Origin of the sequence: Kitasatospora sp. NPDC002965, assembly GCF_040611255.1 — a bacterium.
Classification (GTDB): domain Bacteria; phylum Actinomycetota; class Actinomycetes; order Streptomycetales; family Streptomycetaceae; genus Kitasatospora.
The window spans coordinates 1-54,282 of record NZ_JBEXNT010000058.1 but is presented as its reverse complement, the minus strand read 5'-3'; the positions used below and the strand labels follow the sequence as shown (position 1 = coordinate 54,282).

General features: G+C 74.5%; 43 protein-coding genes and 1 pseudogene. 12 read left to right on the top strand and 32 right to left on the bottom strand.

The window, feature by feature from the left end; genetic code table 11:
* The first annotated feature begins 101 nt into the window (after positions 1-101).
* Positions 102-1,094: a hypothetical protein gene (locus ABZY91_RS22450; RefSeq protein WP_355404727.1), complete on the top strand. Its 993-nt coding sequence runs from the start codon at positions 102-104 to the stop codon at positions 1,092-1,094.
* 91 nt (positions 1,095-1,185) lie between these two features.
* On the opposite strand, the gene sucD is transcribed toward ABZY91_RS22450, so the two are convergent.
* From sucD to ABZY91_RS22425, 5 genes are all read right to left on the bottom strand, one after another.
* Positions 1,186-2,070 carry a succinate--CoA ligase subunit alpha gene (sucD, locus tag ABZY91_RS22445; RefSeq protein WP_329885331.1) on the bottom strand — a complete coding sequence of 295 codons (885 nt, stop codon included), beginning with the start codon at positions 2,068-2,070 and terminating at the stop codon, positions 1,186-1,188.
* 19 nt (positions 2,071-2,089) lie between these two features.
* Positions 2,090-3,262 carry an ADP-forming succinate--CoA ligase subunit beta gene (sucC, locus tag ABZY91_RS22440; RefSeq protein ID WP_329885332.1) on the bottom strand — a complete coding sequence of 391 codons (1,173 nt, stop codon included), beginning with the start codon at positions 3,260-3,262 and terminating at the stop codon, positions 2,090-2,092.
* 380 nt (positions 3,263-3,642) lie between these two features.
* On the bottom strand, positions 3,643-4,842 hold the full coding sequence (locus ABZY91_RS22435; RefSeq protein WP_355404725.1) for a VWA domain-containing protein: 1,200 nt from the start codon (positions 4,840-4,842) through the stop codon (positions 3,643-3,645).
* A 28-nt stretch (positions 4,843-4,870) separates the two neighbouring features.
* Entirely contained in the window at positions 4,871-7,216 is a 2,346-nt protein-coding gene (locus tag ABZY91_RS22430; RefSeq protein WP_355404723.1) for a DUF5682 family protein, read from the bottom strand.
* A gap of 37 nt (positions 7,217-7,253) precedes the next feature.
* Positions 7,254-8,348 carry an AAA family ATPase gene (locus ABZY91_RS22425; protein WP_355404721.1) on the bottom strand — a complete coding sequence of 365 codons (1,095 nt, stop codon included), beginning with the start codon at positions 8,346-8,348 and terminating at the stop codon, positions 7,254-7,256.
* A gap of 176 nt (positions 8,349-8,524) precedes the next feature.
* Between ABZY91_RS22425 and ABZY91_RS22420 the strand changes: the two genes are divergently transcribed.
* The gene (locus ABZY91_RS22420; protein ID WP_355404719.1) at positions 8,525-9,850 is read left to right on the top strand and encodes an SWIM zinc finger family protein; all 1,326 of its coding nucleotides are present in this window, start codon (positions 8,525-8,527) and stop codon (positions 9,848-9,850) included.
* Positions 9,850-11,490, top strand: a complete 1,641-nt coding sequence (locus tag ABZY91_RS22415) for a DUF5691 domain-containing protein (protein WP_355404717.1) — start codon at positions 9,850-9,852, stop codon at positions 11,488-11,490. Before ABZY91_RS22420 ends, ABZY91_RS22415 begins: the two co-directional genes overlap by 1 nt.
* A 163-nt stretch (positions 11,491-11,653) precedes the next feature.
* On the opposite strand, the gene ABZY91_RS22410 is transcribed toward ABZY91_RS22415, so the two are convergent.
* Positions 11,654-12,061 carry a cobalamin B12-binding domain-containing protein gene (locus ABZY91_RS22410; RefSeq protein ID WP_329885338.1) on the bottom strand — a complete coding sequence of 136 codons (408 nt, stop codon included), beginning with the start codon at positions 12,059-12,061 and terminating at the stop codon, positions 11,654-11,656.
* Positions 12,062-12,382: 321 nt separating this feature from the next.
* Between ABZY91_RS22410 and ABZY91_RS22405 the strand changes: the two genes are divergently transcribed.
* Positions 12,383-13,210 carry a M23 family metallopeptidase gene (locus ABZY91_RS22405; protein ID WP_355404715.1) on the top strand — a complete coding sequence of 276 codons (828 nt, stop codon included), beginning with the start codon at positions 12,383-12,385 and terminating at the stop codon, positions 13,208-13,210.
* 95 nt (positions 13,211-13,305) lie between these two features.
* Here ABZY91_RS22405 and pcrA read toward each other — a convergent pair whose 3' ends face one another.
* The 3 genes from pcrA to ABZY91_RS22390 form a co-directional block, all read right to left on the bottom strand.
* Positions 13,306-15,945: a DNA helicase PcrA gene (gene pcrA, locus ABZY91_RS22400; protein ID WP_329885340.1), complete on the bottom strand. Its 2,640-nt coding sequence runs from the start codon at positions 15,943-15,945 to the stop codon at positions 13,306-13,308.
* 75 nt (positions 15,946-16,020) lie between these two features.
* Positions 16,021-16,725 carry a response regulator transcription factor gene (locus tag ABZY91_RS22395; protein ID WP_329885341.1) on the bottom strand — a complete coding sequence of 235 codons (705 nt, stop codon included), beginning with the start codon at positions 16,723-16,725 and terminating at the stop codon, positions 16,021-16,023.
* Entirely contained in the window at positions 16,718-18,196 is a 1,479-nt protein-coding gene (locus tag ABZY91_RS22390; protein ID WP_355404734.1) for a PspC domain-containing protein, read from the bottom strand. Before ABZY91_RS22390 ends, ABZY91_RS22395 begins: the two co-directional genes overlap by 8 nt.
* A 205-nt stretch (positions 18,197-18,401) precedes the next feature.
* Here ABZY91_RS22390 and ABZY91_RS22385 point away from each other — a divergent pair, with 205 nt between their 5' ends.
* Together ABZY91_RS22385 and ABZY91_RS22380 are read left to right on the top strand one after the other, a co-directional pair.
* A complete protein-coding gene (locus ABZY91_RS22385; RefSeq protein ID WP_355404713.1) occupies positions 18,402-19,931 on the top strand; it encodes a PspC domain-containing protein in 1,530 nt (509 codons plus the stop codon).
* The gene (locus tag ABZY91_RS22380) at positions 19,928-20,140 is read left to right on the top strand and encodes a hypothetical protein (protein ID WP_329885343.1); all 213 of its coding nucleotides are present in this window, start codon (positions 19,928-19,930) and stop codon (positions 20,138-20,140) included. Before ABZY91_RS22385 ends, ABZY91_RS22380 begins: the two co-directional genes overlap by 4 nt.
* 54 nt (positions 20,141-20,194) lie before the next feature.
* Here the strand turns inward: ABZY91_RS22380 and ABZY91_RS22375 are convergent, their stop codons facing one another.
* From ABZY91_RS22375 to ABZY91_RS22340, 8 genes and pseudogenes are all read right to left on the bottom strand, one after another.
* Entirely contained in the window at positions 20,195-20,608 is a 414-nt protein-coding gene (locus ABZY91_RS22375; RefSeq protein ID WP_355404732.1) for a Rieske (2Fe-2S) protein, read from the bottom strand.
* 84 nt (positions 20,609-20,692) lie between these two features.
* A pseudogene (locus ABZY91_RS22370) lies at positions 20,693-21,169 on the bottom strand (TQO small subunit DoxD); the annotation flags it as partial.
* A 332-nt stretch (positions 21,170-21,501) separates the two neighbouring features.
* Positions 21,502-23,097, bottom strand: coding sequence for a glutamine-hydrolyzing GMP synthase (gene guaA / locus ABZY91_RS22365; RefSeq protein ID WP_355404710.1), 1,596 nt, complete (start codon positions 23,095-23,097; stop codon positions 21,502-21,504).
* A 1,073-nt stretch (positions 23,098-24,170) separates the two neighbouring features.
* A complete protein-coding gene (locus tag ABZY91_RS22360; protein WP_355404708.1) occupies positions 24,171-26,033 on the bottom strand; it encodes a hypothetical protein in 1,863 nt (620 codons plus the stop codon).
* Between the two features lie 154 nt (positions 26,034-26,187).
* Positions 26,188-27,978, bottom strand: coding sequence for a GMC family oxidoreductase (locus ABZY91_RS22355; RefSeq protein WP_355404706.1), 1,791 nt, complete (start codon positions 27,976-27,978; stop codon positions 26,188-26,190).
* A 106-nt stretch (positions 27,979-28,084) separates the two neighbouring features.
* On the bottom strand, positions 28,085-29,728 hold the full coding sequence (locus ABZY91_RS22350; RefSeq protein ID WP_329950411.1) for a succinic semialdehyde dehydrogenase: 1,644 nt from the start codon (positions 29,726-29,728) through the stop codon (positions 28,085-28,087).
* A gap of 81 nt (positions 29,729-29,809) precedes the next feature.
* Complete coding sequence (locus ABZY91_RS22345; protein WP_355404704.1) at positions 29,810-31,606, bottom strand: protein kinase; 1,797 nt, start codon at positions 31,604-31,606, stop codon at positions 29,810-29,812.
* Positions 31,607-31,778: 172 nt separating this feature from the next.
* Positions 31,779-32,873, bottom strand: coding sequence for a protein kinase (locus tag ABZY91_RS22340; protein WP_355404702.1), 1,095 nt, complete (start codon positions 32,871-32,873; stop codon positions 31,779-31,781).
* 214 nt (positions 32,874-33,087) lie between these two features.
* Between ABZY91_RS22340 and ABZY91_RS22335 the strand changes: the two genes are divergently transcribed.
* Positions 33,088-33,633, top strand: a complete 546-nt coding sequence (locus tag ABZY91_RS22335; protein ID WP_329885351.1) for an SHOCT domain-containing protein — start codon at positions 33,088-33,090, stop codon at positions 33,631-33,633.
* A gap of 27 nt (positions 33,634-33,660) precedes the next feature.
* On the opposite strand, the gene ABZY91_RS22330 is transcribed toward ABZY91_RS22335, so the two are convergent.
* Positions 33,661-35,610: a protein kinase gene (locus tag ABZY91_RS22330; RefSeq protein ID WP_355404700.1), complete on the bottom strand. Its 1,950-nt coding sequence runs from the start codon at positions 35,608-35,610 to the stop codon at positions 33,661-33,663.
* Positions 35,611-35,861: 251 nt separating this feature from the next.
* Between ABZY91_RS22330 and ABZY91_RS22325 the strand changes: the two genes are divergently transcribed.
* On the top strand, positions 35,862-36,452 hold the full coding sequence (locus ABZY91_RS22325) for a hypothetical protein (protein ID WP_355404698.1): 591 nt from the start codon (positions 35,862-35,864) through the stop codon (positions 36,450-36,452).
* A 73-nt stretch (positions 36,453-36,525) separates the two neighbouring features.
* On the opposite strand, the gene ABZY91_RS22320 is transcribed toward ABZY91_RS22325, so the two are convergent.
* The 4 genes from ABZY91_RS22320 to ABZY91_RS22305 form a co-directional block, all read right to left on the bottom strand.
* Positions 36,526-37,653, bottom strand: coding sequence for a GuaB3 family IMP dehydrogenase-related protein (locus ABZY91_RS22320; protein ID WP_355404696.1), 1,128 nt, complete (start codon positions 37,651-37,653; stop codon positions 36,526-36,528).
* Between the two features lie 148 nt (positions 37,654-37,801).
* Positions 37,802-39,304, bottom strand: coding sequence for an IMP dehydrogenase (guaB, locus tag ABZY91_RS22315; protein ID WP_329885355.1), 1,503 nt, complete (start codon positions 39,302-39,304; stop codon positions 37,802-37,804).
* Positions 39,305-39,603: 299 nt separating this feature from the next.
* Positions 39,604-40,152: an RNA polymerase sigma factor ShbA gene (shbA, locus tag ABZY91_RS22310; protein WP_329885730.1), complete on the bottom strand. Its 549-nt coding sequence runs from the start codon at positions 40,150-40,152 to the stop codon at positions 39,604-39,606.
* Positions 40,153-40,715: 563 nt separating this feature from the next.
* Entirely contained in the window at positions 40,716-41,327 is a 612-nt protein-coding gene (locus ABZY91_RS22305; RefSeq protein WP_014136228.1) for a response regulator transcription factor, read from the bottom strand.
* A 573-nt stretch (positions 41,328-41,900) separates the two neighbouring features.
* Here ABZY91_RS22305 and ABZY91_RS22300 point away from each other — a divergent pair.
* Positions 41,901-42,236, top strand: coding sequence for a WhiB family transcriptional regulator (locus tag ABZY91_RS22300; RefSeq protein WP_329885356.1), 336 nt, complete (start codon positions 41,901-41,903; stop codon positions 42,234-42,236).
* Positions 42,237-42,438: 202 nt separating this feature from the next.
* Here the strand turns inward: ABZY91_RS22300 and ABZY91_RS22295 are convergent, their stop codons facing one another.
* The 3 genes from ABZY91_RS22295 to groES form a co-directional block, all read right to left on the bottom strand.
* Entirely contained in the window at positions 42,439-43,434 is a 996-nt protein-coding gene (locus ABZY91_RS22295) for a LysR substrate-binding domain-containing protein (protein WP_329885357.1), read from the bottom strand.
* Between the two features lie 198 nt (positions 43,435-43,632).
* On the bottom strand, positions 43,633-45,261 hold the full coding sequence (gene groL / locus ABZY91_RS22290; RefSeq protein WP_329885358.1) for a chaperonin GroEL: 1,629 nt from the start codon (positions 45,259-45,261) through the stop codon (positions 43,633-43,635).
* Positions 45,262-45,391: 130 nt separating this feature from the next.
* Positions 45,392-45,697, bottom strand: a complete 306-nt coding sequence (gene groES, locus ABZY91_RS22285; RefSeq protein WP_014136232.1) for a co-chaperone GroES — start codon at positions 45,695-45,697, stop codon at positions 45,392-45,394.
* Between the two features lie 309 nt (positions 45,698-46,006).
* On the opposite strand from groES, the gene ABZY91_RS22280 reads away from it, so the two are divergent.
* Positions 46,007-47,206: a methyltransferase domain-containing protein gene (locus ABZY91_RS22280; protein WP_329950406.1), complete on the top strand. Its 1,200-nt coding sequence runs from the start codon at positions 46,007-46,009 to the stop codon at positions 47,204-47,206.
* Here ABZY91_RS22280 and ABZY91_RS22275 read toward each other — a convergent pair.
* The 5 genes from ABZY91_RS22275 to tsaB form a co-directional block, all read right to left on the bottom strand.
* On the bottom strand, positions 47,182-48,141 hold the full coding sequence (locus ABZY91_RS22275; RefSeq protein WP_355404693.1) for a polysaccharide deacetylase family protein: 960 nt from the start codon (positions 48,139-48,141) through the stop codon (positions 47,182-47,184). The two genes, ABZY91_RS22280 and ABZY91_RS22275, sit on opposite strands and share 25 nt — an antisense overlap.
* Positions 48,142-48,292: 151 nt before the next feature.
* Entirely contained in the window at positions 48,293-48,538 is a 246-nt protein-coding gene (locus ABZY91_RS22270; RefSeq protein WP_329950427.1) for a hypothetical protein, read from the bottom strand.
* A 14-nt stretch (positions 48,539-48,552) separates the two neighbouring features.
* Complete coding sequence (gene tsaD, locus ABZY91_RS22265; protein WP_329885361.1) at positions 48,553-49,659, bottom strand: tRNA (adenosine(37)-N6)-threonylcarbamoyltransferase complex transferase subunit TsaD; 1,107 nt, start codon at positions 49,657-49,659, stop codon at positions 48,553-48,555.
* On the bottom strand, positions 49,652-50,275 hold the full coding sequence (gene rimI, locus ABZY91_RS22260; protein WP_355404729.1) for a ribosomal protein S18-alanine N-acetyltransferase: 624 nt from the start codon (positions 50,273-50,275) through the stop codon (positions 49,652-49,654). The genes tsaD and rimI overlap by 8 nt, the downstream gene beginning before the upstream one ends.
* Positions 50,276-50,349: 74 nt before the next feature.
* The gene (gene tsaB, locus ABZY91_RS22255; RefSeq protein ID WP_329885362.1) at positions 50,350-51,006 is read right to left on the bottom strand and encodes a tRNA (adenosine(37)-N6)-threonylcarbamoyltransferase complex dimerization subunit type 1 TsaB; all 657 of its coding nucleotides are present in this window, start codon (positions 51,004-51,006) and stop codon (positions 50,350-50,352) included.
* Positions 51,007-51,226: 220 nt separating this feature from the next.
* Between tsaB and ABZY91_RS22250 the strand changes: the two genes are divergently transcribed.
* Entirely contained in the window at positions 51,227-51,808 is a 582-nt protein-coding gene (locus ABZY91_RS22250) for a hypothetical protein (RefSeq protein WP_329885733.1), read from the top strand.
* A gap of 50 nt (positions 51,809-51,858) precedes the next feature.
* Here the strand turns inward: ABZY91_RS22250 and ABZY91_RS22245 are convergent, their stop codons facing one another.
* A complete protein-coding gene (locus tag ABZY91_RS22245) occupies positions 51,859-52,116 on the bottom strand; it encodes a hypothetical protein (RefSeq protein ID WP_329885363.1) in 258 nt (85 codons plus the stop codon).
* Between the two features lie 141 nt (positions 52,117-52,257).
* Complete coding sequence (gene tsaE / locus ABZY91_RS22240) at positions 52,258-52,755, bottom strand: tRNA (adenosine(37)-N6)-threonylcarbamoyltransferase complex ATPase subunit type 1 TsaE (RefSeq protein WP_329950404.1); 498 nt, start codon at positions 52,753-52,755, stop codon at positions 52,258-52,260.
* A 295-nt stretch (positions 52,756-53,050) separates the two neighbouring features.
* On the opposite strand from tsaE, the gene ABZY91_RS22235 reads away from it, so the two are divergent.
* Entirely contained in the window at positions 53,051-54,271 is a 1,221-nt protein-coding gene (locus tag ABZY91_RS22235) for a hypothetical protein (protein ID WP_355404690.1), read from the top strand.
* The last annotated feature ends 11 nt before the right edge of the window (positions 54,272-54,282 follow it).

The window sequence follows — 54,282 nt, the reverse complement described above, 5'->3', positions numbered from 1 at the left end:
GGCGAGGACGACGAGCGGAGCCTGCGCAACAAGCTGGACGCGCTGTACGTCCCCGGGCCACGGTGGGACGGCACCGCCGTGGTGGAGCCCGAACCCGGCTCGTGCAGCAGGCGTTCCTGCTCACCACCTGCAAGCACCGGGCCGTGCACTGCGTCGGGCGCGCGTTCGGGGAGGCGCGGCGGCGGTGGACGGAGGTGGTCGCGGCGGGCGCGCCGGAACGGTGGGTGCGGACGCGGGCGTTCGAGCTGGCCCTCTCGCCGTGGCACCGGGGCGGGCCCCGGCGGGCGCACGCCTGGCGACTGCCGCACCGGCGGATCAAGGTGCGCCCGGCCGACGAGTCCCAGGCGGTGCTCCCGGACCACGACCGCCTCACCGACCGCGACCGCGCGCTGCTGAAGGCGCTCCGGCGACTCTCCCGCCCGCAGCGCCGGGCACTGGTGCTGCACGACGGCCTGGGCCTGCCGGCCGACGCGGTGGCGGTCGAGGTGGAGTCGACGGTGGCGGCGGCCGAGGGCCGGGTCTGGGCGGCCCGGACGTCGCTGGCGCACTGGGTGCCGGACCTGGTCGGGACGGACCCGGCGGCGGACGGGTTCGCCGACCGGCTGAGCGGGCTGCTGCACCGGGCTGCGGTGCGCGGGGCCCCGGAGCCGCACCGCCCGCCGGTGCCGCTGCTGCGGGCCCGGCACGGGCTGGTGAACGCGGGCCGGACGGGGGCGGCGGCACTGCTCACGGTGGCGGTGGGCGGCGCGGTGGCCGCGACGCTCGCGGGCGGCGGGCCCGGGGAGCTGTTCCGGCCGGCCGATGCGCCGCCGCCGGTGCTCTGCGCGCCGGTCCCGACGCTCGCGACGGAGCCCGAGGCGCTGCTCCCGCTGCTCCCGGACGGGGCGCCCTCCGGGATCCGCAGCCTCTGGTGCTCGCCGACCCCGGGCCTGGAGCCGGTGGTGATGGATCCGCCGCCGCCCCGGCCCGACGATCCGTACCGGCCGCCGACGGCGGGGCGGGCGGCCGAGGCGCTGCCGCCGCCGGGCACGGTGGCCGTCGGTCCCCACCCGTGCCACGACTGGGCACTGCACCCGTGCGCGGCGGGTCGCTGAACCCCGGCCGCCGGGGCCGGGCGACGACCCCGGAAAGGCGAGCGCCCCCGCCCGGATCACCGGACGGGGGCGCTCGACACGAGCAGGAGCGTCAGCCCTTGAACAGCTCACGCGCCAGGCGGGCGGTCTCGGACGGCGTCTTGCCGACCTTGACACCGGCGGCCTCAAGGGCCTCCTTCTTCGCCTGGGCGGTGCCCGAGGAGCCGGAGACGATGGCGCCGGCGTGGCCCATGGTCTTGCCCTCGGGGGCGGTGAAGCCCGCGACGTAGCCGACGACCGGCTTGGTGACGTGCTCGGCGATGTAGGCCGCGGCACGCTCCTCGGCGTCGCCGCCGATCTCACCGATCATGACGATGAGCTCGGTCTCCGGGTCCTCCTGGAACGCCTTGAGGGCGTCGATGTGGGTGGTGCCGATGACCGGGTCACCGCCGATGCCCACGGCCGAGGAGAAGCCGATGTCGCGCAGCTCGTACATGAGCTGGTAGGTCAGGGTGCCGGACTTCGAGACCAGACCGATCTTGCCGGCCTTGGTGATGTCGGCCGGGATGATGCCGGCGTTCGACTGTCCGGGGCTGATCAGACCGGGGCAGTTCGGGCCGATGATCCGGGTCACGTTGCCCTTGGAGCCAGCGTGGGCCCAGAAGGCGGCGGTGTCGTGCACCGGGACGCCCTCGGTGATGACGACGGCCAGGCCGATCTCGGCGTCGATGGCCTCGACGACGGCGTCCTTGGTGAACTTCGGCGGCACGAAGATGACGGTGACGTCGGCACCGGTCTTCTCGATGGCCTCGGCGACGGTGCCGAAGACGGGCACGTCGGTGCCGTCGACGTCGACCGTGGTGCCGGCCTTGCGCGGGTTGACACCGCCGACGATCTGGGTGCCGGAGGCGAGCATGCGGCGGGTGTGCTTCATGCCCTCGGAGCCGGTCATGCCCTGAACGATGACCTTGCTGTCCTTGGTAAGGAAGATAGCCATGGTGTGAAAGTCCCCTTCCTTACTTGTTGGCCAGCTCGGCGGCGCGGTCGGCCGCACCGTCCATGGTGTCCACGCGCTGGACCAGCGGGTGGTTGGCGTCGTCGAGGATCTTGCGACCCAGCTCCGCGTTGTTGCCGTCGAGGCGGACGACGAGCGGCTTGGTGACGGCCTCGCCCTTCGACGCGAGCAGCTCCAGGGCCTGCACGATGCCGTTGGCGACGGCGTCGCACGCGGTGATGCCACCGAAGACGTTGACGAAGACCGACTTGACGTCGGGGTCGCCCAGGATGATCTCCAGGCCGTTCGCCATCACCTCGGCGGAGGCACCGCCACCGATGTCGAGGAAGTTGGCGGGCTTGACGCCGCCGTGGTTCTCGCCCGCGTAGGCGACCACGTCGAGGGTGCTCATGACGAGACCCGCGCCGTTGCCGATGATGCCGACCTCGCCGTCGAGCTTGACGTAGTTGAGGCCCTTGGCCTTGGCGGCGGCCTCCAGCGGGTTGGCCGCGGCCTTGTCCTCGAGCGCCTCGTGCTCCGGCTGGCGGAACTCGGCGTTCTCGTCCAGGGAGACCTTGCCGTCGAGCGCGATGATCTTGCCGTCACCGGACTTGATCAGCGGGTTGACCTCGACGAGGAGGGCGTCCTCCTTGATGAAGACGACCCAGAGCTTCTGCAGGACATCGGCGACCTGGTCGGCGATCTCGGCCGGGAACTTCGCGGCGGCGACGATCTCGGCGGCCTTCTCCGGGGTCACACCCTCGTTGGCGTCGACCGGGATCTTCGCGAGCGCCTCCGGGTTCTGCTCCGCGACGACCTCGATCTCCACACCGCCCTCGACGCTGGCCATGGCCAGGAAGGTGCGGTTGGTGCGGTCGAGCAGGAAGGAGACGTAGTACTCCTCCTTGATGTCCGCGGTCTGGGCCAGCATCACCTTGTGAACGGTGTGGCCCTTGATGTCCATGCCGAGGATCGCCCCGGCCTTGGCGACGGCGTCCGCCGGGTCGGCGGCGAGCTTGACGCCACCGGCCTTGCCTCGGCCACCCACCTTCACCTGAGCCTTGACGACGGCGCGGCCGCCGAAGCGCTCCGCGATGGCGGCAGCGTCTGCGGCGGTCTCGATGACATCACCGTCAAGCACGGGCACGCCGTGCTTGGCGAAGATGTCCCTCGCCTGGTACTCGAACAGGTCCACGTGTTTGTCCTTGTTCGTGGTCGCGGATTGTGTCTCTACGAGCGTGCCACGGCAGGATCTTCGCTGCGGGTCGTCGGGGCGGTGCGGGTACGCAGAGGTACGGCCTTGCGGCCCACACAGCCACGGGCGCACACGTCAATCAACACGCGCGTCACGTCCGTCTGGCAGGTTATCGCCGTACGACGGGCGTGTTTCGCCCGGGACCGGCCCGTCTTTGGTGAGAACCATCACAGAAAGCCTACGGGCGCACGCCGGGCGCTCTGACCGGCGGGTCAGCCGAGCCGTGCCACTCCTTCCCTCGTCCGGGTGAACCCGGCTCCGCAGCGTTAACGCCCCCCCTGGTCCGGCCCCCGATCACGTCCCTCGTTCACGCGCCTCGTTCACGCCCCCTGGTCCGGGACCGGGACCGGGCGCTTCTCGATCGCCGCGGCCATGATCTCCGGGAAGACGTCGGGCGTGCAGGCGAAGGCCGGGGCCCCCAGCGCGGCCAGGGCGGCGGCGTGCGCGTGGTCGTAGGCGGGCGCGCCCTCGTCGGACAGCGACAGCAGCGCGATGAACTGGACCCCCGCCGCCTTCATCGCGGCGACCCGCTTGAGCATCTCGTCCCGGATGCCGCCCTCGTAGAGGTCGCTGATCAGCACCACGATCGTCTCCGACGGCCGGGTGATCCTGGACTGGCAGTAGGCGAGCGCGCGGTTGATGTCGGTGCCGCCGCCCAGCTGCGTGGCGAACAGCACGTCGACCGGATCGGCCAGCTGCTCGGTGAGGTCGACCACCGAGGTGTCGAAGACGACCAAGCGGGTGTCGAGGCTCTTCATCGAGGCGAGCACCGCGCCGAAGACCGCCGAGTGCACCACCGAAGGCGCCATGGAGCCGGACTGGTCGATGCAGAGGATGACGTCCTTCCTCACCGCGCGCTGCGCCCGGGCGTGGCCGACCAGCCGCTCGGGGACGACGGTGCCGTACTCGGGGAGGTAGTTCTTCAGGTTGGCCCGGACGGTGCGGTCCCAGTCGATGTCGCGGTGGCGCGGCCGGTTGACGCTGGCGCTGCGGTCCAGCGCGCCCCCGAGGGTGGCCCGGGTGCGGTCGGCGAGCCGGCGCTCCAGCCGGGCGACGACCTTGCCGACCACCGCGCGGGCGGTCTCGCGGGTGGTCTCGGGCAGCGCGTGCTTGAGCGAGAGCAGGGTGCCGACCAGGTGGACGTCCGGCTCGACGGCCTCCAGCATCTCCGGCTCCAGCAGCAGCTGCTCCAGCCCGAGCCGGGTGATGGCGTCCTGCTGCATCAGCTGGACGACGGTGGCCGGGAAGTACTCCCGGATGTCGCCCAGCCAGCGGGCCACCTGCGGGGCCGAGCCGCCCAGGCCCGCGGCCCGTCGGCCGGTCCGGCCGACGGCGCGGCCCTCCTCCGGGGTGCCCCGGTAGAGCGCGGCGAGCGCGCCGTCGATCGCGGCGTCCCGGCCGCGCAGGGTCCGGCCGGTGCCGTCCGCCTCGCCGCCGAGGACCAGTCGCCAGCGGCGGAGCCGCTCGTCGGCGTCGAGGGGGGCGGCACCGGGGGTGGTGCCTGCGGTGGTGGCTGCCATCGGGTGCTCCTCTGCGGTCGAACGCGGATCAGGTGTCGCGGGCCCCGGCCTGCCGGGGGATCCTCGGCCGGTGGCCGGGGCGGTCCGGGGCCGGAGCCAGGCCGAGCAGCAGGGCGACCGCGGGCAGGGCCGCCTGCGCCCTGGCCGGGTCCAGCTCGACCGTGCCGTCGGCCGGTCCGGCCGGTTCGGCGTCGAGCGGTCCGGCCGCCACCCGGCTGCCCACGGTGGTGCGGACGCCCGTCTCCAGGGTGGCGAAGGTCCGGCGGAGCAGGGGCAGCACGTCGGTGAAGGTGTCCACCGACACGCCGGCCAGCCAGGCGTCGAGCAGGCCCAGCAGGCGCGGGTCGTGGAGCAGCAGGGCGCCGCCGCCGGTGAGGAAGCCCTCGATCCAACCGGCCGCGTCCGCCGGGCTGCCGGCGGCGGAGAGGACCAGGCCGAGCCGCCGGCCGGCCTCCTCCGGGTCGAGCCGGCCGTCGTCCAGCAGCAGCCGGACGGCCCGCCCCCGGAGCAGGCCGGGGACACCGGTGGCCGGTCCGCCCGCCGGCTCGCGCCGGGCGAGCGCGCGCAGCGTGTCGGCCCACCGGTCGGCGAGGCCGCCGGCCTCGTCCAGCAGGCCGATCGCGCCGTGCACCTCGTCGAGGTGGCCGCGCATCAGTGCCGCACCCGCCGCGTCCAGGCCGGTGGAGGCGGGCGGCAGACCGATGCAGATCCGGTCGGCGAGCCCGCCGGCCACCTCGTCGAGCGCACCGTGGTCGGTGCCCCGGACGTCTCCGTAGCGCAGCGCGCGGACCAGGGCGGGCAGCGCGCGGGCGAGGTGGACGACGTCGGTGTCGAGGGCTGCGCAGTCGGCGAGCACCCGCATCACCTCGGGCAGCGCGTCGGCCAGCCCGGCCACCAGGCAGGACTCGACCAGGGAGGTGAGTTCGGCGAGTTCGACGGCGGCGCGGGCGGTGCCGACCGCCTTGCCGGCGGCGGCCCGTTCGACGGTGGTGCCCCACTGGGCGGCCTCGGCGATCCGGACGGCGAACTCGGGCTGCCAGCAGAGTCGCCAGCTCTCCCGGAACGTCCCGGTGGAGGCCACCGCGGACCGCGCCGGTACGCCCCAGTCGACGCCGAGCAGGCGGAGCCGGTGCAGCAGCCGGGAGCGGGCCGCGTCGTTCTCCTTGCGCAGGTCGAGGTCGAGCTCGCGCGGCTCGGCCTCGGGCTTGAGCCGCAACGTGCGCTGCCAGCGGGTGAGGTCGCGCTGGAGCGGGACGGCCGGCGCGCCGTCGGGCACCTCGCCGAGCGCGTCGCCGATCACCAGCCGGTCCCGGACCAGGGCCAGGGCGACGTCCGAGCCGTCACACATCACCGACCGGACGGCGTCCAGCGCCTCGGTGAGCCCGGCGAGCGGGCGACCGCGCATGACGGCGAGCGCGCGGGCCAGCCGGACGGCCTCGATGACGTGGGCGGAGGAGACCGGGTGGTCCTCGGCGCGGAGCAGACCGGCGGCCCGGGTGAGCCACTCCGGCAGCGGGTCGCCCTCCGCCCGGAACAGGTGGTGGTACCAGCCCGGGGAGACGATCCCGGCGCCGTAGCCGCTGAGCTGGGAGAGCCGGCGGTGCGTCCAGGGCACCCAGGTGATCTCGGTCCGGACCTTCCTCGGCAGTCCGGCGAGCACCGACCGGTCGTGCGCCACGGTGGGCATGACGGCCAGTGCGGGGACGTGGAAGGCCCCGCAGACCACGGCGATCCGCCGGTGGCCGGCCCGGCGGGCGGCGCGGATCTGCTGGCGCATGTGCGCCTCGCGCTGTTCGTCGTGCCGGGTGACGCCGCCGCCGTCCTCGCGCAGCGCCGTCATCGCCTCGGCGACGGCCTCGAAGGGCGCGAGGGCGTCGGCGCCGGGCAGCCGGTGCTCGACGACGTCCTCCCACCAGCGCTCCGGGTCGTCGTGGCCGGCCGCCTCGGCCAGCCTGGCGATCGGGTCGCGCCGGAGGCCGGGGTCCGCCTCCACGACGCCCCCGTCCGCGCCCCCGTCCGCGCCGCCCTCGGGGGGCTCCGAGGGCTCGGAGCCGGCGAAGCCGTAGGCGGCCGGCAGGTCGATGAAGCGCACCGGGACGCCGAGTTCGGCCGCGTACCGGATCGCCACCCACTCCGGCGAGAACGCTGCGTACGGCCAGAACGCCGCCCGGGCCGGGTCGTCCGCCGCGTGGGCCAGCAGGGCGACCGGCGGCACCATCTCCTTGTCGGCGGCCAGTCCGAGGATCGGATCGGCCTCCGGCGGGCCCTCGACCAGCACCGCGTCCGGCCGCAGCAGTTCCAGCGCGGCGGCCACCGCGCGGGCCGAGCCCGGCCCGTGGTGCCGTACGCCGAGCAGCGTCACCTCTGCGCTCATCGCGCCTCCCTCCCGATGTCGGTTCCGGTCGTGCTGGTCAGCGGGCGTTCTCGCGGGCGGCGCGGTAGAAGTCCTTCCAGCCGTCCCGCTCGCGGACCACGCCCTCGACGTACTCGCGCCAGACCACCTGGTCGGCGACGGGGTCGCGGACCACGGCACCGATCACGCCGGCGGCGACGTCGCCGGCCCGGAGCACGCCGTCGCCGAAGTGGGCGGCGAGTGCCAGGCCGTTGGTGACCACCGAGATCGCCTCGGCCGTGGAGAGGGTGCCGCTGGGCGTCTTCACCTTGGTCCGGCCGTCGGCGGTGATCCCGGCCCGCAGCTCCCGGAACACGGTCACCACGCGCCTGATCTCCTCGGCGCCGCCCGGCAGTTCGGGCAGCTGCAGGGAGCGGCCGAGCTGCTCGACCCGGCGGGTGACGATGTCGACCTCCTCCTCCAGCGACCCCGGCAGCGGCAGCACCACGGTGTTGAAGCGGCGGCGCAGGGCGCTCGACAGCTCGTTCACGCCCCGGTCCCGGTCGTTGGCGGTGGCGATCAGGTTGAAGCCCCGGACGGCCTGCGTCTCCGAGCCCAGCTCCGGGATCGGCAGCGTCTTCTCCGACAGGATGGTGATCAGACTGTCCTGGACGTCCGCCGGAATGCGGGTCAGTTCCTCGACCCGGGCGATCTTCCCGTCCGCCATCGCCCGCATCAGCGGCGAGGGCACGAGCGCCTCCCGGCTGGGCCCGTTGGTGAGCAGCTGCGCGTAGTTCCAGCCGTACCGGACGGCCTCCTCCGGGGTACCGGCGGTGCCCTGGACCAGCAGGGTGGAGTCACCGCTGATCGCCGCGGCGAGGTGCTCGGACACCCAGGTCTTGGCGGTGCCGGGCACCCCGAGCAGCAGCAGCGCCCGGTCGGTCGCCAGCGTCGTGACGGCGACCTCGACCACCCGGCGCGGGCCGACGTACTTGGGCGTGATCACGGTGCCGTCCGGGAGTTCGCCGCCCAACAGGTAGGTGGCGACCGCCCACGGCGACAGGCTCCAGCGCTCCGGACGCGGACGGTCGTCCTGCCCGGCCAGCGCGGCCAGCTCGGCGGCGAAGGCGTCCTCGGCGTGCTGCCGCAGGACGTCGGTCGTGACGTCGGTCATCGGGACTCCTTCGGGTCGGCCGCCGGGCACACGGGTGGCGGGGCGGCGAGTCGTCGGGGGGAGCCAGGTCGGCGTCCCGGCCTGTGGGAACCACCCTGCACCGGACCACTGACAATCCTGACCGGACCTCAGTTCGGGCCGCCCGACTGTCAGTCCCCCCGCCTACCGTCGTCGGCATGGAGGATCGCTGGAGCACCGAACACGTCCTGTCCCTGGCGCCCGACGCCACCTCGAAGAAGGCCGCGGGCAAGCTCTCGGCGCCCGCACCCTGGTCGGCCACGGGCACCGACGGTGACGCGGTCTGGGGCGAGTGCCGGGGCAGCGGCAGCACGCCGTACCGGACGGTCGTCGAACTCGCCACGCCCGCCTACCGGTGCAGCTGCCCGAGCCGGAAGTTCCCGTGCAAGCACGCGCTCGGTCTCCTCCTGCTCTGGAGCTCCGCCCCCGACGCCGTGCCCGCCGCCGCCGAACCCGCCGACTGGGCCGCCGAGTGGCTGAAGGACCGCCAGGACCGCGCCGAGCGGCCCGCCGTGAAGGCGGAGACCCCCGCCGACCCGGCCGCCGCCCGCCGACGCGCCGAGAAGCGCTCCGCCCGCGTCGCGGCAGGCGCCGCCGAACTGCGGCTGCGGCTGGCCGACCGGGTCCGGCACGGCCTCGCCGACCAGTCCGCCGCCGGCCCCTGGGAGGAGGTCGCCGCGCGCATGGTGGACGCCCAGGCACCCGGTCTGGCCACCCGTGTCCGCGAGCTCGACTCCGCCCCGCCCCACGGCCTCCTGGAGGAATACGCCATGCTCCACCTGCTCGCCACCGCCGCCACCCGGGTCGACGAACTGCCCGCGCCGCTCGCCGCCACCGTCCGCGCCAGGCTCGGCTACACCACCGACGCCGCCGACCTGCTGGCCGGTCCCACCGTCCGCGACCGCTGGCTGGTCCTCGGCAGCCGGACGTCCCCGATGGAGGGGGGCTCCGACGACCGGCTCACCACCCGGCGGCTCTGGCTGCGCGGCGCCAAGACCGGCCGGCCCGCCCTGCTGCTCGCCTTCGGCCGCCCCGGTCAGGCCCCCGACCTCGCCCTGCCCACCGGCCGGCTGGTCGAGGCCGAGCTGGCCTTCCACCCCGGCGCCCGCCCGCTGCGGGCCGCCCTCGGCACCCGGTACGGCGCCCCCGAGGCCGCCCCCGACGGCCCGCCGACCGGTCTGACCGTCGCCGAGGCCGTCGCCGGCTACGGCACCGCCGTCGCCGACGACCCCTGGCTGGACGCCTGGCCGACCACCCTCACCGACGTCGTCCCCGTCCTCTCCCCCGAGGGCTGGCACCTCACCGACGGACGGCACACCCTCCCGGTCCACCGCGCCGCCACCCCGGAGGCCGCCCTCTGGCGTCTCGCCGCCGTCTCCACCGGCCGCCCGCTCACCGTCTTCGGCGAGTACGGCCACCGCGGCTTCGCCCCCGTCACCGCCTGGGGCCCGGACGGCCGCCCGATCGGCCTCACCACCGCCTGATGTCGACCGACCGCCTCACCGGAGGAGCCCCCGTGCCCGACCCCTGGGAGTCCCTGCACACCGCCGCCCTGCTCGGCACCGACCGCCGCCCGCTCCCCGCGCCGGACCAGTCCGCCCTGTACGCCCACGAGGTCGACCGCACCGACCCGGCCGCCGCGCTGCTCGAACTCGCCGCGCTGGAGACGGTCCGCCGCCGCGCCGGTGCGCTCCCCACCCCCGCCGCCGGGCCGCCCGCGGCACCCGCCCCCGAGGACGGCCGCCCCGAACTGCCGGCCCCGGCCGCCCGCCGCCTCGCCCTGCTGCTCTCCAGCCGCGGCACCGGCGGCGGCGTCCTCGCCAACCTCGGCGAGCTGCTCCCGCAGTGGCTGGCCACCGCCCGCGCCCGCGGCTTCCGCCCGCCCGCCGCCACCGTCCCCGCCCTGCTGGACGCCGCCCGGGCCCGCAGCGAGCTGCGCCCCGACGCGGTCGCGCTGGCCGGCCCGCTCGGCCGCTGGCTCGCCGGCCTCAACCCGGACTGGCGGTTCGTCCTGCGCACCGCCGCCGGGGCGCCGGAGAACCCCGGCCCGGCCACCGGGGACGACCACCTCTGGCACGAGGGACTGTTCGCCGAGCGCGTCACCCATCTGACCCTGCTCCGCCGCCGGGAGCCGGCCGCCGGCCTCGCCCTGCTGCGGAGCACCTGGCCCACCGAGCGCGCCGAGGACCGGCTGCTGTTCCTGGACGCCCTCCAGGAGGGCCTCTCGCCCGCCGACGAACCCTTCCTGGAGGCGGCGCTCGGCGACCGCAGCAAGAACGTCCGGGCCACCGCCGCCGAGCTGCTCTCCACGCTCCCCGGCTCCGCGCTCGCCGCCCGGATGGCCGAGCGCGCCCGCGCCGCCGTCCACCTCTCCGAGCACGGCACCCACCTGCTGGTCACCCCGCCCGCCGAGTGCGACGCGGCCATGCAGCGCGACGGCATACCGCCCCAGTCGCCCACCGGGCGCGGCGAACGGGCCTGGTGGTTCGGCGAGGTGATCGCCGCCGCGCCGCTCGCCGTCTGGCCGGGGCACACCGGCCTGGTGCCCGCCCGGCTGCTCACCCTGCGGGTCGGCGACTCCATCGACGAGACCAGCAGCACCTGGGCCGACGACCTGCGCGAAGCCTGGGCCCGGGCCGCCGTCCGCCAGCAGGACGCCGACTGGGCGCGCGCGCTGCTCGGCCCCGCGCCCTCCCCCTTGCCCGGTCCCGGCCGGACGGCACGGAGCGCCCGCACCACCGGCGCCCCCGCCAAGCTGCTCGCCGTGCTCCCGCCCGCCGAACGGGCCGCCTGGACGGCCGCCTTCATCGAGGCGCACGGCCTGGGCGAGGCCTTCCAGCTGCTCGGTGCCTGCGCGACCCCGTGGACGCCGCCGCTCTCCACCGCCGTGGTGACCGCACTGGCCCGGGCCGCCGCGTCCGGCGCCTACCCGTGGAGCCACAGCGGGGTGCTCGGCATGACCGAGCGCGCGCTCTCCCCCCGGACCGCCGACGCCGTCGAGGCACTGGCCACCGAGGCCGCGCCCGGCACCGCCTGGGGCGAGACCTTCGCCCGGTTGGCCGGCACCCTGCGCTTCCGCGAGGCGATGCTCGCCGAGCTGGCCGTGCCCGTGGACGCCGCCTGACGGGCGGGAGCCGCCCCGGTCCGGCGGCGCGGCTCCCGGCGGACGCACCCGGCGCGGACGCCGAAGGGCCGCCACGGGGCAGATGCGCGGCGGCTTCCAGCGCCCGTGGCGGCCCTTCGAGGATCGGCGCCCGTCCGGGAGCCGGCCGGGAGGCGGGAGCCGGCTAGCCGGCGGCCCGGAGGTTGGCCGTGACCCAGGCGACGACGTCAGTGGTCGGCGTGCCCGGGGTGAAGATGTCGGCGACGCCCATCGCCTTGAGCTCGACGATGTCCTCGTCCGGGATGATCCCGCCGCAGAAGACCTTGATGTCCTCCGCGTCGCGCTCCTTCAGCAGCTCCAGCACCCGCGCGCAGAGCGTCATGTGCGCCCCGGAGAGGATCGAGAGCCCGATGCCGTCCGCGTCCTCCTGGATCGCGGTGTCGACCACCTGCTCCGGCGTCTGGTGCAGCCCGGTGTAGATGACCTCCATGCCGGCGTCGCGCAGGGCGCGCGCGATGACCTTGGCGCCGCGGTCGTGGCCGTCCAGCCCCGGCTTGGCGACCACCACGCGGATCGGTCCTGACACACCCATCACTGCCTCCTGGACCTCGTCGTCCACCACCCCACCGGACCTTGTGGGCACGGGCGAGGTTAACGCGCAATAACCAATCTGAGGGGAGGTTAGCGTCACGCGACCCGGTTGGCCCGACCGCCCCTCAAGAGGAGGGGAAAATCACAGGCCGCCGGGGGCCCGGCCGCTTCCGGTCCCACTCTCTGGTGTACCCCACAACCGCACACCCGCAGCCTCTTGACATCCGGACTTTTGTCCGGATGTCGGACTTCCGGCTACAGTCTCGGCTGTTTTCCCCTCGCCCGACGACGCGCCCGAGGCCCACCGAGGAGACAGCCCGCGATGGTTCCCGAAGCAGCCGCCCGCCCCACCCGTGCGGAACTGCGCGTGGCAGCCCGCGAGCAGTCGCGCGCCCAGCGCCGCGACGCCGCCAAGGCCGCCACCCGGACCGCACTGCTCCGGGTCGCGCTGCCCTCGGTGGCCGCGCTCGGTGTGGCCGCGGCTGCCGCGATCTCCGTCCAGGGCGAGGCCGACCAGCAGCGTGCCCAGGCAGCCGGCCGGCTGTCGGAGGAGGCCGCCGCCGGCGCCTCGGGTCCGGCCTCGCAGGAGTCGGCCGCACAGGCCGCGCAGGCCGCACAGCAGGCCCTCGCCGCCGGGGACGCCGCCCAGGCCTCCCGCGGCGACGCCCGGCAGCCGCTCTCCGGCGCCCAGGGCGCCCCCGACACCGCCACGCAGGCGGTCGCCGCCGAGGCCCCGAAGCCGCCGGAGCGTCCCAAGGTCTCCCTTCCGGTGACCCAGGCCGGCCTCGGCGAGGTGTTCGGCGCGGCCGGCACCCACTGGGCCAAGCGCCACACCGGCATCGACTTCCCGGTGGACGGCGGCAGCCAGGTCCTGGCCGTCACCGACGGCACCATCCGCACGCTGTGGAACCCGTCGTACGGCTACATGTCGATACTCAAGATGGCCGACGGCACCGAGGCCTGGTACTGCCACCTGCGCTCGTACAAGATCCGCAAGGGCACCGTGAAGGCGGGCGACGTCATCGCCTTCGTCGGCAACAGCGGCAACAGCACCGGCCCGCACCTGCACTTCGAGATCCGCCCGGCCGGCGGCGGCGCGCCCGTCGACCCGCTGCCCTGGTTCCTCGCCCAGGGCGTCGACCCGCGCTGAGCCCGGCACCGGCCGGGCCGGCCCGCGCCCGGCCCGCGCCGACCACCGATCGGCGCGGGCCGTACGAGCCCCGAGCGGGCCCCGGACGGGCAGGCCTAGAGCTTCTCCACCGGCGCGTACCGCAGCAGCAGCTGCTTGCGCCCCTCCGTACCGAAGTCCACGGTCGCCTGCGCCTTGTCGCCGACCCCCGTGGTGGCCACCACCGTGCCCAGCCCGAACGTGTCGTGGGTGACCCGGTCGCCGACCGCCAGCCCCACCACCTCACGCTCGACCGCCCCGCCGGTGCGCCGCGCCGACTGCCCCCAGCCCGCCTTCGGCGAGGCCGTCGCCGACCCGCGCGACGATCCGCCGCGCGAGGAGCCGCCCGACGCGGAGCCGCCCCAGGACGACCCCGAGGAGTACCCGCGCGAGGCCGGCGCCGACGCCGCCCCCCGGCGCTTCCACTCCACCAGGGGCTCCGGGATCTCCTCCAGGAACCGCGACGCCGGGTTGTACGCGGGCTGCCCCCAGGCGCTGCGCAGCACCGACCTGGTCAGGTAGAGCCGCTGCCGCGCCCTGGTCAGCCCGACGTACGCGAGGCGCCGCTCCTCCTCCAGCTCCTTGACCTGGTTGAGCGCCCGCATGTGCGGGAAGATGCCGTCCTCCATGCCGGTCAGGAAGACCACCGGGAACTCCAGGCCCTTGGCGGTGTGCAGGGTCATCATCGTGATGACGCCCCGCCCCTCGTCGTCCTCGTCCGGGATCTGGTCGGAGTCGGCGACCAGCGCGACCCGCTCCAGGAAGTCGGGCAGCGAGCCGACCGGCGGCGTACCGTCCTCCCCGGCGTCCGGCCGCTCGCCCGGGTCCTGCTCGTACTCCAGGGCGACGGACGCCAGCTCCTGGAGGTTCTCCACCCGGGTCTCGTCCTGCGGGTCGGTCGAGGACTGCAGCTCGGCCAGGTAGCCGGTCTCCTCCAGCACCGCCTCCAGGACGGCCGCCGGGCCGGCGCCGGACTCGACGACCTGCCGGAGTCCGGCCAGCAGGGCGTTGAACTTCTTGACCGCGTTCGCCGAGCGGGCCGCCAGCCCGTAGGCCTCGTCGACCCGGAGCAGCGCCTGGGCGAACGAGATCCGCTCGCGCGCGGCCAGCGCGTCGATCATCGCCTCGGCGCGGTCGCCGATCCCCCGCTTGGGCACGTTGAGGATCCGGCGCAGCGGCACGGTGTCCTCGGGGTTGGACAGCACCCGCAGGTAGGCCAGGACGTCCTTGACCTCCTTGCGCTCGTAGAAGCGCACCCCGCCGACCACCTTGTACGGCAGGCCGACGCGGATGAACACCTCCTCGAAGACGCGGGACTGCGCGTTGGTCCGGTAGAAGATCGCGACGTCGCCGGGCTTGGCGTCGCCGGCGTCGGTGAGCCGGTCGATCTCGTCGGCGATGAACTGGGCCTCGCCGTGCTCGTCGTCCGCGACGTAGCCGACGACCTTCTCGCCGTGCTCGCCGGCCGTCCAGAGCTTCTTCTCGCGACGGCTGGTGTTCCGCTCGATGACGGCGTTGGCGGCGCTCAGGATGGTCTGGGTGGAGCGGTAGTTCTGCTCCAGCAGGATCGTGGTGGCGTTCGGGTAGTCCTCCTCGAACTGGAGGATGTTGCGGATCGTCGCGCCGCGGAAGGCGTAGATCGACTGGTCCGCGTCACCGACCACGCACAGCTCGGCGGGCTCCACCTCGGCGAGCCGTCCGGCCGCCGGGTTCACGAAGTCCCCGTCGACGGTGCGCTTCGGCGCGGCCGCGGCGGCGCCCCCGCTCAGCTCGCGGACCAGCATGTACTGGGCGTGGTTGGTGTCCTGGTACTCGTCGACCAGGATGTGCCGGAACCGCCGCCGGTAGTGCTCCGCGACGTCGGGGAAGGCCTGGAGCAGGTTCACCGTCGTCATGATGATGTCGTCGAAGTCGAGGGCGTTGGCCTCGCGCAGCCGCCGCTGGTAGAGGAAGTACGCCTCGGCGAGCTTCTTCTCCGTCGGGTTGGCGGCCTGGTCCGCGTAGGTCTCCTCGTCGATCAGCTCGTTCTTGAGGTTGCTGATCTTCGAGGTGAAGGACTTCGGCGGGAACTGCTTCGGGTCCAGGTCGAGGTCCCGGCAGACCAGGGCCATCAGCCGCTGGGAGTCCGCCGAGTCGTAGATCGAGAACGACGAGGTGAAGCCGAGCAGCTTGGACTCCCGGCGCAGGATCCGCACGCAGGCGCTGTGGAAGGTGGAGACCCACATCGCCCGGGCCCGCGGGCCGACCAGCTGCTCGACGCGCTCGCGCATCTCGCCGGCCGCCTTGTTGGTGAAGGTGATCGCCAGGATCTCGCCCGGCTGCACCCCGCGCGCGCCCAGCAGGTGGGCGATCCGGTGGGTGAGCACCCGGGTCTTGCCGGAGCCGGCGCCGGCCACGATCAGCAGCGGCGAACCGGCGTGCACGACCGCCTCGCGCTGCGGGTCGTTCATCCCGTCCAGCAGCTTCACCGGGTCGATCACCGGCCGGGCGGCGCCGTTGCGGTACCAGGCGTCGCGATCGGCCTCGGCGTCGCTCCCCGGCTCGCTGAAGGCCGCGGTCCGGAACAGTCCGTCCGGGATCGCCTCCTCGTAGGCGTCGTACGGGGCGTCGTCCTCGTACGCCGGCGGCTCCTCGGCGGTGGGCGGCGCGGGCTGCTTCGACCCGGCGGCGGGGGCCTCGAAACCGGGGAGCGGAAGGTCGTCAAAGAGGCTATTCATGGCACTCCGAGTCTATGGCCACCCACCGACAGACCCGCCCGGTCGCTGCGGACCGGGCGGGCTGCGGGCGGGCGGTCAGACCAGTCGACGCGCCGTGGCCCACCGGGTCAGCTCGTGCCGGTTGCTCAGCTGGAGCTTGCGCAGCACCGCCGAGACGTGGCTCTCCACCGTCTTCACCGAGATGAACAGCTGCTTGGCGATCTCCTTGTACGCGTATCCGCGCGCGATCAGCCGCAGCACCTCCCGCTCGCGCTGGGTCAGCCGGTCCAGGTCCTCGTCCACCGGCGGGGTGTCGGTCGCGGCGAAGGCGTCCAGCACGAACCCGGCCAGCCGCGGCGAGAAGACCGCGTCGCCGTCGGCGATCCGGAAGATCGCGTTGACCAGGTCGGTCCCGGTGATGGTCTTGGTCACGTAGCCGCGCGCACCGCCGCGGATCACGCCGATCACGTCCTCGGCCGCGTCCGAGACCGAGAGCGCCAGGAACTTCACGCCCCCCTGCTCGCCCATCAGCCCGGCCGAGCGGCGCAGCACCTCGACCCCGCCGCCGCCGGGCAGGTGGACGTCGAGCAGCACCACGTCGGGCCGCGTCTCGGCGACCACCCGGACCGCCGACTCCACGTCGTCCGCCTCGCCGACCACGTCGATGCCGGTCGTCTCGGTGCGCCCGATCTCCGCCCGGACCCCCGTCCGGAACATCCGGTGGTCGTCGACCAGCACGACCCTCGCGGTCCTCCCCGGTTCCCCAGCGGGGGGAATCCCCGCCGACGCTGCCTCAGTCATCCGACCTCTCCATCTCCAGCTCGACCTCGGTGCCGCCGTCCGGCGCGGGCCGCACCCGTGCGGTGCCGCCGTTGCGCTTCATCCGGCCGAGGATCGACTCGCGTACGCCCATCCGGTCCTCCGGCACCGTATCGGGATCGAAGCCGGGACCGTGGTCGCGGACGAACACCATCACCGTCCTCCCCTCGACCTCGGCGTAGACCTGGACCGGTCCCCCGCCACCGTACTTGGCCGCGTTGACGGTCGCCTCCCTCGCGGCCTGCATCTGGGCCGCGATCCGGTCGTCCATCGGGCAGTCTCCGACGATCACCAGCTCGACGGGGACGCCGTGGCGGTCCTCGACCTCGGCGACCACCGCGCGCAGGGACTCCGCCATGGTGTCCGGCGCCGCCTCGGCCGCCGCCTCCGGCCGGTAGAGCCAGAGCCGCAGTTCGCGTTCCTGGGCCCGCGCGAGCCGCAGCACCTCCTTGGGGTCCTCGGCCCGACGCTGGATCAGGGTCAGGGTGTGCAGCACCGAGTCGTGCACGTGCGCGGCGATCTCGGCCCGTTCCTGGGCGCGGATGCGGGCGGTCCGCTCGGCCCCGAGGTCCTGCCACATCCTCAGCGCGTACGGGCCGACCAGTACCAGCACGCCGGCCAGCACCGCGAGCGAGGCCTCGATCACCGAACCGATCGTCGAGCCGCTGCCCTGGGTGGCCAGGAAGGCGATGGTGCCCGCCACCACCAGCAGCACGCCGGCGCCGACCCGGGTGTAGGCGCCGCGCCGCCGGTCCCCCTCCTCCAGCCCGAACCAGCGCTGCCAGCGCGAGTCGTCGGCCTGCCGCCAGACCAGCGCCACACCGACGCCGATCGCCAGCAGCGGCCAGGTGTAGGGCTTGGCGGTCTGCACGTTGAGCGCGTTGAGCAGGGCGATCACGCCGATCACCAGCATCACCAGCGCGGCGAGCTGGCCCAGCCCGCCCTGCCGCTGCGAGCCGGTCGCCGCACCGTCCTCCGCCGCCGAGGCCGGAGAGGCCGCAGAGGCAGGGGAGGCCGGGGAGGCTGCGGGGGACGCGGGGGACGCGGGGGCCGCGCCGCCCGCCACCCCGGCGGGCTCGCCCTGCAGGGCGTGCTGCAGCACCTCGCGCAGCCGGCCGATCCATCCTCCGCGCCGGCCGCCCTTGCTCAGCTCCGTCCCGGCCGTGCCGTCCCCCGCCCAGGAAGCGGCCGGCACGAACACGCCGTTCACGTACACCCAGTGCGTCCCGCCGCGCTGCGCCGGTTCGCCGATGCCGATCGGCACCACGAACCAGAACGCCGCGTACAGCAGCCCGCCGACCCCCTGCGCGAAGAAGAGCAGCACGAAGGCGACCCGCACCCAGCTGACGGGCAGTCCGAGGTGCACCGCCAGCCCGTGCGCGACCCCGCCGAGCATCCGCCCCTGCGGGCTGCGGTACAGCCGGCGGTACGGCGGCCGCCCGTCGCCGGGCACGGCCGGGTCGACGCCCCCCGGCGGCGGGGCGTCGGGGGTGAGGGGACGGGGATCGGAACCGGGTGCTGCCACGGCACCGATCGTTCCACGCGGGTCCGCCCGGACGCATCAGGGTGGACCCCTGACCCTTCTCAGGGACAAGTCAGGGTCCGGACAGGGCTCGCACCGGTTGGGCGCGGCTCCGGCACCCACCAGGATGGTGGCTATGACCGAAGACCCCCGTACCGAGGAGATCGAGGAGGCCGGGCCGAGCGCCCCGCCGGCCCCGGACCGTCCGCCGCTGAACCGGACCGAGCACCACCGCGTGGTGGCCGGCGTCTGCGGCGGTCTGGGCCGGCACCTGGACATCGACCCGGTGGTCTTCCGCGTCGTCACGGTCGTGCTCTGCCTCTCCGGCGGCCTCGGTCTCTTCCTGTACGGGCTCGCCTGGCTGATCGTCCCGACCGAGCCGGTCGCGGACGGCAAGGGCGGCAGCCGCTCCGGCCGCACCGAGCTCCAGCGGGTGCTCACGGGCCGGGTGGACGGCCAGTCGGTCGGCGCGGTGCTGCTGACCGTGATCGGCACCGGCGTCTTCTTCTCCTCGATGGGCGACGGCGACCAGCTCTTCCCGCTGCTGCTGCTCGCCGGGCTGGTCTTCCTGGCCGTCCGCTACGACCCGGAGCGCCGCCGCGGCGGCCGGATCCGCGGCCGCCGCCGCCGGCACGGCCTCGGCGGTCACCGGGGTCACGAGGGTCACGGCCACGGCGGTCCCGACGGCCACGGGTCGCACGGCGGACCGTACGACCGGTACTTCCCCGAGTCCGAGCCGGCCACCGGCGCGGACCACCGCCGGCCGCACGAGGCCGAGGACCAGGAGGCGCGCGAGCGGCACGCCCGGGACCGGGCCGCCGGGACCGTCCCGGCGGACACCCCTCCCACCGGTCCGACCGGCTACCTGTGGGACCCGCGCCACCCCGAGCGCAACCCGTACGGCGGAGCCGCCCCCGCCCCGCCGTACGGCGGGGCGACCCCGCCGCCCGGGACGCCCGCCCAGCCGTGGTGGCAGCGGACCGACCTCCCGCAGGGCGACCCGCTGCGCAAGGAGGGCGGCCCGGCCGTGCCGCCCCCGCCGGTGACGGTGCACCGGCGGGAACGATCCCCGCTCGGACTGATCGGCCTGCTGCTGGCGGTGGGTGCGGCCAGCGCCGTCTGGTCGGCCTCGGCCGACGGCGGAGCCGCCCTGCTGACCGGCACCGTGCTGGCCACCGCGCTGCTGGTGATCGGGCTGACCCTGCTGGTCGGCGCCAAGTTCGGCCGGGCCCGCAGGCTGGTGGTGCCGGGCCTGCTGCTCACCGTGGCGCTCACCGCCGTCGGCCACTCGTCGGTCTCGGTGCAGAACCTGCTCGGCGACCGCACCTGGGCGGTCGCCTCGGCGGACGAACTGGAGCAGAAGTACACCCTGGGGCTCGGCTCGCTGCGGCTGGACCTGAGCGCCCTCGACCCGGCCGGCGGCACCCTGAGCACCACCGTGGAGCTCGGTGCCGGTGACCTGACCGTGGTGGTGCCGCCGAACGTCACGGTGACCATGCGGACCGAGGTGGGACTGGTCGACGTCAAGGTGCCGGGCGCCGAGACCAGCAGCGAACGCGGTTCCCGCAGCTACCTGCTGCACCCGGCGAACGGCCAGGCATCCAAGGGCACGCTCGACCTCACGCTGATGGTCGGGCTCGGCGACATCAAGGTGGTCCAGTCGTGAGGAAGCACCAGCTCGACCTGTTCTCCCTGATCGCAGGAGGGCTGTTCACCGTGATCGCGGTGCTCTACCTGGTGGCGGCGGTCAACGACGTCTCGGTCAACGGCCGCATCGTCATCCCGGTGACCTTCATCGTGCTGGGCCTCGGCGGCCTGGCCGGGGCGGTGGCGGCGGCGGTCCGCCGCTCCCGGCCGGACACCGAGGGGAAGTAGGCCACCCGGGCCCGACCCCGGGCCCCGGGCCCCCGGGGGCCCCGGGGAGGGGGCTCAGCTCTCCAGCGGTCCGAGGTGGAGCTTCTCGCCCTCCTTGGTCACCCGGTACTTCGGCAGCGGCTTGGTGGCCGGGCCGTTGAGCACCGCACCGGTCGCCGCGTCGAACCGGGAGCCGTGGCAGGGGCAGTACAGCTGCCCGTTCTTCGGGGCGTCGACCGCGCAGCCGGAGTGCGTGCAGACCGAGGAGAGGGCGCAGTACTGGCCCGCCTTGGGCTGGACCACGAAGAGCGCGTCGCCGCTGGACGGGTCCTTGACCTGGGCCGAGCCGCCGACCGGGACGCTCGCGGCGTCCACCGTGACGGGCGGTGCGGCGGACGCGGGCGCGGCGGACTGCTTCGGCTTCCCCGCCGTCCCGTCCCGCCCGAAGGTGGCGGTCAGCGAGCCGGTGAGCAGCCCGGCGCCGCCCATGGCGACGGCCGCGATCCCGCCGTCCACCAGGGCCCGCCGCCGGACGTGGTCCTCGGACAGGCCGCGGGAGCGGTCCCGGGCGGCCCGCCGGGCGAGGTAGCCGTCCACCGAGAGGTACGGGGTGCCGGCCAGCACCAGCGGGGTCCAGGCCATCAGGTAGACGAGGTCGTTGCCGAGGTAGTACGGCGAGACGTTCCAGCTGACGGTGAGCCAGAGGCTCAGGCTGAGCGCGGCGCCGCCGGCCGCGGCGAGGCGGCCCCAGAGGCCGACCAGGGTGCCCAGGCCGACCGCCAGCTCACCGAAGGCGACCAGCAGGCCGAACAGGGTGGGGTGGTCCAGGGCCGGCCCGAGCAGGAAGGAGATCGGGCTGGAGCCCTTGGCGAGCACCGTCTGCGAGACGAAGGAGGCCGGGTCGCCGGAACCGGCCAGGTAGTGGGTGTCGGAGAGCTTGTCGAGCGCCGCGTAGACGAAGGTGACGCCGAGGAAGATCCGCAGCGGCAGCAGCGCCAGCCGCGAGCCGGCCGCCTTCCACCCGGCCGTCCGGCCGGTTCCGCCGCCCAGGCGGGTACCGCCGGTGCCGCCGCTTCCCGGGCCGGTGCCTCCCGGGCCGCTGCCGGTGCCGTCCGGAGTCGAACCGGCCGTTCCCGCGCCGGCCGCCGCCTGACCGGCCGCCGCGGAGCTGCTGGCCTCCGTCATTCCCCACACCTTCCCTCGCCGGCCCGCCACCGCCTGACAGGTCCGGACGCATTCTGCCCGGTCGTGAGCGCTTTCGGTGGGAGGTCCCACCCGGTGGGCACCCGGTCCACCGCGAACGGCCGCGCCGCCGTTCCCCTGGTACGGGAACGGCGGCGCGGCCGTTCAGGACCGGTCCGTCCGGGACCGGGCGGGAGTGCCTACTCCCACTCGATGGTGCCCGGCGGCTTGCTGGTGCAGTCCAGCACCACGCGGTTGACGTCGGGGACCTCGTTGGTGATCCGGGTCGAGATCTTCGCCAGCACGTCGTACGGCAGGCGCGACCAGTCGGCGGTCATCGCGTCCTCGGACGAGACCGGACGCAGCACGATCGGGTGACCGTAGGTGCGGCCGTCACCCTGGACGCCGACGCTGCGGACGTCCGCGAGCAGGACCACGGGGCACTGCCAGATCTGACGGTCCAGGCCGGCCGCGGTCAGCTCCTCGCGGGCGATCGCGTCCGCCTCGCGGAGCAGGTCCAGGCGGTCCCGGGTGACCTCGCCGACGATCCGGATACCCAGGCCGGGGCCGGGGAACGGCTGGCGCTGGACGATCTCCTCCGGCAGGCCGAGCTCCTGGCCGACCATCCGGACCTCGTCCTTGAACAGCTTGCGCAGCGGCTCGACCAGCTGGAACTGCAGGTCCTCGGGCAGGCCGCCGACGTTGTGGTGGGACTTGATGTTGGCGGTGCCGGTGCCGCCGCCGGACTCCACCACGTCCGGGTACAGGGTGCCCTGGACCAGGAAGTCGACCGACGCGCCCTGCTCGCCGGCCTCGGCGATGATCTCGGCCTGGGCCTGCTCGAAGACCCGGATGAACTCCCGGCCGATGATCTTGCGCTTCTCCTCCGGGTCGCTGACGCCCTTCAGCGCGGCCAGGAAGCGCTCCTGCGCGTCGACGACCTTCAGCTGCACGCCGGTGGCGGCGACGAAGTCCTTCTCGACCTGCTCGGTCTCGCCCTTGCGCATCAGCCCGTGGTCGACGTAGACGCAGGTGAGCTGGTCGCCGATGGCCTTGTTGACCAGGGCCGCCGCGACCGCCGAGTCCACGCCGCCGGAGAGTCCGCAGATGGCGCGCTTGTCGCCGACCTGGGCGCGGATCAGCGCGACCTGCTCCTCGACCACGTTGCCGGTGGTCCAGTTCGGCGCGATGCCGGCGCCGCGGTAGAGGAAGTGCTCCAGGATCTGCTGACCGTGGTCGGAGTGCAGCACCTCGGGGTGGTACTGGACGCCGTAGAGGCGGGCCTCGTCGTTCTCGAAGGCCGCGACCGGCACCACGTCGGTGGACGCGGTGACGGTGAAGCCCTCGGGGGCGGCGGAGCAGGCGTCGCCGTGCGACATCCACACCGAGTGCTCCGCCGGGACGCCCTCGAAGAGGGTCGAGCCGGTGCGGGAGACGGTCAGCGGGGTGCGGCCGTACTCGCGGGCGCCGCTGTTGTCGACGGTGCCGCCGAGCGTCTTGGCCATCAGCTGGAAGCCGTAGCACATGCCGAAGACCGGGACGCCGGCCTCGAAGATCGCGCGGTCGAGCTGCGGCGCGCCCTCCGCGTAGACCGACGAGGGACCACCGGAGAGGATGATCGCCTTCGGGTTCTTGGCGAGCATCTCGGCGACCGGCATGCTGCTCGGCACGATCTCGCTGTAGACCCGGGCCTCACGCACGCGGCGGGCGATGAGCTGGGCGTACTGAGCACCGAAGTCGACCACCAGGACGGTGTCGGTCTCAGGCGCGGACTGGACGGGAGTAGCAGGGGACACAGACGGCCTTCCGGCAGCGGTACGAAAGGTGTCGCACGCGGCGCGTCCTCCGGAGGGGTGGCCGCGGGCGACGGGCGGGGGTCTGCCGTCGAGTCTACCGGCCACCCGCGTTTCACTCGTCTGCCCGCCCTCGCGGCCGTGACCGCGCCGGTGCCGGTTCGTTTCTCCTGGCGACCGTACGACCGCGCCGCGCCCGCCAGGTGCGCCGCCTCCGCCCCGGCCAGGGGCGCCGCCGTACGGGCTTGCAGGACCACGCGTGGAGCTCAACCCAGTCCACCGGCGCACGTGGCGCCGTCGCGGAACCGGCCTCCGGCCGGACGTGACGCGCCGTGGGACCGTGCGCGGGTGCTGCGGCCGGCCAGCAGGGGACAGCGACCCCGGCCGCGACTGGACCAAGGAGGTGGGGCGGTCGGCCACCGGGGACGCCCGGGGTCCGACCGCCGCACCCCGGCGCGATCCCGGCGCACTTCGTTCACCGTCCCACGCCGCTACGCGCGTCCCCGTGCGCTCCGCCCGAGCCTCACTACTCACCGTGATCATCGCTGCCGCCCGGCCTGTACGCCCCCGGGCCCGCCACTGCTGCCCCGGGCTTGCCCCGGCCACCGGGCCCCGCCGGAAGCGCGCTGGACCGAATCATGCCGAATCGGTTGCAGAGCAAGCCCTCCGTCCAGCACGATGCTGCTTGGAAGAGCTTCCCCCGGCGGCTGCAAAGCCGCCCGAGGGGCGCCGTCCCGGTGCCGCCGCGACCCTGGTGGCAACGATTATCACCTCACGCTCCGTGAGCGAGGGCCCGGCTCAGGCATGCCGGAGGCCCACCGCCGCGGACCGCGTGCGCCCCGTGCACCGGCCCACCCTTCGCCGGAGCGGCGGCGCCGCCCTACCCGACAGCCATCCGACCGACGGCGCTCCTCCCCCGGCGCCGTCACCCCAGCACCGGCGCAGCCCTGACGCCGCGTGCTGAACGACAAAGGGCCCCGTTCCCCCGCGGGGCCCTTTGCCCTGTCCGGGCACGGGCGGTGGGGGCGGCACGGGCGGCAGGGGCGTGCGCCACCATGGCGCACGCCCCTGAATCACTACGGCTGGTCGCGCCAGACGCTCGGGTCGACCGGGGCGTCTGCGCCCGGTGCCGGCCCGGCCCCCGCCCCGGAGCGGCGCGACGCCGGTTCCTCGGACGACCCGATCACCTCGCTCACCCCCGGCCACGCAGCTGACTCGGACGCACCGGACGGGCCGGACGCACCGGACGCCTTGTCCGGCCCGGACGGCCCGGACGGCCCGGACCCGTCGGACGGCCCGGGGACGAACGGCTCCGGGGCCGACTCCGGACCGAACGCCCCGAAGCCGACCGCGCCCGGCCCGGCCTGCGCCGGCACCGCGCCGTACGGACCGCCCTGCGCCGAGCGGCCCCGCGCCGCGGCCAGCACGAGCGGCACCGCCAACGCCCCGATCGCCGCCCAGACCGCGTTGGCCACCAGCAGGGTGCCCGGCACCAGGGCAACGCCGTACTCGTACCCGACCTCCCGGACCGTACCGAGGTAGCGGGCGGTGGACCCCGACGAGACCAGCACCCCGGACACCAGCATCAGCAGGCTGAGCCCCGCCGCGTACACCGCGGCCAGCCGGAGCCGGTCGGCCGCGTCGAGCCGGCGCCGGTACGCCGTCCAGCCGAGCACCAACGCGGCGGACAGCGCGAGCAGCCCCGTCCAGCGCCAGTCGGCGCTCTCGCCCTGGAGGTCGAAGAACGAGAACTCGTCGGCGTCGTTCCGCCCCCGGTACCAGTCCGAGTCGCCGGCCGGGCTCTCGCGGGACGTCCGGAAACTCGCCCCCGAGCCCACCCCGAGCAGCACCAGACCGACGTTGGGCAGGAAGGCCACCGCCGAACCGGTCATGAGGCCCTCGCCCTCGACGGCGATCAGGACGAAGCCCACCGCCGCCGCGAGGCCGACCGTGAGCACCAGCGCCCGGCCCGCCGCCAGCCCGGCGACCGCCCAGCCCCGCACCGCACGGTTGCGCCAGGCCGCCCAGCGCAACGCGTCCGTCCCGTGGACCGCGAAGGCGAGCAGTCCGGCGGACAGCAGCGTCCAGCCGACCGCCTCCGGCCAGCCGGCCGCCGCCGTGTTGGAGAGCCGGCCGTCGAACACGTCGCCCAGACCGTCGGCCGCCTCGTAGCCGCCGGGCAGCCACGGGGACCACGAAGCACCGGCGACCAGGCCGAGCAGCAGGGTGGCTACCGCCGCCACGACCGCGGTGCGCAGTGCCTCGCCGGCCGCCTGCCGGCGGGTCCACTGCTCTCCGGTGAGGCGCTGGCGGCGGTTCGCCCCGGCGCGCAGGCCGAGCCAGAGCGTGAACAGCCAGAGCGCGGTGACCGTCATCGGCACGGCCCGGACCGTGGTCTCGTCGGTGGCGCTGCCACCGCTGCCGAGCCCCAGCCGGAACGGCGCGCCGAGCGCGGAGAGCGCCATCGCGAGCGCCACCCCGAACCGCCCGCCGAAGTCCGGGGTGCCGATCGGAGCAGGAACCGCGTACCCGTCGGGGACCGCCACGAGCAGCGCGACGACCAGCAGGACGAGGGTCGGCGCGATCACCGCACGGAGCGCCGGGCGCCAGTCCGCGCCGACCACCCGGCCGAGCGCGACGGACCGGCCCGCGGCCGGGTCGTACGGCCGCCCCGACCCCCAGGTTCCGCCCGGAGCGGGAGCACCGGGCGGCGCCGGAGGCAGGAACGGCGGAGGCAGGTCCGGCACCGGCGGCAGGGCAGCAGCCGGGCCCGGCGGGCCCGGGGCGGGCAGACCGGGTGGCGGCGGCGGCACCGGGGCGGGCAGACCGGGTGGCGGCGGGGCGGGCGGCAGGAGCGGCGGCGCCGACGGCAGGCCGCAGGAGGCGCAGGCGAGCGCCCCCTCCGCCGAAGTCGCACCGCAGGATGCGCAGATGGCCATGGACCGTGTCCCCCGTCCGAACGAACTCCTGGTCCCCCCAGGGAGCCCTTTTCTCCCACCGGTCACGGACGGCTGTCAACCGGCTTCGGCGCGGCGCGGGTTGACCGCGCCGCGGGTCACGTCGCCGGTCGCGCCGCGGTCGAACGACCCGGGGCTACCCGCGCCTCTGGGGCACCTCCGGCACCGCCAGCAGCGGCAGCCGCAGCGCGCCGAAGGCACCGGCCGGCACCGCCGGGTCGGCGGGGGCGACCGGCCCGGTCCGGCGGTACGCCTCGCCGGGCGCCGGACGGGTGTCCTCCTCGCCCTTGTTCGGCCACATGGACATGGCCCGCTCGGCCTGCGCGGTGATGGTCAGCGAGGGGTTGACGCCGAGGTTGGCGGAGACGGCCGATCCGTCCACCACGCTGATCCCGGGGTGTCCGTAGAGGCGGTGGTAGGGGTCAACGACACCGGTCTCCGGGGAGTCGCCGATCGGGCAGCCGCCGAGGAAGTGCGCGGTCATCGGGATGTCGAAGATCTCGCCGGCGCTGCTGCCGGCGAAGCCGTTGATCTCGTCCGCGAGCGCCCTGGCGCCCCGCTCGGCGGCCGGGATCCAGGTCGGGTTGGGCGCACCGTGCCCCTGGTGGGAGGTGAGCTTGCCCTTGCCGAGGCCCTTCTCCTTCAGCGACACGGTGATCGAGTTGTCCAGGGACTGCATCACCAGGCCGATGATCGTCTTCTCGGACCAGCGGTGCTGGTTCATCGAGCGGGCGAAGGTCACCGGGTGCGTGACCGAGGTGCCGAGGTAGCGCAGCCAGCGCGGCAGCTTCCCGCCGCCCCTGACCTGCGCGATCGACAGCGCGCCCATCGCGTTGGAGCCCTTGCCGTAGCGGACCGGCTCGATGTGGGTGTTCTCGTCCGGGTGGATCGAGGAGGTGATCGCGACGCCCTTGGTGAAGTCCGCGCGGGCGCCGTAGCGCCGGTCGGTGGTCTGCGCGCCCACCAGTGCCTCGGAGTTGGTCCGGGTCAGCTCGCCGAGCCGGGCGGAGATCCGCGGCAGGTGCCCGCCCGCCCGCATCCGGTGCAGCAGGTTCTGGGTGCCGTAGGTGCCGGCCGCGACCACCACCCGGGCGGCGGTGAGGGTCCGCGCCCCGGCCTTGACCGGGTCGGTGGTGGAACGGGCGTCGGTCCGCCGGACGTCCACCGCGTAGCCCTCGCCCCACTCGCGGATCCGGGCCACCGTGGTGAGCGGGTGGATCTCGGCGCCGCCGCGCTCGGCCAGGTACAGGTAGTTCTCGGTGAGCATGTTCTTGGCGCCGTGCCGGCAGCCGGTCATGCACTCGCCGCACTCGACGCAGGCCCGGCGGGCCGGACCGGCGCCGCCGAAGTACGGGTCGGCGATCTCGGCGCCCGGCGCCGTCCTGGCCTCGCCGTCCGCGTCCCCACCGTCGCCGAAGAAGACGCCGACCGGCGCCAGGTGGAAGGTCTCCCCGACACCCATCCGCTCGGCGGCGGCCCTGAGGTGCACGTCGGACGGGGTGACCGTCGGGTTGAGCCGGACGCCCAGCATCCGCTTCGCCTGGTCGTAGAACGGCGCCAACTCCTCCTGCCAGTCGGTGATGTGGCGCCACTGGCGGTCCTCGAAGAAGGCCTTCGGCGGCACGTACAGGGTGTTGGCGTAGTTCAGCGAGCCGCCGCCGACCCCGGCGCCGGCCAGGATCAGCACGTTGGCCAGCAGGTGGATGCGCTGGATGCCGTACAGGCCGAGCTTCGGCGCCCACAGGTAGTTGGGCAGGTCCCAGGAGTTCCTGGGCAGTTCGTCGCGCTCGAAACGGCGCCCGGCCTCCAGGACGGCGACCCGGTAGCCCTTCTCGGTCAGCCTCAGCGCGGAGACCGAACCCCCGAAACCGGACCCGACCACGATCACGTCGTAGTCGAACCCCCGGTCACCACCGGATGCCACCATCTGCCACTGCTCCTTCGGAAACGGGACGAACGGGGAGGAACGGACCGGCCGGCCGGAGAGCCGGAGGTCCGCAGAGGGCCGGCCGGAGGGCCGGAGGCGGAGGCGGCTACTTGAACCGGAGGGCCTTCAGCACCCGCAGCCCACCGGTCATCACCGCCGCGAACTGCCGGTCGTCCAGGCCGAACGCGGGCGCGATCGGCATCAGCCGCTGGCCGGCGATGGTCTGCGCCTCGGTGAACCGCAGGATGCCCTCGGCGCCGTGCCGCCGGCCGAGCCCTGAGTCGCCCATGCCGCCCATCGGCGAGGCGACCGAACCGTACGCGGCCGCGTACGCCTCGTTGATGTTGACCGTGCCGGTGCGCAGCCGGGCCGCGACCGCCCGGCCGCGCCGCGCGTCCCCGGTCCAGACGCTGGAGTTGAGCCCGTACGGGGTCGCGTTGGCGGCGGCCACCGCCTCGTCCTCGGTGTCGAAGCGGTAGATCGAGACCACCGGGCCGAAGGTCTCCTCGCCGCAGACCGCCATCTCGGGGGTGACGCCGTCCAGGATGGTCGGCTCGTGGAAGAACGGGCCGAGGTCCGGCCGCGCCTGTCCGCCGGCGACCACCGTGGCGCCGGCCTTGACCGCCTCCTCGACGTGCCGGGTGGTGGTCTCCAGTTGCCGGCCGGACACCAGCGAGCCCATGTCCGCGCCGTACGCGAGGCCACCGCCGAGTCGCAGCGCCTTGGTCGCGGCGGCGAACCTCGCCAGGAACTCGTCGGCCACCGAGCGGTGCACCAGCAGCCGCTCGATCGAGATGCAGAGCTGGCCCGCGGACGAGAAGCAGGCCCGGACGGCCCCCTCGGCGGCCCGGGCGAGGTCGGCGTCGGCCAGGACCAGCATGGCGTTCTTGCCGCCGAGTTCGAGCGAGGCGCCGACCAGCCGGGCGGCGGCGCGCTGCGCGACGTCGCGGCCGGTGCGGGTGGAGCCCGTGAACGAGACGTAGTCGGCGTGCTCGACCACGGCCGGGCCGATCACCGGCCCGTCACCGATCACCACCTGCCACAGATCGGCCGGCAGCCCGGCCTCGATCAGCAGCTCGCGGGCCCAGAGCGCGGTCAGCGCGGTCTGCGTGTCCGGCTTGTTGACCACCGCGTTGCCGGCCACGAAGGCGGGCAGCGCGTCGCCGACCGAGAGCTCCAGCGGGTAGTTCCACGGCGAGATGTGTCCGATCACGCCCTTGGGGCGGCGGGCCTCGACGGTCCGGGTGAGCACCGGCAGGGCGCCGCCGCGCCGCTTGTCGCGCAGGTAGCCCTGGGCGGCGCGGGCGTAGTGGCGGGCGCTCATCGCGACGGCGAGGACCTCCTCGAAGGCGTGCAGCCGGGCCTTGCCGGTCTCCGCCTGGATCAGGTCGAGCACCTCGTCCTGGCGCTTGAGCAGCAGGTCGTGGAAGCGCAGCAGGACGGCGGCGCGCCGGCGTACGGGCAGTGCGGCCCAGGCCGGCTGGGCGCGGCGGGCCAGCTCGAAGGCGACCTCGACGTCGGCCGGCGTGGACTGCGGCAGACCGGCCAGCCGGTCGCCGGTGAGCGGGGCGACGGTCTCCACCACGCGGGGCTCACCGGTGGCGGTGACCCCGGTGACGAGGCGGTCGACCAGCGACGGCGGGACCGCCGAGGCGACGGTGCGCCCGCCGCCGGGCGCCGCGGGATTGCGGCCCGGCGAGCCGGTGCCGGCGGGTTCGGTGGCCGTGGCAGCTGCTGTGAGGTCCGTCATAGGGCGCAGCCTAGGCGCTCCGCGGCCGGTTCGGTACCCGTCGGTAACAAGAAACCGCGGAGGACCCCCGGCCCGGCCGGATCAGCGGGTCGGCGTGAAGTGGTTCAACACCAGGGTGAACCGCCGCTCCCCCTCCTGCCAGTCCTTGTCGTTGTCCGGGCAGGACAGGTAGATGGCGTACGCGGTGCCGTCGTCGTCGATGAACTCGGCGTCGACGGCCCGCCGCCGCCCGCCCTCCTTGGCCGCGTAGCTGAACTCCCAGACCGCCGCGTCGTGCCCGTTCACCGCGACGCTGGTGAGCTTGTGCTGGCGGTACTCCTTGCGCTTGGAGACGGTGGTCTCCATCTGCTTCAGGTGGTCCAGCGGCTTGACCGACTGGCCGACGGTGACGGCGAACTGGAGGTAGTGCACCATGTTGTCGGGGCTGTAGTAGATCTGGTTGCCGTCGGTGGAGCGCTGCCAGGGCGGCGTGGCCACCGGCAGCGGGAAGCGGAAGCCCGCCGGGTCGTCCACCCAGCGGTAGCCGGTCGGCGCGGGCCCGGAGTCGATGTCGCCGGAGCCGGTCGGCTGCGGCCCGGTCACGGTCGGCGTGGGCTTGGCGATCTCCGTCGTACCGCTGGGCCGGGTGGCCAGGAAGGTGGCCCCGGCGGCGACCACGGCCACCGCCAGCGCGATCACGACGACCTGCACCACGCCCCGGCGCCTGGCGGGCCCGCGCGCGGGCGCATCGGTGTAGGCGACCGGCGCGACCGGTCCGGTGGGCGCCCCTTCGGCCGCCTCGTGCCCCCTGAATGCCTCCGGGAGCTGCCCCGACACCTGCCCCGACACCTGCCCGGACACCTGGCCCGACACCGGCCCGGCCGGTTCCGGGGCCGCTCCGGGGCCCGACGACGCCGCCGGACGCGGCACGGTCGGTGCCTCCGGCTCCGCACCCGCCTCCGCACCCGCCTCCGGCCCGCCCGGCTCCCCGGACCGGTCCACCACCGGCACCGACCGGGTCGGCGTCCGCACCTGGCCGACCGGCTTGAAGCCGATGGTGTGCCCGGCCTGCACCTCGGCCAGCATCCGGGCCGCCTCGTCCGCGGTCGGCCGGTCCGCCGGGTCCTTGGCCATCAGCGCGGCCAGCACCGGCCCCAGCGGCCCCGCCCGGCGCGGCTCCGGCAGCGGATCGCCGACCACCGCGGCCAGCGTCGTCAGCGGCGAGGTGCGGCGGAACGGCGAGTCGCCCTCCACCGCCGCGTACAGCGTCGCCCCGAGACCCCACAGGTCCGAGGCCGGGCCCGGCCGCTCGCCCTGCGCCCGCTCGGGCGCCAGGTAGTCCGGCGACCCGACGAGGTCACCCGGCCGGGTCAGCTCCGCCGAGCCCTCGTACGTCGCGATGCCGAAGTCCAGCAGCACCGCCCGCCCGGTGCCGTGCTCCAACAGCACGTTGGCCGGCTTCACGTCCCGGTGCAGCACGCCCAGCTGGTGCCCCCGGTGCAGCGCGGCCAGCACCTGGCTGCCGACCTCGGCGGCGGCGCGCGGCGGCAGCGTGCCGTCCTGACTGATCACGTCGGCCAGTGACCGGCCGTCGACCAGCTCCATCACGATCCACGGCCGGCCGTCCTGCTCCAGCACGTCGTGCACGGTGATCACACCGGAGTGCTTGATCCGGGCGGCGGCGCTGGCCTCCCGCTTCATCCGGGCGTGCAGGATCTCCAGCTCGTCCTCGGGCAGGTGGTTGACGGTGAGCTCCTTGACCGCCACCTCGCGGTCCAGCATCCGGTCCCGGGCCCGCCAGACCGTGCCCATCCCGCCCCGGCCCAGCCGGTCGCCCAGCTCGTAGCGTCCGGCCAGCAGCCGCTCCCCGGCCGCCTCCGCCCGGTCCTCCGCGCCCATCCGCGACCGCTCCCCCTCATCCACCTGCCGTCACCACGACGGAGGGCCCGGTACAGACCACTCGGTGCAGACCACCAGTCGAACAAATCTCACGGACACACTAGGCGCCCCGCCCCGGCCCCGGTAATCTCCCCCACCCGCAGACCCGGCGGTGGCGGCCCGGCCGACCCCGTCAGCCTGCGAACATCACCACGGCCGTCATCCCGAGCACCAGCAGCAGGAACACCCCTCCGACCAGCACCGGGCCGAGCAGCGCCGGCGGTATCAGCGGCCGGCGGTCCCGCCCGGGACCCTCCTCCTCCGGGGGCCGCTCGGCCGTGACGGAGCCGCGCGGACGCCGCCGGCGCGGCGCCGGCACCACCGGGCCTTCCGGCCGCAACTCCAGTGCCCGGGCCGCCCGTTCCTCCCCGACCGGCTCGGGCGCACCCGCCAGCAGGGCCGCCAGCTCCTGCCGGACCTCCACCGCCGTCGGGCGCCGGGCCGGATCGGGCTGCAGCAGCCGCTCCACCAGCGGCCCCAGCGGCCCGCACGCCGCCGACGGCTCCCGGCGGCCGTCACGCACCGCCGTCACCAGCTCCGGCACCCCGCCCTCCGGGTACGGCGAGCGGCCGGTCACCAGCCGGTGCACCAGCACGCCGAGCGCCCAGCAGTCACCCGCCGGACCTCCGTCCAGCGGCCACCGCTCGGCCACCGGCCCGGCCAGGGTGGCCCGCACCTCGTACCGGCGGCGCCCGCCGGGCCCGCCCAGCTCCTCGGCCAGCGCCTCCTGGGCGACCCCGGCGAGCAGCCCGCCCAGCAGGGCGGCACCGTCCTCGCAGACCAGCACCGACTCGGTGGTCAGGTTGCCGTGCGCCAGGCCCGCCTCGTGCAGCGCCCGCAGCGCGCCCGCCAGGTCCGCCGCCAACTCGGCCACCCGGTAGGGCGGGAGCGGACCGGCCGCGGCCAGCTCGGCCAGCGGCACCCCGGCCGGACGCTCCTCGACGGTCCAGAGCAGCTCGCCCTCGACGAAGGCGCCGGCTCCCTGGAGAAGCCGGGGGTGCCGCGGCGCGGCGGAGCCGACCACCGCCACCCGGCGGACCAGCTGGTCCCCCTGCTCCGGCACCGGGTCGTCAGGCTCCCGTCCTCCGGTCAGCAGGGCGGGCAGCTCCAGCGCGCGCAACCGCACGACGTCACCGGTCCGCTCGTCCACGGCGAGCGCGCTCAACGCCGCCGGACGGTCAGTCAGCCGGTAACGCCCGGCCAGCATCTGTCCCGGACCCGCTCGCATGCGTGTTCCTCTCGCTCACCACCCAGCCTAAGGTGTCACCGTCCGTTCCCGCCGGGCGCGCGACGCGCCCCCCGCCGTCGGACGGGACACATCCGCGGGGCGCGCACTCCCCCTCGGACCCGCACGGCCCGCGCCCCGGCACCGCCCTCCGGTCCGAGACGCAGGGGCGCAGGGGCGGACCCGCCCGTCGAACCGTCGGATTAGGCTCGATCCCATGGACTGGACCGATCTGATCGACGCGGCCTTCGACGTGGCCGGCAACAGCAGCAGTGATTCCCGGGCCACGGCCCTGCGCACCGTCGAGGCGAACGTCGCGCCCGACGAGAAACCGGTCGCCTCGACGGCGGGGCGACATCCCGATCACTTCCGCAAGGGCGTGCTGGTCCTGACCACCCATCGGCTGCTCTTCCTGAAGGACGGGAAGCCTCCCGTCCCGGTTCCGCTCTCCGCGGTGACCGACGCGACCGTCACCAGGACCCGGATCAACGGGGAGGTGCTCCTGGTGGTCGCCCTCACCGGTTCGCACCGGTTCGAGGACGTGGTCAAGGCCGAGATCTTCGCCGAGCAGGTCCGGGCCGCAGCCCGGCTGGCCCGCAACGCCGGGCAGCAGGCGCTCGCCGCGCCGGCCGCCGCGCCCGCCGCACCGGCGTCCTCCGGCGCCGACCTGCTCGACCAGCTGGAGCGGCTGGCCGCCCTGCACGGCGCGGGGGCGCTCACCGACGAGGAGTTCAGCAGCGCCAAGCGTCGCCTGATCGGCTGAACCCCGGAGCCGTCCGGCCGACGTCCGTCAGGGCGCCGGCCGGAAGGTGTCGAAGGAGATCTGCCGTGCCTGGGCGTTCTGCGGTGCGGCCCACTCCGCGTCCGGCGAGGTCCAGTAGACGGCGTAGCCGTACTTGGCCGGCGAACCGGTGACGAAGCCCCGGTTGAGCGAGTGCATCCGCGGGGTGCCGTTGGTCCACTCCCAGTCGGCGGCGTTGCTCCACTCGCGGTAGGCGACGGCCTGAAGCTGCACCCGCTGGTAGTTGCTCACCTGGCCGCGCAGTCCCGGCTCGGACTCCTGCCAGTCGGCGAGGGCGCTCGGCCCCGGCGTGGTGGTCCACTCGATCCGCAGGGTGCTGCCGTTGCCCTTGAAGGTCCGGCGGGTCGCCTCCGAACCCGTGAGCTGCAGCCAGTCCGGCAGCACGATCGAGAAGCCGGACGCGTCCTTGTACTCGTGGTGGCCGGCGGGCACGACGGCCCCGGTCGGCGCCGGGGTCTGGGCCGGTCCCGGGGTCTGGGCCGGCGTCGAGGCGGGGGTCACCGGAGGCGTGGCGGCGGGCGCCGCCGCCGGATCCGAGGTCGCCGGGTCCGGGGTCACCGGGGTGGTGGCCGGCGGGATCGCGGAGGCGTCCACCGGCGGGGCGCCGGCCGGCGAGGTCCCGGTGCTCGCGGTCACGGACGCGGTGCCGCGCGCGCCGTCGGCCGATCCGTCGTCGGAGTCGCCGAGCGCCCGCACCAGTGCGACCACGCCCGCGATCAGCAGCAGCACCACCACGACCGTCGCCAGGGCCAGCCGGTGCCGGCCCTTCCGCGGGTCGGCACCGGCCGCCTGGGTCGCGCCCAGCGTCCACTCGCTGGTCACCGGACGGGCCGCCTCGGTCTCCGGCGCAGGCGTCCCCGACGGCCCGGCCGTGCCGTCCTCGGACTCCGCGGCCGGCGCCGCCCGCTCCCCGCTCCCGGCGTCCGCGGCCCGGCTCCCCACCCGGACCGTTCCGAGCAACCCGCCGACCGACGGCTTCGAGGTCTCCGGCTTCGCGGTCTCCGGCTTCACGGCCGGACGCTCCCCCGCCGGGCGCTCCGCGCCGTCCGCCGCACCGCCGCCCGCCACCGGCACCGCCTGCTCGGTGGTCGACTCGGCCCGCGCCGTCGCGTCCGCCGCCACCCGCTTGAGCATCGACCGGGTCTGCGAGGCGGTCAGCCGCTCCACCGGGTCCTTGGCCAGCAGCCCCTCGATCACCGGCCGGAGCGGACCGGCGTTCACCGGCGCGGTCAGGTCCTCGGTCATCACCGCCGTGAGCGTGGCGAGCGCCGAACCCCGGTCGTACGGCGGCCGGCCCTCGACCATCGCGTACAGCGTGCCGCCCAGTGACCAGAGGTCGGCCGGCGGCCCGGGCTTCTGCCCGCGGGCCCGCTCCGGGGATATGTACGAGGGCGCGCCGACCAGCATCCCGGTGGAGGTCACCGAGGTGTCGCCCTCCACGCTGGCGATGCCGAAGTCGGTGAGCACCACCCGCCCGTCCTCGCCGATCAGCACGTTCGAGGGCTTGACGTCCCGGTGCAGGATGCCGTGCGCGTGCGCGGCGCTCAGCACGCCCAGCACGTCCAGCGCGATCTCGGCCGCCCGGGCCGGCTCCAGCGGGCCGTCCTCCCGGATCACGTCCGCCAGCGAGCGGGACTCGACCAGCTCCATGACGATCCACGGCCGGTCGTCCTCCTCGACGACGTCGAAGACGGTGACCGCCGAGTTGTGCCGGATCCGCGCCGTCGCCTTGGCCTCGCGCAGCGTCCGGACGATCAGCCGGTGCTTCTCGTCCTCCTCGACGCTGGCGTTCATCCGCAGTTCCTTGACCGCGACCGTCCGGCCCAACATCTCGTCCTCGGCACGCCAGACGGTGCCCATGCCACCGCGCCCGATCACCGCGTCCAGCCGGTAGCGTCCGGCCAGGAGGCGGCCGGTGGAACCCTGCGCCTGGGTCATTCGGAACGTTCCCCCATGTGCTGGCGGTCGTGGTGACGGCGTGTCGGACCGGCGTCGGGGCCGAGCACCCAAGCCTCCATCATCTCCTGTCCCGGACGCCCCCGACCACCCGGCCCCCGGCCACCCTCGCACCGATGCCGCCCCGGAGCGGCGCTCCGTGCCCGATCTGTGATCGAAAACTCTGTCCGTCCCGCTCCGGGCACTGCTACCGTGCGGCAGTTCACCGTCCTTCCGGGGGGAATTCGACGTCCATGACCGCACCCGCACCGGGCGCTGACGGCCAGTCGGGCCGACCGCCCACGGCCCAGCACTTCTCGGTCGCACAGGAACCGGAGACACCCGAGGGCTACGTGGCCCCCGGGATGCCCGGCGCCCCGGTGGCCGGTTACCACCCCACCGCTCCCGGCGGCTCCGACGGGCCCGACGGACACCCCCGCTCGAAGCGCCGGTACCGCACCGGCCGGGCCCTCGGGATCGCCGTCGCCGCGATGCTGGCCGGTGCCCTCGCGTACGGGCTCGCACCGACCCGGGCCGCGGCCACCGTCGGCTGGCTGGCGATCGCCCCGGCCGCCGCCGTCGCTTGGCCGCTCGGCCGGCTCGGCGGACCGGGCCGGCTGCTCCCGCCGCTGGGCGCGCTGCTCTCGGCCGGCTCGCTCCTGCTCGGCCAGCTGCTCGGCCAGACCCGCCGGCTGCACGCACTGGACGGCACCCCGTACGGCGAGCTGGTCCGCGACGCCCTCACGCTGTGGCGGGGGGACCGCCGGCTGCTCGACCTCGTCTTCTACGGCATCGCCCTGGTCGGCGGCTTCCTGCTGACCCGCCGCGCCGCGACCCGCCAGTAGGACGCGCCCGGGTCCGGGAACGGCGCGAGGCCCCCGCCACGATCGGACGGGGGCCTCCGCGGGACGAACGGGCTCAGCGGTGGTTGAGCGCCGGGTTGACCGTCACCTCGACCCGCTGGAACTCCTTGAGCTCGGTGTACCCGGTGGTCGCCATCGCCCGGCGCAGGGCGCCGAACAGGTTCATGGTGCCGTCCGGGGTGTGCGAGGGGCCGGTGAGGATCTCCTCGGTGTTGCCGACGGTGCCGAGGTCGACGCGCTTGCCGCGCGGCAGCTCCTCGTGGACGGCCTCCATGCCCCAGTGGTAGCCCTTGCCCGGCGCGTCGGTGGCCCGGGCCAGCGCGGCACCGATCATCACCGCGTCGGCGCCGCAGGCGACCGCCTTCGGGATGTCGCCGCTGTAGCCGACCCCGCCGTCCGCGATGACGTGCACGTACCGGCCGCCGGACTCGTCCATGTAGTCGCGGCGGGCGGCGGCCACGTCGGCGACGGCGGTGGCCATCGGCACCTGGATGCCGAGGACGTTGCGGGTGGTGTGGGCGGCGCCGCCGCCGAAGCCGACCAGCACGCCGGCCGCGCCGGTGCGCATCAGGTGCAGCGCGGCGGTGTAGGTGGCGCAGCCGCCGACGATGACCGGGACGTCCAGCTCGTAGATGAACTGCTTCAGGTTGAGCGGCTCGGCGGCGCCGGAGACGTGCTCGGCCGAGACGGTGGTGCCGCGGATCACGAAGACGTCGACGCCGGCGTCGACCACGGCCTTCGAGAACTCGGCGGTGCGCTGCGGGGAGAGCGCGGCCGCGGTGACCACACCGGAGTCGCGGACCTCCTGGATCCGCTGCTTGATCAGCTCGGCCCGGATCGGCGCCGAGTAGATCTCCTGCAGGCGGCGGGTCGCGGCGGCCTCGTCGGTGATCGAGACGATCTCGTCGAGCAGCGGCTGCGGGTCCTCGTAGCGGGTCCAGAGACCTTCGAGGTTGAGCACGCCGAGACCGCCGAGGCGGCCGATGGCGATGGCCTGCTCCGGCGAGACGACGCTGTCCATGGGGGCGGCCAGGAACGGCAGCTCGAACCGGTAGGCGTCGATCTGCCAGGCGATCGAGACCTCCTTCGGGTCACGCGTACGCCGGCTGGGGACGACGGCGATGTCGTCGAAGGCATACGCCCGCCGGCCGCGCTTGCCTCGCCCGATCTCGATCTCAGTCACTTCGAGCCCTTCTGGTGGTGTTGCTCGTGCCCGCCGGGTCACCCCGGCCGCCCCCAGTATCCCGCACCCGCCCGGAGCCGCGCCGCCCCGCCCGCCTCCCGGACGCGCGGAAGGGGCCCGCGGCTGCGGGCCCCTTCCGGCTACCGGCTCAGCGGCCGCTGTAGTTCGGAGCCTCGACGGTCATCTGGATGTCGTGCGGGTGGCTCTCCTTGAGGCCCGCCGAGGTGATCCGGACGAACCGGCCCTTGCTCTCCATCTCGGCGACGGTGGCGGCACCGACGTAGCCCATGGTCTGGCGCAGGCCGCCGACGAGCTGGTGCAGCACCGCGGAGAGCGGGCCGCGGTAGGGCACCTGGCCCTCGACGCCCTCGGGGACGAGCTTGTCGTCCGAGGAGACCTCGGCCTGGAAGTAGCGGTCCTTGGAGTACGAGCGGCCCTGGCCGCGGGACTGCATGGCGCCCAGCGAACCCATGCCGCGGTAGGACTTGTACTGCTTGCCGTTGATGAACAGCAGCTCGCCCGGGGACTCCTCGCAGCCGGCCAGCAGCGAGCCCAGCATCACGGTGTCGGCGCCGGCGGCCAGCGCCTTGCCGATGTCGCCGGAGTACTGCAGGCCGCCGTCGCCGATGACCGGCACGCCGGCCGCCTGACAGGCCACGGCCGCCTCGTAGATCGCGGTGACCTGCGGGACGCCGATGCCGGCGACCACGCGGGTGGTGCAGATCGAACCCGGGCCGACACCGACCTTGACGCCGTCCACACCCGCGTCGATCAGCGCCTGGGCGCCGTCCCGGGTGGCGACGTTGCCGCCGACCACGTCGACCTTGACGGCCGCCCTGATCTTCGAGATCCAGGCCAGCGCGTTGTGGCTGTGGCCGTGCGAGGTGTCGACGACCAGGAAGTCCACGCCCGCCTCGACCAGGGCCTGGGCCCGGTCGAACGCCTCGGCGCTGGCGCCGACGGCGGCACCGACCAGCAGCCGGCCCTCGCTGTCCTTGGCGGCGTTCGGGTACTGCTCGGCCTTGACGAAGTCCTTGACCGTGATGAGGCCCTTGATCCGGCCCTCGTCGTCGACCAGCGGGAGCTTCTCGATCTTGTGGCGGCGGAGCAGCGCCATCGCGTCGACGCCGGAGATGCCGACCTTGCCGGTGATCAGCGGCATCGGGGTCATGATCTCGCGGACCTGGCGGGTGCGGTCCGACTCGAAGGCCATGTCGCGGTTGGTCACGATGCCGAGGAGCTTGCCGCTCTCGTCGGCGATCGGCACGCCGGAGATCCGGAACTTGGCACAGAGCGCGTCGGCCTCGCCGAGCGTGGTCTCCGGGCCGACCGTGATCGGGTCGGTGACCATGCCGGACTCGGAGCGCTTGACCAGGTCGACCTGGTTGACCTGGTCCTCGACGGAGAGGTTGCGGTGCAGGACGCCGACGCCGCCCTGACGGGCCATCGCGATCGCCATCCGCGACTCGGTGACCTTGTCCATCGCCGCGGAGAGCAGCGGGATGTTGACGCGCACGTTCCGGGAGACCCGGGAGGAGGTGTCGACCTGGTTCGGCAGCACCTCGGAGGCCCCGGGCAGCAGCAGGACATCGTCGTACGTGAGTCCGAGCATCGCGAACTTCTCGGGTACGCCTGCGGCGTTGTAAGACATTTGGGGGTACCTTCCGTGGCCGGCCTTGTCCGCTCACGCCCTGAGGGGTGGGGGCGTTGTCATCGCTCACTCGCTCGGACCGCCGAAAGCCGGGTGGCAACTGGAGGATCCTCCAGGGGAACCCCGTTCGCACCGCTGAAACTTTGGCGACCCGCCCAGGCGCCGATACCCCATGGTACTGGCACCCGCGAATGCGTCCTCGCGTGCCCTTGACAACACCTGCCGCCCGTGGGCCATTCCGTCCTCCGGGGCCGGAACGGGCGGGCCTCCCCGATGCCGGGCCCGGCATCGGGCAAGCCCTAGGAGGACTCCTCGGCGAGCGCCCGCAGCCGGCTGAGCGCCCGGTGCTGGGCGACCCGGACGGCCCCCGGCGACATCCCGAGCACCTCGCCGGTCTCCTCCGCCGAGAGTCCGGCGGCCACCCGCAGCAGCACCAGCTCGCGCTGCCGGGCCGGCAGGTTGGAGAGCAGTTCCTTGGCCCAGGCCGCGTCGCTGCTGGCCAGCGCCCGCTCCTCCGGGCCGAGCGCGTCGTCCGGAACCTCCGGCAGGTCGTCCTGCGGGATCACGGTCGAGCCGGGCCCGCGCATCGCGGCCCGCTGCAGATCGGCGATCTTGTGCGCGGCGATCCCGTAGACGAAGGCCTCGAACGGGCGCCCCTGGTCCTTGTACCGGGGCAGCGCGCAGAGCACCGCCACACAGACCTCCTGGGCGATGTCGTCCACGTGGTGCCGGGCGCCGCCGGGCAGCCGGACCAGCCGGCCGCGGCAGTACCGCAGGGCCAGCGGGTGGACGTAGGCGAGCAGCGCGTCGATCGCCGGGCCCTCGCCGCGGACGGCGGCCGCGACCAGTTCGCCGACGAGCGGGGAGCTGCCCGTGCCGAGGACGGGCGGGCGGGCGGCGGGCGCGACGGGCCGGGCGGGCTCGTGCGGCTCCGCTTCGCGCTCGGCACCGGCTTCGCGTTCGGCACCGGCTCCGGCGGAGCCGGGGGCCCCGGAGCCGGCGGATTCCGCGTACGCCGCGTCGGGCCCGGACACGGAGGGCTCGGCCTCCACCGGGTCCGCCTCGCCGGGAGCCCCGGTCACGTCGTCGCGCATCGGTCCATGGTGCCTGGTCGCGCGGGAAAACGCGGCACCGCGTCCGGAGTTGTGCACCGGAACGTTATGCGGTGCCGCACCGGCACGCACCACCGGCCCCTCCTGCACCGTGCCGCCTCCCGCCCCGCCGGCGTCGGTGGTCCCGTCCGCCGCGCCGTCCGCCGAGTCTCCTGCGGCCGTGTGGTTCGCCGCAGTTCCTGTCCGCTGGTCCCCGAGGTGCTCCACTCCTCCATGGTGCAACCTCGGGACCGTAACGTCACACGCCCCTGCACAGGGAATCGTGAGCAGCGTTCCGGGACCGGCGGAGCCGCCGGCGGTCAGCGGACCAGACCCCAGCGGAAGCCCAGGGCCACCGCGTGCGCACGGTCCGAGGCGCCGAGCTTCTTGAACAGGCGTCGGGCGTGGGTCTTGACGGTGTCCTCGGAGAGGAACAGCTCGCGGCCGATCTCGGCGTTGCTGCGGCCGTGGCTCATGCCTTCGAGCACCTGGATCTCACGCGCCGTCAGGGTCGGCGCGGCGCCCATGTCGGGGCTGCGCAGCCGCCGCGGGGCGAGCCGCCAGGTCGGGTCGGCGAGGGCCTGGGTGACGGTGGCCCGCAGTTCGGCGCGCGAGGCGTCCTTGTGCAGGTACCCCCGCGCGCCCGCGGCCACCGCGAGGGCGACGCCGTCGAGGTCCTCGGCGACGGTGAGCATGATGATCCGGGCGCCCGGGTCCGCCGACAGCAGCCGCCGGACCGTCTCCACCCCGCCGAGGCCGGGCATCCGGACGTCCATCAGGACGAGATCGGAGCGGTCGGCCACCCAGCGGCGGAGGACCTCCTCCCCGTTCGTCGCGGTGGTGACCCGGTCGACACCGGGTACGGTCGCGACCGCGCGGCGAAGCGCCTCGCGGGCGAGCGGGGAATCGTCGCAAACGAGAACGGAAGTCATGACCGTCGTCCTCCGCAGCTGATCCGCGTCACGTTGAGCCTCCTGGCTGGTACGAACCTCTCCGACACGGCCGATCGGCGACAGACTCCGTGCTGATCGCCTGTGAATCTCCGCGATCGTTCCCGACGTCCGGCGCCCGCTAACCGCCTCCGCACTTCCAACGACCGTCACTCGAATGAGTTACGGCCTTCAGGGCCATCTCCACCACTGTACGTGGCCGACCCGTTACCGATCAGCCGCATCGCGGGGCACACGCCGCTCTTTTGCGCAGCTCGGGCGCGGTGGGCGCACGACCCGCACACCGATTCGGGCCCCCGCGCGCCCGTCGGCCACCCGATTGCCACGTTCGCGCCGGGCGATCGCCGCACCGCCGGGCATGCCCACTTTGCCCGTTTTTATAGCTTTTGTATGGTCATTGACTGTTGTGCCACTCTGTGGGTGACTTGTCCATGGAGTTGCCGTAAGTCATATTTCCAGGTGTCCACACCGGCGCCGGACGCGCCCCGCCGTACCGCCCAGTGCAATCCGCTGGCAGCCGGCGCGCGGTCGACGAGCCTCTGAAGGGAATGAGTCATGGCAGATTTCTCCCGCCTCCCCGGCCCCAATGCGGACCTCTGGGACTGGCAGCTCTCCGCGGCCTGCCGCGGCGTGGACAGTTCGCTCTTCTTCCACCCCGAAGGAGAGCGCGGCGCCGCGCGGAGCTCACGCGAGGCGAGCGCCAAGGAGGTCTGCATGCGCTGCCCCGTGCGCACCGAGTGCGCCGCGCACGCGCTGGCGGTCCGCGAACCGTACGGCGTCTGGGGCGGCCTGACCGAGGACGAGCGCGAGGAGATGATGGGCCGCTCGCGCAACCGCCTGGTGGAGGTGCCGCTCGTCGCACCGGGCGGGGCCCAGCGGTACCTGTCGTAACCGTCCGTGTCCGCCGCACCGAGAAGAAACGTTTCTTCTCGCGGTGGCGCACGTCAGGGCCCGGCGCCTTCCCGGCCTGCGCCCGGTCGGCCCACGCCCGGTCGGCCCGGGGCGGTCACGGCCCGGCCGCGGGCGACGGACGGCCGGTCCGGACACGGCCGGTCCGGCCGGTGCCGCCCGGCCACGGTCGGCCCGGTCCCGGTCAGCGCCCGGGGCCCGCGCCCGCCAGCCGCTCCAGCATCAGCGCCACCGCCGGCACCTCGGCGAGGTCCGGGAGGGTCAGCGCCACCACCTGCCGCACCGCCGGCGCTCCCGTGGCGGCGTGCACCGCCACCGTCACGACCCCGTCCGGGCGCACCGACTGCAGCGCCAGCCCCGGCAGCACCGCCACCCCGAGCCCGGCGGCGACCAGGCCGACCACCGCGGGGTAGTCGTCGGTCGCGAAGTCGATCCTGGGCTCGAACCCGGCCCCGGCGCAGAGCTCCACCAGGTGCCCGCGGCACTGCGGGCAGCCGGCGATCCACTGCTCGGAGGCCAGCTCGGCCAGCTCCACGGGCCCGCCGCGCCCGGCCAGCCGGTGTCCGGCGGGCAGCAGGCCGACCAGCGGGTCGTCCAGCAGCGGGGTGACCACCAGGTCGGACCAGTCGGTGCCGGCGCTGAGCTGCTGGGCCTCCAGGTTGGCCTCGGCTCGCGCCTCGCGGGGCGTGCCGTGCGCGGGCGCCGGCGCGGCGGCGCCGGACGCCTGGGGGTAGCGGAAGGCCAGCGCGACCTCGCACTCGCCGCCGCGCAGCATCGCCAGCGACTCCGGAGGCTCCGCGTCGACCAGCGACACGCGGACCCCCGGATGGCTGTCCCGCAGCCGGGCGACGGCAGGCGGCACCAGAGTGGAACTCGCGGTCGGGAAGGAGACCAGGCGCACCCGTCCGGCCCGCAGTCCGGCGATCGCCGCCACCTCCTCCTCGGCGGCGGAGAGCCCGGCGAGGATCCCGGTGGCATGCTTGAGCAGCACCCGTCCGGCCTCGCTCAGCTGCATCCCGCGACCCGAACGGACCACCAGCGGGGTGTCCACGGACTTCTCCAGGGCCTTCATCTGCTGGCTGATGGCGGGTTGCGTACACCCCAGCTCGCGGGCGGCGGCGGAGAAGGATCCGGTGCGGGCGACGGCACGCAGGACGCGCAGGTGGCGGGCCTCGATCATGCCTCAAAGATATAAGTAAATCTTTGCTATCTGCAAAATTCAGATGATAGTTGAAGAGTAAAACTCGCCCACCGGCGCGGTGCGCGCCGGACGCCGCACCTCGGGGCGGCCCGTCAGCGGCGTACCGCGGCCGACACGCCGGAGGCCCGGCCGCGCCCCCGAGGGGCGCGGACCGGGCCTCCGGTCACTGAACGGGTGTCAGTGGGAGTGGCCGTGGCCGCCGTGCGAGTGACCGGCGTCGGCCTCCTCCTCCTTCTTCTCCACCACGAGGGTCTCGGTGGTGAGCAGCAGGGAGGCGATCGAGGCGGCGTTCTCCAGGGCGGAACGGGTGACCTTGACCGGGTCGATGACGCCGGCCTTGATCAGGTCGCCGTACTCGCCCGTGGCGGCGTTGTAGCCCTGGCCCGGCTCCAGCTCGGAGACCTTGGAGGTGATGACGTAACCCTCCAGGCCGGCGTTCTGGGCGATCCAGCGCAGCGGCTCGTGCAGCGCCTTGCGGACGACCGCGACACCGGTCGCCTCGTCGCCCGTCAGGCCCAGGCCGTCGTTCAGCACCTTGGCGGCGTGGACGAGGGAGGCGCCACCACCGGCGACGATGCCCTCCTCGACCGCGGCACGGGTCGCCGAGATGGCGTCCTCCAGGCGGTGCTTGCGCTCCTTCAGCTCCACCTCGGTGGCGGCACCGACACGGATGACGCAGACGCCGCCGGCCAGCTTGGCCAGGCGCTCCTGCAGCTTCTCGCGGTCCCAGTCCGAGTCGGTGTTGGCGATCTCGCCCTTGATCTGGGCGACGCGGCCGGCCACGGCCTCGCTGTCGCCGGCACCGTCGACGATGGTGGTCTCGTCCTTGGTGATGGTCACGCGGCGGGCGCTGCCCAGCACGTCCAGACCGGCCTGGTCGAGCTTGAGGCCGACCTCCTCGGAGATCACGGTGCCACCGGTCAGGGTGGCGAGGTCGCCCAGGATCGCCTTGCGGCGGTCACCGAAGCCCGGGGCCTTGACGGCCACGGCGTTGAAGATGCCGCGGATCTTGTTCACCAGGAGGGTCGACAGCGCCTCGCCGTCGACGTCCTCGGCGATGATCAGCAGCGGGCGGGAGGTACCGCCCTGCACGACCTTCTCCAGCAGCGGCAGGAGCTCCTGGATGGAGGAGATCTTGCCCTGGTTGATCAGGATGTACGGGTCCTCCAGGACCGCCTCCTGCCGCTCCGCGTCGGTGACGAAGTACGGCGACAGGTAGCCCTTGTCGAACTGCATGCCCTCGGTGAAGTCCAGCTCCACGCCGAAGGTGTTCGACTCCTCGACGGTGATGACACCGTCCTTGCCGACCTTGTCGATCGCCTCGGCGATGAGCTCGCCGACCTGGGTGTCCTGCGCGGAGAGGGTCGCGACGGCGGCGACGTCGTCCTTGCCCTCGATCTCGCGGGCGATGGACAGCAGGTGCTCGGAGACGGCGGCGACGGCCTTGTCGATGCCCTTCTTCAGGGCGGCCGGGCCGGCACCGGCGGCGACGTTGCGCAGACCCTCGTTCACCAGGGCCTGGGCCAGCACGGTGGCGGTGGTGGTGCCGTCACCCGCGACGTCGTTGGTCTTGGTGGCGACCTCCTTGACGAGCTGCGCGCCAAGGTTCTCGTACGGGTCGTCGAGCTCGACCTCGCGGGCGATGGTGACACCGTCGTTGGTGATGGTCGGAGCACCGAACTTCTTGTCGATGACGACGTTGCGGCCCTTGGGGCCGATGGTCACCTTGACGGTGTCGGCCAGCTTGTTGACACCGCGCTCCAGCGAGCGGCGCGCGTCCTCGTTGAACTGCAGGATCTTCGCCATGTTCCCTATTCCCTCGGGGCTGCGGCCGTCGCGGCCGCTCGACTACGTGAACCAACAACCACGCCCCGGGCCCCTGTCACTAGGGACACGGATCCGGGGCGGGTCGGGACGTCTTACTTCTCGGTGCTGCTTACTTCTCGATGATGGCGAGAACGTCGCGAGCCGAGAGGACGAGGTACTCCTCGCCCTGGTACTTCACCTCGGTGCCGCCGTACTTCGAGTACAGGACGATGTCACCGACGGCGACGTCGAGCGGCAGACGCTGGCCGTCCTCGAAGCGACCCGGGCCGACAGCCAGGACGACGCCCTCCTGGGGCTTCTCCTTGGCCGTGTCCGGGATAACCAGGCCGGAGGCCGTGGTGGTCTCGGCGTCGAGCGGCTGGACCACGATGCGGTCCTCGAGCGGCTTGATGGCAACCTTGCTGCTGGTGGTCACGTCCGAGCTCCCCTTCGGAGATTACGGGGCTTACTAACGGGTAGGGGCGAACCTGCGGATCTGCCGTCGCGGGGGTCAGAAACGCCTCTTCGCGTTAGCACTCCCCCCGTGGAGAGTGCTAGGCATGACCATAGGCCGCGGTTAGCACTCAGTCAACCAGAGTGCCAACGGCGCGCCCCCGGACCCCGGGATACGGGCGAGTAGCCGCACTCGCGTTCGGGTCGTTCCCCCGACCGCACACGCGTCCCGTGATCGAGACCTCCGGACGCACCGGCCCGTCCCGGCGCACCGACCGGGGAGAATGGGCCCGTGGAGACCGACAACCTGCAGCCCCTGCTGACCGACCGGGGCCAGGCCCTGCTCGCCGAACTGCGCGAGTTCGCGCCGGAGGAGGAGCTGGCGCTGGCCACCCGGCTGCGCAGGGAGCACCCCGCCGAGCTGGTGTCCGCCGCCTTCGGGCAGGCCCGGCTCCGGCAGCGGGCGCGGGCCAAGTTCGGTGCGGACGCCGATCTCATGTACTTCACGCCCGACGGCGTCGAGCAGTCCACCCGGCGCAGCGTCGCCGAGTGGCGGGCCCACCGCTTCGCGGACCTCGGCGTGCGGCGGCTGGCCGACCTCTGCTGCGGGGTCGGCGGCGACGTGCTGGCACTGGCCCGGGCGGGGATCGAGGTCCTCGCCGTCGACCGGGACCCGGCCGCCTGCGCGGCCACTGCGGCCAACGCGGCCGCACTGGGCCTGACCGACCTGGTCGAGGTGCGCTGCGCGGACGTCGCCGACATCGACGTCACCGGCTACGACGCGGTCTTCACCGACCCGGCCCGGCGCACCGCGCGCGGCCGGGTCTTCGACCCCGAGGCGTACGCCCCGCCGCTCTCCTGGGCGATCGGGGCCGGCCGGCGCACCCCGATCGGCGCGCTCAAGGTGGCACCGGGCATCCCGCACGAGGCGGTGCCGGCCGACGCCGAGGCCGAGTGGGTCTCCGACCACGGCGACGTCAAGGAGGCGGTGCTCTGGTTCGGCACCGGGGCCGCCGGCCCGCACCGCGCCACCCTGCTCCCCGGTCGGACGAGCCTGACCGGCGGCGACCTGCCCGACCCGCCGGCCGGCCCGGTCGGCCGCTACCTGTACGAGCCGGACGGCGCGGTGATCCGGGCCCACCTGGTCGCCGAGGTGGCCGGGCAGGTGAACGGCCGGCTGATCGACCCGAAGATCGCCTACGTCACCTCGGACGAGCTGGTCGCCACCCCGTACGCGCACGCCTTCGAGCTGACCGACGTGCTGCCGTTCCACATCAAGAAGCTGAAGGCGCTGCTGCGCGAGCGGGGCGTCGGCACGGTGGTGATCAAGAAGCGCGGAATGGCGATCACCCCGGAGGAGCTGCGCCGCCAGCTGAAGCCGTCAGGCCCGAACTCCGTCACGGTGATCCTCAGCCGGACCGACAACGGGCCGCTGATGATGCTCGGACAGCCAGTCCGGGCCGACGCTCAGGCGGCGGGCGACTCGATGTAGTCCTCCAGCCGGGCCACCGCGAAGCCCTGCTCCTGGATCCGGGCCAGCATCTCGCCGAACATCTGCGTCATCGTCTCGCCCTTGAGGTCCTTCGGGCCCCGGAAGTGGGCCAGGACGATGTCACCGGGCCGGAGCTTCTTGTCCGCCGCCTGGTACTGCATGTCGTGGATCTGCATCGACTCCCGCCAGAGCACGACGGCCCTCGGTCCGCACTGCTGCACCGCGTCGTTGAGCGCCGCCGTGTGGGCGCCGCCGCCGTACGGCGGACGGAAGAGCAGCGGGGCGGTGCCGTACTGCTGGGTGAAGGCGGTCTGGGCGTCGCAGATCTCGGACCGCTGTTTCTCCGGCGTGACCTTGCTCAACTGGGCGTGGCCCACGGTGTGGTTGTGGACGTGGTTGCCGAGCGCCTGGAGCCGCTTGAAGTAGCCGTAGTCGTCCTTGACGATGTCGCGGGTCAGGAACATCGAGACGGGCACCTTGAGGTCGGTCAGCATCTCGACGAACCGCGGGTCCTTCTCGGCGCCGTCGTCGATGGTGACGAAGACGACCTTGTCGGTGGTCCGCACCTCGCTGAACACCGGGACGGGCCCGCTCCGCCGGAGCTTCACCGGCTTGTCGGCCGGCGCCGGCGGCGCGGGCGGCAGCGGCTTGAGGTTCCACTTCGCCCAGGCGGCCGGATCCCCGGCGGCGGCGGGAACCGGGGCGGGGGCCGGCGGCGGCGTCACGGGCTGCTGCGGCGCGGCCGAGGAGGCGGCGGCGCCCCGGTCGGCCGGGGTGGAGACCGCCGCGGCGGGCGGGCCGCCGGTCCCGCCGTCGCTGCCGCACCCGGAGACGGCGGTCAGCAGCGCCATCGCCCCCACCGCGTACGTCGTCGTCCTGCCCCGCCCGTGCCTCTTCACCGCGCCGTGCTCCCCGGTCCCGTCCAGCGATCTCATCGCCTTGCACGGTAACGGTCACGTGTTCGGTTCCCGGTCGGGCCTTCGAGCAGCCGATCGGCGGGGGTGGAGGCGGGTCGGGCGGCGGGGTCGGACGGCGCGGGGTCGGGCGGCGCGGGGCGGGGCGGGGTCGGACGGGGCGGGGCGGGGGCTACTCCACGTGCTCGCTGGTGAAGGACCACCGGTGGACCGGACGGCCCAGCAGCCCGGCGGGCGGCTCGACCACCGGCACCGGCTCGCCCGTCCACCAGGTGATCAGCAGCACGCGCTCGCCCGGAGCGGCGAACAGCTCGGTGCGGACCAGCCCGGCCGTACCGCGCAGCGCGGGCAACGCGACCTCGCGCACCCAGGCGGAGAGCTCGGCGGCGCGTCCGTCGGCCGCCCGGGCCTCCCACATCGCGGCGGTGGTGGTCACTTCTGCTGCCCGGTCAGCGCGTCGTACGCCTGGCCGTGGACGTCGCCGTGCACGGCTGCGGCGTCCGGCACGTGGACCTCGGTGACCGGCAGCGAGGAGTCGGCCGACAGGGCGAGGGAGGACGGCGCGCGGTTGCGCCAGACCATCTCGGCGCCGAGCGCGGCGACCATCGCGCCGTTGTCGGTGCACAGGCCCGGCCGCGGCACCCGGAGCCGGATACCGGCCTTGTCGCAGCGCTGCTGGGCCATCTCGCGCAGCCGCGAGTTCGCCGCCACGCCGCCGCCGATCATCAGGTGGTCGACGCCGCTGTCCTTGCACGCCTTGACCGCCTTGCGGGTCAGCACGTCGGTGACGGCCTCCTGGAAGGACGCCGCGACGTCCGCGACCGGCACCTCCTCCCCGGCCCGGCGCTTCGCCTCGACCCAGCGGGCGACGGCGGTCTTCAGCCCGGAGAAGGAGAAGTCGTACTCCGGGTCCCTGGGGCCGGTCAGGCCGCGCGGGAAGGCGATCGCCCCGGGGTCACCCTCGCGGGCCCTGCGGTCCACCACCGGGCCGCCGGGGAAGCCCAGTCCGAGCACCCGGGCGACCTTGTCGAAGGCCTCGCCGGCCGCGTCGTCGATGGTCGCGCCGAGCGGGCGGACGTCACTGGTGATGTCCGCGCTGAGCAGCAGCGAGGAGTGCCCGCCGGAGACCAGCAGGGCCATCGTCGGCGACGGCAGCCGGCCGTGCTCCAGCTGGTCCACGCAGATGTGCGAGGCAAGGTGGTTGACCCCGTAGAGCGGCTTGTCGAGGGCCCACGCGTACGCCTTGGCGGCGCTCACGCCGACCAGCAGCGCGCCCGCCAGGCCCGGGCCGGCCGTGACGGCGATGCCGTCCAGGTCGCCGGCCTTGACGCCGGCGGTCTCCAGGGCGCGCTCGATGGTCGGGACCATCGCCTCCAGGTGCGCGCGGCTGGCGATCTCGGGGACGACGCCGCCGAACCGGGCGTGGTCGTTGACGCTGGAGGCGACCGCGTCGGCGAGCAGGGTGGTGCCGCGCACGATGCCGACGCCGGTCTCGTCGCAGGAGGTCTCGATACCGAGGACGAGCGGTTCGTCAGCCATGGCGGGTGTCCTTCTTCACATCCGGTCGCGGGAGGTCCGCGGATTCGTCGAGGCCGTCGGGGCCCTCAGGGCCGTCGGGGCCGTCGGGGTCGTCGGGGTCGTCGCCGTCGGGAAGCTCGTCCCCCTCGGGCGCGTCGCCGTCGAGGAGGTCGTCGAGGTCGGCCGGGTCGTCGCGGTCGGCGAGGTCGAGGCGCATCACCAGGGCGTCGACGTTGGCGGGCTGGTAGTAGCCGCGCCGGATGCCGACCGGTTCGAAGCCGAAGCGCTCGTACAGCCGCTGGGCGCGCGGGTTGTCCACCCGGACCTCCAGCAGCAGCTCGACGCACCCGCGTCGGACCGCCTCCCGGACCAGGTCGGTGAGCAGGGCCGTACCGAGGCCGGTCCCCTGCCGGCGCCCGTCGACGGCGATGGTCTGCACGTCGCCCTCGCCGGCCACCGCCATCAGTCCGGCGTAGCCGACGACGGCGCCGTCCGGGGTGGCGGCGACGGTGTAGTGGCGGGTGCCGCCGGGGTGGGTCTCGGCCAGCTCGGACCAGTACATCCCGGTGGACCAGGCGTCCTCGGGGAAGAGCTCCAGCTCCAGCTCCATCACCGGGGCGATGTCCCACCAGCGCATCGGGCGCAGGGTGACGGCCCCGGGGGCGTCCGCGGCCGGGACGGCCGGAGCGGGGCCGGTGGTACTCGGGCCGGTCACGCCGGGAGCACCGCCTTGTAGCCGGCCGGCACCTGCGCGTCCGGCCGGCGCAGGTAGAGCGGGGCGTTCGGCAGCAGCTCGCGGCCGGCGGCCAGCTCGGCGACGGCGAAGTCGGCGAGCGCACCGGCCGAGACGTGCTCGGGTCCCTGCGCGCCGGGGAAGGCGTCCGGGTAGAGCAGCGCACCGGCGCCGACGGACCGCGGCAGCGGGGTCAGCTCGGCCGGGCGGTCCACCGCCGGGCCCTCGGTACGGCGGCCCTCGGCGTCGTACGAGGCCCAGTAGACCTCCTTGCGGCGCGCGTCGGTGGCGACCGTGAACGGTTCGCCCGCCAGCCCCTCGGCGCGGGCCCGGTGGGCGATCGCGTCCAGGGTGCAGACGCCGTGCACCGGGAGGCCGAGCGCGTGCCCGAGCGCGGCGGCGGTCACCAGACCGACCCGCAGCCCGGTGTACGGGCCCGGGCCGACGCCCACGGCGATGCCGGTCAGCCGGTGCTTGTCGACACCGGCCGCCCGCAGTACCTGGTCGATGGTGGGCAGCAGGAGTTCGCCGTGACGTCTGGCGTCGACCTGGTCGGTCTGGGCGAGGACCGCGGTGCCGTCGTGGACGGCGGCGGTGACGGCGGGGGTAGCGGTGTCGAACGCGAGCAGCAGCACGGGTCAAGGTTAGACCGGTCGGCGGGTGACCGGTCGGGCCGCCCGCCCCGGGGCGCCGCCCCCGCCGCGCCGCGGTCATCTGCTCCGATCATCTGCTCCGCCCGATCGAAAACCCGCGCCGGTCCGGAACACACGTCCGGCACGATGCGGACCGGCCGGACGAACCTGGCACGATGGGGCCGACGGTTTTGGGACGGCGGTGGGAGCACACGTGGCGAAGATGGGTCCTGGAGTGGTGGTCACGGGGTTGACCCTGGGGGCCCTGGCAGTGGTGAGCCTGCTGGCCTTCCAGGCCAACGGCGCGCAGGACCGGGCGGTCGCCGCCGGTCCGAGCACGAGCGTCGCGGCCTCGTCCAGCGGGCCGGTCGCCTCGGCCACCCCGACCGCCTCGCCCACACCGACCGTCCCGGCGCTGCCCACCACCGGCGCGGGCACCGGGCTGCGGGTCGTCTACTCGGTCAGCGGCCACTACGTCTGGCTGGTCGACCCGAAGAAGACCCCCCAGCTGGTGGCCGCCTTCCCGGTCACCCCGGGCACGGTCGAGCCGACCCCCGGCAGCTACCTGGTCTACAGCCGGACCCCGACCACCACCGGCACCGACGGCCGGCAGATCGAGCACGTGGTGCGCTTCGCCCAGCAGAACGGCGTGGTGTTCGGCTTCAGCGCGGCCGTCGACGGCGCCACCGGCACGCCGACCGCCGACCCGAAGGCCAAGACCGGCGGCATCCGCAGCGGCCGGCAGGAGGGTCAGCTGCTCTGGGACTTCGCCCCCAAGGACACCAAGGTGGTCGTGATCGCCTGACCGTCCCCCACCGGACCGCGTCCGGGTGCGGCCCCCGTCCGGGGTCCGGCCTACGCGGCGGCGCGACGGGTGTGGTGCGCGCCGGTGTCCGCCCGCACGACGGCGTCCGAGGGATCCGCGGGTTCCGGGGCTTCCGCCGCGTCCGTGGTGACCGCGGCCGTACGCCGCCGGGGCGGGGTGGAGACGGCCTCCGCCGCGGCGCAGGACGCCAGCAGGGCCCGCATCGGCTCCCCGGGGGCTCGGCGGGCGGGCTCTCCGGCCCCGGCACCGCGCGGCGCGCGCTCCGGGACGGGGGTGGTGCTCGACATGGCGCCTCCCTAGTTAGGCACACCTAACCGCAGCACCCATCCCACCACGCCCGGGACCTCGCCCGCAACATCTTCCCGACAGGCTGTCGGCAAGCCCGTGCGGACCGGGCCCTCTCTTCCGCAGGAGAGGGCCCGGCCCCTTCAGGCCAGCGCGGACAGCTCCACCGCGTCCCAGCGTCCGCCGATCCCGGTCAGCACCACCTGGCGCGGGTCCAGGTCGTCCGCCTCCGCGCCGGCGCCGATCGCCCGCTCGATCCGGACCTCCAGCCGGTTCTCGGAGAGCCGCTCGACCTTGCCCTCGCCCCACTCGACCACCACCACCGACTCGGGCAGCGAGACGTCCAGGTCGAGGTCCTCCATCTCGTCCAGGTCCCCGCCCAGCCGGTACGCGTCCACGTGCACCAGTGCCGGGCCGCCCACCAGCGACGGGTGCACCCGGGCGATCACGAAGGTCGGCGAGGTGACGGCTCCGCGCACCCCGAGCCCCTCGCCCAGCCCCCGGGTCAGCGTGGTCTTCCCGGCCCCCAGCTCGCCCGAGAGCAGCACCAGGTCCCCCGGCCGCAGGAGTGCGGCCAGCTCCCGGCCGAGCCGGCCCATCCGCTCGGGAGTGGCGACGGTGAGAGTGGCGTGCGAGCCCATGCGCGAATCAAGCCCTTCGGTCCGTACGGCGGCGCACCGACCGTCGGGCGCCCCCGCTACCGTGCCACATCCCCGGCCGCACCCGTGGCCGGGCCCGGTCTGTCCCGATGTGATCATCTTTGCCGCCGACAGGTCGCCGGCGCCGGGCCCGCCGCCGGTGACCCGCTCCCGGGAGGCTTCCCGCGAACCGCTACCGTCTGCTTCCGAACCGTCCTCCGGACCGCCGACGCCCCCGTCCGCCGTCCGGGTCCCCGCCTCCGGGCCCGCCGGCCCGGTCTCCCGATGAGGTCCACCGATGAAGCTCCGTCGCGGTCTCGCGATACCCGCCGTCGCCGCCCTGGCCTCGGCCTCCGTCATCGCCGCCGCCCCCGCCGCTCAGGCCGCCCCGGCGGCGGGCACCGCCGCCGTCGCCGCCGCACGGGCCGCCTCCGGCCCGCAGGCGCCGCCGGTGCTGACCTTCAAGAACTTCCCGGCCCGGGTCGTCGCGGGCGCCCCGGCCGTCGCCTTCTCCGCCGAGGTCGCCAACACGTCCGGACGCGACATGATCATCGAGCCGATGATGGTGTTCGGCTCGGAGCACAGCAAGCTGACCACGGGCCAGATCAAGCTCCAGTTCCAGGACGTCGACACCCACGCCTGGCGGGACGCCACACCGTCGACCGCCGGGCTGCGCGCCCCGGTGCTCGACCTCGGCGAGCTGCTCTACCTGCCGAACGGCGACTCGCTCACCTTCCAGTTCAAGCTGGCCCTGACCGCCGACGCGGTCGCGGACGACGCCGTCGCCCAGCTGTCGATGTTCTTCGACGACCCGGACGAGGACCCCGCCGAGGGACCGAGCTGGGCCTTCGGGCCCAAGGGCGCCTTCGTCATCGGCACCGGCGAGGGGACGGCAAGCCCGTCCACCTCCGCAAGCCCGTCCACCTCCGCCGGCCCGTCGGCCACGGCCACGGCCACGGCCACCGCCACCGGCACCGGCACGCCGACCGGTACGCCGTCGGCCACGGCGACCCCGTCGACCACCCCGTCGACCACGGCCACGGCGTCGCCGAGTGCCACGGCCACCCCGACCGGTACGCCGTCGGCCACCGCGACCGCGACCGCCACCGCGACGAGCACCGCGACCCCGACGGCCACCACGAAGCCGACCGCCACGGGCAGCCCGAGCCCCACGGCCGGCGCCACGGCGTCCGCCTCCCCCTCCCCGTCGGCCACCCCGACCGCCACCACCGGCGCCCCCGCGCCCGCCACCACCACCGGCGGCGCCGCGCAGATCACCCTCCCCGACGCCGCCGCCTTCCAGCAGGCCGCGGCCGCCAAGCCCCGGCCCACCGCCGACGCGGTCGCCAAGGCCAAGGCGAAGGCCGCCGGCCGCCCGTCCGGCGGCAGCAACCTGGCCACCACCGGCGGTGGCGGCGACGACACCTCCGCCCTCGCGGTGGTCGGCGGTGCGGTGCTGGCCGCCGGCATCGGCACGCTCCTCGTGCTGCGCCGCCGCAAGGGCGGCGCGGACGCCTGACACCCGGCCCC

Bases quoted from the DNA above. Each gene is read 5' to 3' on its own strand.
- ABZY91_RS22435 (WP_355404725.1), bottom strand. From the start codon at position 4,842: ATGGCAGCCACCACCGCAGGCACCACCCCCGGTGCCGCCCCCCTCGAC.
- ABZY91_RS22245 (WP_329885363.1), bottom strand. From the start codon at position 52,116: ATGTCGAGCACCACCCCCGTCCCGGAGCGCGCGCCGCGCGGTGCCGGG.
- tsaE (WP_329950404.1), bottom strand. From the start codon at position 52,755: ATGGGCTCGCACGCCACTCTCACCGTCGCCACTCCCGAGCGGATGGGC.
- ABZY91_RS22345 (WP_355404704.1), bottom strand. From the start codon at position 31,606: ATGGGCGCGGAGGACCGGGCGGAGGCGGCCGGGGAGCGGCTGCTGGCC.
- ABZY91_RS22405 (WP_355404715.1), top strand. From the start codon at position 12,383: ATGGTTCCCGAAGCAGCCGCCCGCCCCACCCGTGCGGAACTGCGCGTG.
- ABZY91_RS22340 (WP_355404702.1), bottom strand. From the start codon at position 32,873: ATGCGAGCGGGTCCGGGACAGATGCTGGCCGGGCGTTACCGGCTGACT.
- ABZY91_RS22305 (WP_014136228.1), bottom strand. From the start codon at position 41,327: ATGACTTCCGTTCTCGTTTGCGACGATTCCCCGCTCGCCCGCGAGGCG.
- ABZY91_RS22235 (WP_355404690.1), top strand. From the start codon at position 53,051: ATGAAGCTCCGTCGCGGTCTCGCGATACCCGCCGTCGCCGCCCTGGCC.
- ABZY91_RS22375 (WP_355404732.1), bottom strand. From the start codon at position 20,608: ATGGGCGGCGCCGGGCTGCTCACCGGCTCGCTGACCGCCACCTTCGGG.
- guaB (WP_329885355.1), bottom strand. From the start codon at position 39,304: ATGTCTTACAACGCCGCAGGCGTACCCGAGAAGTTCGCGATGCTCGGA.
- ABZY91_RS22250 (WP_329885733.1), top strand. From the start codon at position 51,227: ATGGGTCCTGGAGTGGTGGTCACGGGGTTGACCCTGGGGGCCCTGGCA.
- ABZY91_RS22420 (WP_355404719.1), top strand. From the start codon at position 8,525: ATGGAGGATCGCTGGAGCACCGAACACGTCCTGTCCCTGGCGCCCGAC.
- ABZY91_RS22355 (WP_355404706.1), bottom strand. From the start codon at position 27,978: ATGGTGGCATCCGGTGGTGACCGGGGGTTCGACTACGACGTGATCGTG.
- ABZY91_RS22295 (WP_329885357.1), bottom strand. From the start codon at position 43,434: ATGATCGAGGCCCGCCACCTGCGCGTCCTGCGTGCCGTCGCCCGCACC.
- ABZY91_RS22430 (WP_355404723.1), bottom strand. From the start codon at position 7,216: ATGAGCGCAGAGGTGACGCTGCTCGGCGTACGGCACCACGGGCCGGGC.
- ABZY91_RS22350 (WP_329950411.1), bottom strand. From the start codon at position 29,728: ATGACGGACCTCACAGCAGCTGCCACGGCCACCGAACCCGCCGGCACC.
- ABZY91_RS22325 (WP_355404698.1), top strand. From the start codon at position 35,862: ATGACCGCACCCGCACCGGGCGCTGACGGCCAGTCGGGCCGACCGCCC.
- rimI (WP_355404729.1), bottom strand. From the start codon at position 50,275: ATGCGCTGGTGGGACATCGCCCCGGTGATGGAGCTGGAGCTGGAGCTC.
- ABZY91_RS22410 (WP_329885338.1), bottom strand. From the start codon at position 12,061: ATGGGTGTGTCAGGACCGATCCGCGTGGTGGTCGCCAAGCCGGGGCTG.
- pcrA (WP_329885340.1), bottom strand. From the start codon at position 15,945: ATGAATAGCCTCTTTGACGACCTTCCGCTCCCCGGTTTCGAGGCCCCC.
- ABZY91_RS22415 (WP_355404717.1), top strand. From the start codon at position 9,850: ATGTCGACCGACCGCCTCACCGGAGGAGCCCCCGTGCCCGACCCCTGG.
- groL (WP_329885358.1), bottom strand. From the start codon at position 45,261: ATGGCGAAGATCCTGCAGTTCAACGAGGACGCGCGCCGCTCGCTGGAG.
- ABZY91_RS22275 (WP_355404693.1), bottom strand. From the start codon at position 48,141: ATGAGATCGCTGGACGGGACCGGGGAGCACGGCGCGGTGAAGAGGCAC.
- ABZY91_RS22335 (WP_329885351.1), top strand. From the start codon at position 33,088: ATGGACTGGACCGATCTGATCGACGCGGCCTTCGACGTGGCCGGCAAC.
- ABZY91_RS22395 (WP_329885341.1), bottom strand. From the start codon at position 16,725: ATGACTGAGGCAGCGTCGGCGGGGATTCCCCCCGCTGGGGAACCGGGG.
- ABZY91_RS22270 (WP_329950427.1), bottom strand. From the start codon at position 48,538: ATGTGGGAGGCCCGGGCGGCCGACGGACGCGCCGCCGAGCTCTCCGCC.
- ABZY91_RS22385 (WP_355404713.1), top strand. From the start codon at position 18,402: ATGACCGAAGACCCCCGTACCGAGGAGATCGAGGAGGCCGGGCCGAGC.
- ABZY91_RS22360 (WP_355404708.1), bottom strand. From the start codon at position 26,033: ATGGCCATCTGCGCATCCTGCGGTGCGACTTCGGCGGAGGGGGCGCTC.
- ABZY91_RS22330 (WP_355404700.1), bottom strand. From the start codon at position 35,610: ATGACCCAGGCGCAGGGTTCCACCGGCCGCCTCCTGGCCGGACGCTAC.
- tsaD (WP_329885361.1), bottom strand. From the start codon at position 49,659: ATGGCTGACGAACCGCTCGTCCTCGGTATCGAGACCTCCTGCGACGAG.
- sucD (WP_329885331.1), bottom strand. From the start codon at position 2,070: ATGGCTATCTTCCTTACCAAGGACAGCAAGGTCATCGTTCAGGGCATG.
- ABZY91_RS22300 (WP_329885356.1), top strand. From the start codon at position 41,901: ATGGCAGATTTCTCCCGCCTCCCCGGCCCCAATGCGGACCTCTGGGAC.
- ABZY91_RS22425 (WP_355404721.1), bottom strand. From the start codon at position 8,348: ATGACCGACGTCACGACCGACGTCCTGCGGCAGCACGCCGAGGACGCC.